The sequence below is a fragment of the Ruegeria atlantica genome, assembly GCF_013033965.1.
Lineage (GTDB): Bacteria > Pseudomonadota > Alphaproteobacteria > Rhodobacterales > Rhodobacteraceae > Ruegeria > Ruegeria atlantica_D.
In genome coordinates this window covers 112,721-170,391 of sequence record NZ_WQFE01000008.1, presented here as the reverse complement: position 1 = coordinate 170,391, position 57,671 = coordinate 112,721, and the positions used below count along the sequence as shown (strand labels likewise).

General features: G+C 53.9%; 50 protein-coding genes, 1 pseudogene and 1 riboswitch (2 of these 52 running past the window's edge). Of the genes and pseudogenes, 22 read left to right on the top strand and 29 right to left on the bottom strand.

Annotated features, from left to right (window positions below; all coding sequences use genetic code 11):
- A protein-coding gene (locus GOW16_RS15275) for a non-ribosomal peptide synthetase/type I polyketide synthase (protein WP_170416496.1) crosses the window boundary here: on the top strand, window positions 1-4,540 show its end. Its footprint begins 5,258 nt before the window's first position; 4,540 of the gene's 9,798 nt are visible here — the last part of the coding sequence; the start codon falls outside the window, past its left edge; it ends in the stop codon at window positions 4,538-4,540.
- Here the strand turns inward: GOW16_RS15275 and GOW16_RS15270 are convergent.
- The 3 genes from GOW16_RS15270 to GOW16_RS15260 are packed head-to-tail and all read right to left on the bottom strand — an operon-like array spanning window position 4,537 to window position 10,206.
- The gene (locus GOW16_RS15270) at window positions 4,537-6,183 is read right to left on the bottom strand and encodes a hypothetical protein (protein ID WP_170416494.1); all 1,647 of its coding nucleotides are present in this window, start codon (window positions 6,181-6,183) and stop codon (window positions 4,537-4,539) included. The genes GOW16_RS15275 and GOW16_RS15270 overlap by 4 nt on opposite strands.
- Complete coding sequence (locus GOW16_RS15265) at window positions 6,180-7,721, bottom strand: glucosamine inositolphosphorylceramide transferase family protein (protein WP_170416493.1); 1,542 nt, start codon at window positions 7,719-7,721, stop codon at window positions 6,180-6,182. The genes GOW16_RS15270 and GOW16_RS15265 overlap by 4 nt, the downstream gene beginning before the upstream one ends.
- Entirely contained in the window at window positions 7,711-10,206 is a 2,496-nt protein-coding gene (locus GOW16_RS15260; RefSeq protein WP_170416491.1) for a condensation domain-containing protein, read from the bottom strand. The genes GOW16_RS15265 and GOW16_RS15260 overlap by 11 nt, the downstream gene beginning before the upstream one ends.
- A gap of 287 nt (window positions 10,207-10,493) precedes the next feature.
- Here GOW16_RS15260 and GOW16_RS15255 point away from each other — a divergent pair, with 287 nt between their 5' ends.
- The 4 genes from GOW16_RS15255 to GOW16_RS15240 all read left to right on the top strand — a co-directional run bounded on the left by GOW16_RS15255 (window position 10,494) and on the right by GOW16_RS15240 (window position 16,017).
- Window positions 10,494-11,765 carry a polysaccharide biosynthesis/export family protein gene (locus GOW16_RS15255; protein WP_170416489.1) on the top strand — a complete coding sequence of 424 codons (1,272 nt, stop codon included), beginning with the start codon at window positions 10,494-10,496 and terminating at the stop codon, window positions 11,763-11,765.
- Complete coding sequence (locus tag GOW16_RS15250) at window positions 11,762-13,981, top strand: GumC family protein (protein ID WP_170416487.1); 2,220 nt, start codon at window positions 11,762-11,764, stop codon at window positions 13,979-13,981. Before GOW16_RS15255 ends, GOW16_RS15250 begins: the two co-directional genes overlap by 4 nt.
- Window positions 13,982-14,008: 27 nt before the next feature.
- Window positions 14,009-15,106, top strand: coding sequence for a glycosyltransferase (locus GOW16_RS15245; protein WP_170416485.1), 1,098 nt, complete (start codon window positions 14,009-14,011; stop codon window positions 15,104-15,106).
- 239 nt (window positions 15,107-15,345) lie between these two features.
- Window positions 15,346-16,017, top strand: a complete 672-nt coding sequence (locus tag GOW16_RS15240) for a 4'-phosphopantetheinyl transferase family protein (RefSeq protein WP_170416483.1) — start codon at window positions 15,346-15,348, stop codon at window positions 16,015-16,017.
- Window positions 16,018-16,020: 3 nt separating this feature from the next.
- Here GOW16_RS15240 and GOW16_RS15235 read toward each other — a convergent pair whose 3' ends face one another.
- Complete coding sequence (locus GOW16_RS15235; protein WP_170416481.1) at window positions 16,021-16,704, bottom strand: methyltransferase, TIGR04325 family; 684 nt, start codon at window positions 16,702-16,704, stop codon at window positions 16,021-16,023.
- 532 nt (window positions 16,705-17,236) lie between these two features.
- On the opposite strand from GOW16_RS15235, the gene GOW16_RS15230 reads away from it, so the two are divergent.
- Both GOW16_RS15230 and GOW16_RS15225 read left to right on the top strand, forming a co-directional pair.
- Window positions 17,237-18,655, top strand: a complete 1,419-nt coding sequence (locus GOW16_RS15230; RefSeq protein WP_170416479.1) for a hypothetical protein — start codon at window positions 17,237-17,239, stop codon at window positions 18,653-18,655.
- Window positions 18,656-18,889: 234 nt separating this feature from the next.
- Window positions 18,890-19,591: a sugar transferase gene (locus GOW16_RS15225; RefSeq protein ID WP_170416477.1), complete on the top strand. Its 702-nt coding sequence runs from the start codon at window positions 18,890-18,892 to the stop codon at window positions 19,589-19,591.
- Window positions 19,592-19,606: 15 nt separating this feature from the next.
- On the opposite strand, the gene GOW16_RS15220 is transcribed toward GOW16_RS15225, so the two are convergent.
- A complete protein-coding gene (locus tag GOW16_RS15220) occupies window positions 19,607-19,777 on the bottom strand; it encodes a hypothetical protein (RefSeq protein WP_170416475.1) in 171 nt (56 codons plus the stop codon).
- A 53-nt stretch (window positions 19,778-19,830) separates the two neighbouring features.
- On the opposite strand from GOW16_RS15220, the gene GOW16_RS15215 reads away from it, so the two are divergent.
- From GOW16_RS15215 to GOW16_RS15205, 3 genes are all read left to right on the top strand, one after another.
- Window positions 19,831-20,136, top strand: a complete 306-nt coding sequence (locus GOW16_RS15215) for a hypothetical protein (protein ID WP_170416473.1) — start codon at window positions 19,831-19,833, stop codon at window positions 20,134-20,136.
- Window positions 20,133-21,401 carry a glycosyltransferase gene (locus GOW16_RS15210; RefSeq protein WP_170416471.1) on the top strand — a complete coding sequence of 423 codons (1,269 nt, stop codon included), beginning with the start codon at window positions 20,133-20,135 and terminating at the stop codon, window positions 21,399-21,401. Before GOW16_RS15215 ends, GOW16_RS15210 begins: the two co-directional genes overlap by 4 nt.
- 86 nt (window positions 21,402-21,487) lie before the next feature.
- The gene (locus tag GOW16_RS15205) at window positions 21,488-22,954 is read left to right on the top strand and encodes an oligosaccharide flippase family protein (RefSeq protein WP_170416469.1); all 1,467 of its coding nucleotides are present in this window, start codon (window positions 21,488-21,490) and stop codon (window positions 22,952-22,954) included.
- A gap of 216 nt (window positions 22,955-23,170) precedes the next feature.
- Here GOW16_RS15205 and GOW16_RS15200 read toward each other — a convergent pair whose 3' ends face one another.
- Window positions 23,171-24,160 (bottom strand): cupin-like domain-containing protein, encoded by a 990-nt coding sequence (locus GOW16_RS15200; protein ID WP_170416467.1) that lies wholly within the window; start codon window positions 24,158-24,160, stop codon window positions 23,171-23,173.
- Between the two features lie 241 nt (window positions 24,161-24,401).
- Complete coding sequence (locus GOW16_RS15195) at window positions 24,402-25,031, bottom strand: response regulator transcription factor (RefSeq protein ID WP_254429799.1); 630 nt, start codon at window positions 25,029-25,031, stop codon at window positions 24,402-24,404.
- Between the two features lie 220 nt (window positions 25,032-25,251).
- On the opposite strand from GOW16_RS15195, the gene GOW16_RS15190 reads away from it, so the two are divergent.
- From GOW16_RS15190 to GOW16_RS15165, 6 genes are all read left to right on the top strand, one after another.
- Window positions 25,252-26,493, top strand: coding sequence for an aminotransferase class V-fold PLP-dependent enzyme (locus tag GOW16_RS15190; protein ID WP_170416465.1), 1,242 nt, complete (start codon window positions 25,252-25,254; stop codon window positions 26,491-26,493).
- Window positions 26,494-26,521: 28 nt separating this feature from the next.
- A complete protein-coding gene (locus GOW16_RS15185; RefSeq protein WP_170416463.1) occupies window positions 26,522-27,718 on the top strand; it encodes a malate--CoA ligase subunit beta in 1,197 nt (398 codons plus the stop codon).
- Window positions 27,718-28,608 carry a succinate--CoA ligase subunit alpha gene (sucD, locus tag GOW16_RS15180; protein WP_170416461.1) on the top strand — a complete coding sequence of 297 codons (891 nt, stop codon included), beginning with the start codon at window positions 27,718-27,720 and terminating at the stop codon, window positions 28,606-28,608. The genes GOW16_RS15185 and sucD overlap by 1 nt, the downstream gene beginning before the upstream one ends.
- A complete protein-coding gene (locus GOW16_RS15175; protein ID WP_170416459.1) occupies window positions 28,608-29,579 on the top strand; it encodes a 2-hydroxyacid dehydrogenase in 972 nt (323 codons plus the stop codon). The genes sucD and GOW16_RS15175 overlap by 1 nt, the downstream gene beginning before the upstream one ends.
- Window positions 29,580-29,624: 45 nt before the next feature.
- Window positions 29,625-30,602 (top strand): HpcH/HpaI aldolase/citrate lyase family protein, encoded by a 978-nt coding sequence (locus GOW16_RS15170; protein WP_170416457.1) that lies wholly within the window; start codon window positions 29,625-29,627, stop codon window positions 30,600-30,602.
- Window positions 30,603-30,847: 245 nt separating this feature from the next.
- Window positions 30,848-31,813, top strand: a complete 966-nt coding sequence (locus GOW16_RS15165; RefSeq protein WP_170416455.1) for a GlxA family transcriptional regulator — start codon at window positions 30,848-30,850, stop codon at window positions 31,811-31,813.
- Between the two features lie 39 nt (window positions 31,814-31,852).
- Here the strand turns inward: GOW16_RS15165 and GOW16_RS15160 are convergent, their stop codons facing one another.
- The 7 genes from GOW16_RS15160 to GOW16_RS15130 form a co-directional block, all read right to left on the bottom strand.
- Complete coding sequence (locus GOW16_RS15160; protein ID WP_170416453.1) at window positions 31,853-33,730, bottom strand: adenylate/guanylate cyclase domain-containing protein; 1,878 nt, start codon at window positions 33,728-33,730, stop codon at window positions 31,853-31,855.
- A 65-nt stretch (window positions 33,731-33,795) separates the two neighbouring features.
- Entirely contained in the window at window positions 33,796-34,488 is a 693-nt protein-coding gene (locus GOW16_RS15155; RefSeq protein ID WP_170416451.1) for a thiamine ABC transporter ATP-binding protein, read from the bottom strand.
- A complete protein-coding gene (locus GOW16_RS15150; protein ID WP_170416449.1) occupies window positions 34,475-36,022 on the bottom strand; it encodes a thiamine/thiamine pyrophosphate ABC transporter permease ThiP in 1,548 nt (515 codons plus the stop codon). Before GOW16_RS15150 ends, GOW16_RS15155 begins: the two co-directional genes overlap by 14 nt.
- Window positions 35,998-36,978: a thiamine ABC transporter substrate binding subunit gene (gene thiB, locus GOW16_RS15145; protein WP_170416447.1), complete on the bottom strand. Its 981-nt coding sequence runs from the start codon at window positions 36,976-36,978 to the stop codon at window positions 35,998-36,000. Before thiB ends, GOW16_RS15150 begins: the two co-directional genes overlap by 25 nt.
- A gap of 33 nt (window positions 36,979-37,011) precedes the next feature.
- Window positions 37,012-37,117, bottom strand: a riboswitch (TPP riboswitch).
- Between the two features lie 137 nt (window positions 37,118-37,254).
- Window positions 37,255-38,619: a sodium:proton antiporter gene (locus GOW16_RS15140; RefSeq protein ID WP_170416445.1), complete on the bottom strand. Its 1,365-nt coding sequence runs from the start codon at window positions 38,617-38,619 to the stop codon at window positions 37,255-37,257.
- Window positions 38,620-38,643: 24 nt separating this feature from the next.
- Window positions 38,644-39,132: a CBS domain-containing protein gene (locus GOW16_RS15135; protein ID WP_170416443.1), complete on the bottom strand. Its 489-nt coding sequence runs from the start codon at window positions 39,130-39,132 to the stop codon at window positions 38,644-38,646.
- A 231-nt stretch (window positions 39,133-39,363) separates the two neighbouring features.
- Complete coding sequence (locus tag GOW16_RS15130; protein WP_170416441.1) at window positions 39,364-40,128, bottom strand: enoyl-CoA hydratase-related protein; 765 nt, start codon at window positions 40,126-40,128, stop codon at window positions 39,364-39,366.
- 242 nt (window positions 40,129-40,370) lie between these two features.
- On the opposite strand from GOW16_RS15130, the pseudogene GOW16_RS22830 reads away from it, so the two are divergent.
- A pseudogene (locus GOW16_RS22830) lies at window positions 40,371-40,523 on the top strand (IS6 family transposase); the annotation flags it as partial.
- A gap of 26 nt (window positions 40,524-40,549) precedes the next feature.
- Here GOW16_RS22830 and GOW16_RS15125 read toward each other — a convergent pair.
- From GOW16_RS15125 to GOW16_RS15090, 8 genes are all read right to left on the bottom strand, one after another.
- Window positions 40,550-41,242, bottom strand: coding sequence for a hypothetical protein (locus GOW16_RS15125; protein WP_170416439.1), 693 nt, complete (start codon window positions 41,240-41,242; stop codon window positions 40,550-40,552).
- A 21-nt stretch (window positions 41,243-41,263) separates the two neighbouring features.
- A complete protein-coding gene (locus GOW16_RS15120; RefSeq protein WP_170416437.1) occupies window positions 41,264-42,217 on the bottom strand; it encodes a TolB family protein in 954 nt (317 codons plus the stop codon).
- A 351-nt stretch (window positions 42,218-42,568) separates the two neighbouring features.
- On the bottom strand, window positions 42,569-43,045 hold the full coding sequence (locus GOW16_RS23095) for a metal-dependent hydrolase (RefSeq protein ID WP_170416435.1): 477 nt from the start codon (window positions 43,043-43,045) through the stop codon (window positions 42,569-42,571).
- 23 nt (window positions 43,046-43,068) lie between these two features.
- Window positions 43,069-44,496 carry an ATP-binding protein gene (locus tag GOW16_RS15110; RefSeq protein WP_254429797.1) on the bottom strand — a complete coding sequence of 476 codons (1,428 nt, stop codon included), beginning with the start codon at window positions 44,494-44,496 and terminating at the stop codon, window positions 43,069-43,071.
- A gap of 83 nt (window positions 44,497-44,579) precedes the next feature.
- Entirely contained in the window at window positions 44,580-45,272 is a 693-nt protein-coding gene (locus GOW16_RS15105) for a response regulator transcription factor (RefSeq protein ID WP_170416432.1), read from the bottom strand.
- Window positions 45,247-46,812, bottom strand: coding sequence for a DUF4153 domain-containing protein (locus GOW16_RS15100; protein WP_170416430.1), 1,566 nt, complete (start codon window positions 46,810-46,812; stop codon window positions 45,247-45,249). The genes GOW16_RS15105 and GOW16_RS15100 overlap by 26 nt, the downstream gene beginning before the upstream one ends.
- Before the next feature lie 781 nt (window positions 46,813-47,593).
- Window positions 47,594-48,526 (bottom strand): hypothetical protein, encoded by a 933-nt coding sequence (locus tag GOW16_RS15095; protein ID WP_170416428.1) that lies wholly within the window; start codon window positions 48,524-48,526, stop codon window positions 47,594-47,596.
- 426 nt (window positions 48,527-48,952) lie between these two features.
- Window positions 48,953-49,327, bottom strand: a complete 375-nt coding sequence (locus GOW16_RS15090; RefSeq protein ID WP_302478077.1) for a methyltransferase family protein — start codon at window positions 49,325-49,327, stop codon at window positions 48,953-48,955.
- A gap of 196 nt (window positions 49,328-49,523) precedes the next feature.
- Between GOW16_RS15090 and GOW16_RS15085 the strand changes: the two genes are divergently transcribed.
- The 3 genes from GOW16_RS15085 (at window position 49,524) to GOW16_RS15075 (ending at window position 51,369) form a co-directional block, all read left to right on the top strand.
- The gene (locus GOW16_RS15085) at window positions 49,524-49,955 is read left to right on the top strand and encodes a MarR family winged helix-turn-helix transcriptional regulator (RefSeq protein WP_170416426.1); all 432 of its coding nucleotides are present in this window, start codon (window positions 49,524-49,526) and stop codon (window positions 49,953-49,955) included.
- A 58-nt stretch (window positions 49,956-50,013) separates the two neighbouring features.
- On the top strand, window positions 50,014-50,412 hold the full coding sequence (locus GOW16_RS15080; protein WP_170416425.1) for a hypothetical protein: 399 nt from the start codon (window positions 50,014-50,016) through the stop codon (window positions 50,410-50,412).
- Window positions 50,413-50,721: 309 nt separating this feature from the next.
- Entirely contained in the window at window positions 50,722-51,369 is a 648-nt protein-coding gene (locus GOW16_RS15075; RefSeq protein WP_170416424.1) for a MarC family protein, read from the top strand.
- Window positions 51,370-51,446: 77 nt separating this feature from the next.
- Here GOW16_RS15075 and GOW16_RS15070 read toward each other — a convergent pair whose 3' ends face one another.
- From GOW16_RS15070 to nthA, 5 genes are all read right to left on the bottom strand, one after another.
- On the bottom strand, window positions 51,447-51,842 hold the full coding sequence (locus tag GOW16_RS15070) for a YybH family protein (RefSeq protein WP_170416423.1): 396 nt from the start codon (window positions 51,840-51,842) through the stop codon (window positions 51,447-51,449).
- Between the two features lie 23 nt (window positions 51,843-51,865).
- Window positions 51,866-53,419: a class I adenylate-forming enzyme family protein gene (locus GOW16_RS15065; protein ID WP_170416422.1), complete on the bottom strand. Its 1,554-nt coding sequence runs from the start codon at window positions 53,417-53,419 to the stop codon at window positions 51,866-51,868.
- Between the two features lie 283 nt (window positions 53,420-53,702).
- Window positions 53,703-54,023, bottom strand: a complete 321-nt coding sequence (locus tag GOW16_RS23010) for a nitrile hydratase accessory protein (RefSeq protein WP_217354634.1) — start codon at window positions 54,021-54,023, stop codon at window positions 53,703-53,705.
- Window positions 54,024-54,036: 13 nt separating this feature from the next.
- On the bottom strand, window positions 54,037-54,693 hold the full coding sequence (gene nthB / locus GOW16_RS15055) for a nitrile hydratase subunit beta (protein ID WP_170416420.1): 657 nt from the start codon (window positions 54,691-54,693) through the stop codon (window positions 54,037-54,039).
- Between the two features lie 3 nt (window positions 54,694-54,696).
- Window positions 54,697-55,314 (bottom strand): nitrile hydratase subunit alpha, encoded by a 618-nt coding sequence (gene nthA, locus GOW16_RS15050; RefSeq protein ID WP_170416419.1) that lies wholly within the window; start codon window positions 55,312-55,314, stop codon window positions 54,697-54,699.
- A 535-nt stretch (window positions 55,315-55,849) separates the two neighbouring features.
- Between nthA and GOW16_RS15045 the strand changes: the two genes are divergently transcribed.
- A complete protein-coding gene (locus GOW16_RS15045) occupies window positions 55,850-56,137 on the top strand; it encodes a DUF3303 domain-containing protein (RefSeq protein WP_170416418.1) in 288 nt (95 codons plus the stop codon).
- A 108-nt stretch (window positions 56,138-56,245) separates the two neighbouring features.
- On the top strand, window positions 56,246-57,058 hold the full coding sequence (locus tag GOW16_RS15040) for an SDR family oxidoreductase (protein ID WP_170416417.1): 813 nt from the start codon (window positions 56,246-56,248) through the stop codon (window positions 57,056-57,058).
- Window positions 57,059-57,147: 89 nt separating this feature from the next.
- On the opposite strand, the gene GOW16_RS15035 is transcribed toward GOW16_RS15040, so the two are convergent.
- Window positions 57,148-57,291: a hypothetical protein gene (locus GOW16_RS15035; RefSeq protein ID WP_170416416.1), complete on the bottom strand. Its 144-nt coding sequence runs from the start codon at window positions 57,289-57,291 to the stop codon at window positions 57,148-57,150.
- Between the two features lie 143 nt (window positions 57,292-57,434).
- Window positions 57,435-57,671 carry the 3' end of a TetR/AcrR family transcriptional regulator gene (locus GOW16_RS15030; RefSeq protein WP_170416415.1) on the bottom strand. 357 nt of this gene lie beyond the right edge of the window, so the window shows 237 of its 594 coding nt (coding positions 358-594); the start codon falls outside the window, past its right edge; it ends in the stop codon at window positions 57,435-57,437.

Genomic DNA, 57,671 nt, shown 5'->3' with positions numbered 1-57,671 from the left:
GCAATTGGCTTTTGCACAGGACCTTGCTGCTCGCGTCAGCGCACGGCACGCCAAATCCAAGGATTACGTCCAGAGCTATCGGCATGTCATGGCTGACCCACGATCGGCTGCGGGCTTCCGTTCCGAGTGGAAAGAGATGGTGTTCCCGATTGTATGTGACCGTTCGAAGGGATCGCGGATTTGGGACATCGACGGTAATGAATTCATTGATCTGGTCAACGGTTTTGGGCAGACGGCGTTCGGTCATTCTCCGGACTTTGTTGTTGATGCCGTGGCCAAACAGATGGAACGGGGGTTTGCCATTGGTCCCCAAAGCGATTTGGCCGGTCCGGTGGCTGAACGGTTTGCAAAGATTGTGGGCCACGAGCGGGCAACGTTCTGCAATACAGGGTCCGAGGCGGTGATGGCCGCCATGCGATTGGCCCGTGCTGTCACAGGCCGGGAACGCATTGTAGTCTTCGGTAACGACTACCATGGTCAATTTGACGAGGTTCTGGTCAAAGGCAAAAGTCGGGGTGGTGACACCCCCGCGGCGCTGCCCATTGCGCCGGGCATTCCTCGATCCAGCCTCTCAAACATGGTCGTTCTGCCCTATGGTGTGGCGGAAAGCGCGGCGTGGATTCGCGAAAACATCGACGATATTGCAGCCGTCATCGTTGAGCCTGTGCAAAGTCGACATCCCGAACTGCGTCCCAAGGACTTTGTGCGCGAGTTGCGTGAGATCACGGGCGAAAACAGCACCGCGCTGGTGTTTGATGAGGTCGTCACCGGTTTTCGTGTTGGTCTCCGAGGTATGCAGGGAGAATGGGATATACAGGCGGACATGGCCACCTACGGCAAGGTGGTCGGGGGTGGTATGCCAATCGGCATGCTGGCTGGCTCTGCCCGGTTCATGGACGCACTGGATGGCGGCATGTGGCAGTACGGCGATGACTCAGTGCCCGAGGCGTCTCCGACCTTCTTTGCGGGAACCTTTGTACGCCATCCACTAGTGGTTGCAGCTGTTGGTGCAACACTGGATCATATTGAGGCGCACGGCGAAGACCTCTGGCAAGGCACTGCCGAGCGCACGGCCAAAGCCGTCGGTCAGATGAATGACATACTTGAGGCACGCGGCCTGCCACGCTTGCTGGAAACTTATTCCAGTTGGTTCATACCGAACTTGACGGATCACGATCCAAACGCGGCGCTGTTCTTCCCTCTGATGAGGATGGCTGGCGTTCATTTGCAGGTTGGCTATCCGTGCATCTTTACGACAGCCCATTCCGACCAAGACTTCCAGGCGGTTGTGACAGCGTTCGAATCCAGCGTTGATACACTCAGGTCTGTTGGAATCTTGGTGGGCGACTGTGAAGCACGCCCCGCCGAGCCTGTGCCACTAGTCGGTTCACCGACCAAGAGGATCCCGCTGACCGAAGCACAGCGCGAAGTTTGGATGACCAGCCAGCTTGGCGCGCGCGCTTCTTGTAGTTTCAACGAAAGCGTATCTCTGCGACTCCAGGGCCCGCTGGATTCAAAGGCGCTTCAGCACGCGCTGAACCGGGTGATCGAAAGACATGACGGATTGCGGATGGTCTTCGCCAAAACCGGAGAAACCTTCGACATCCTCGAACCGTACGAATTGCCTTTGGCGCTGGAGGATCTGAGTGCTCAGGCTGATCCCCAAGCAGGATTGGATGAACTAGTAAAACGGGACTCATCAACTGAAATCGACCTGATTTCAGGCCCACCTTTGCGTGCTTTTCTTGCCCGTTTGTCTGAAGAAGACCATGTACTGGTGATAAACGCGCATCACATCGTGTGCGACGGTTGGTCATTTAATGTGCTGGGTTCGGATCTTGCGGCGTTTTATGCCGAAAAGGTAATGGGCCTGTCCGTCGATCTGGCGCCGGCACCGTCGTTTGCCGCTTATGCTGCCGCGCAAGCCAGCAAGCAAAATCTGGCACCAACAGAGACCTACTGGCGGAAACAGTACGCAGAACCCGTTGAGCTGCCAGAAATCCCAACCGACCGACCCCGGCCTGCCATCAAAACTTTCGCCGGCGCATCATGTACCGCGTTCATACCGGAAGACATCTCTCAGGCCGCAAGAAAGGCTGGTGCGGCGCATGGGTGCACGCTGTTTGCCACATTGTTCGCGTCGCTGCAGATTGTTTTCGGACGCCTGACAGGATCAAATGATCTGGTCTTGGGTGTTCCAACCGGTGGTCAGGCGCTGCTGGATAACAGCGATATGGTTGGTCATTGCGTGAATTTCCTGCCCATCCGCACCATCCAGGACCCAAACGTGCCAGCAGCTGAGTTTCTATCCCAGGTGCGAGACAAGGTCATGAGTGCTTTCGACCATCAGGAATACACGTACGGAACGCTTGTGCGCGATCTGGATATAGAACGCACGCTGAACCGTCTTCCCTTGACCGAGATCCAGTTTAACCTCGAGCGCCTGAGCGAAGCCGTTGAGATGGGGCCGCTAAGGGCAACCATGTCGCCGAATCCAAAATCAGCTGCCAATTTCGATCTGTTCTTCAACGTGGTCGAGCGTAGAGATGGGTTGCGCGTTGATGTTGACTACAACGCCGACGTGTATGACGAAGACACTGTCTTGCGGTGGATCGGGTATTTTGAATCGGTTTTGACCGATCTGGCCTCTGACACCATGCGGCCGCTTTCCGAGATCGCGGTTCAGCCCACAGAAGAACGCGACTGGATGATCGAAACCGTCAATCAAACGGCTGAAGACCTGCCTCAGATGCCGACATTGCACGAGCTTGTTTCCAGAACCGTGAAGTCTCGTGGTGACGCGGTCGCGGCCGAGGACAACAACGAAAAGCTCACGTACAGTGAATTGGATCGGCTGAGTGACGCGATTGCCGCTGATATTCAGGCGCAAGTGCATGGGTTCGGAGGGCGTGTTGCCGTTGCAATGACCCGCTCGGTTCGGTGTTTGGCGGCTTTGCTTGGCGTTATGAAAAGTGGCAACGCTTACGTCCCCATTGATTATGCCCAACCGGCGTCTCGGTTGCGTATGATCCTTGAGGCGGCAGATGTGTCAGCGATCCTGCATGATCAAGCTACATTGCCTGAGTTTGCGCAAGATCTTGATCTGATCGAGTTGCAAATTGACCGGATCAAGCCAGGTGGTATTCCGGCTTTGGTAAGGGATCAGGTCGATCCGACCGCCTATGTGATGTTCACATCGGGCTCGACCGGCGCGCCCAAGGGGGTCGAGATTGGCCACCGTGCAGTTATCAACTTGCTGACATCCATGGCGCATGAGCCCGGCTTCGACCAAAGCTCGGTTATGCTGTCGGTGACGACCACGATGTTCGATATCTCTGTGTTGGAGCTGTTCCTGCCGTTGCTGCAAGGTGGTCAGGTCGCCATCGCAGCGCAGGAAGATGTTTTGGACGGTTTCCGGTTGGTTGAACGTCTCAAACGCGGTGATGTCACACATATCCAGGCCACACCCACCCTGTGGACGATGCTTTTGGAGGCTGGGCTGGAGCCCGGCGCTGGGCTGACCCTGTTGGCAGGGGGCGAGCCGTTGCCGGCGGATCTGGCAGCGAAACTGCTGGCCCATGGCGCAGACCTTTGGAACGTGTATGGCCCAACCGAGACGACCATTTGGTCGGCCATATCCCGGGTCAACTCTGATGATCCAATCACGATCGGCCATCCGATTGCCAACACCGAGTTGCATGTTTTGGGCGCTGATGACGCACCGCTGCCTATCGGTGCAGTGGGAGAGCTGAACATTGGTGGAGCAGGCCTGGCCAAAGGGTATTTCCGCCGGGATGACCTGACCAAGGCGGTATTCCGAGACGTGAGTCTGAACGGGCGGTCCCGGACGCTGTATAAGACCGGTGACCTAGCCCGCCGCCTTGCCGATGGTTCGATTCAGGTTATGGGGCGCAATGATGGTCAGATCAAGTTGCGTGGTTTCCGTATTGAATTGGGCGAGATCGAGGCTGCGATGCGCGCAATCGCCGGCGTTCAGGCTGCGGCCGCCGCGTTGCGGCCATCGCCGCGCGGCGACACCCAGCTGGTCGGATACATCGTGGCCGCACCCGGACATGATCCCAAGCCAGAACATTTAAGCGCAGCCTTGGCGGATCGACTGCCCAATTATATGGTTCCGTCTGCTTGGGTTTTCCTGCGCAATCTGCCCAAAACAGGCAACGATAAGCTGGATCGAAAAGCGTTGCCTGATCCCGACGTTAAGGCCACAGTGACGGCCCTTTACACCGAACCCGGAACCCCAACCGAAAAGAAAATGGCCAAGATTTGGGAAGATGCATTGGGGATCGAGAACATCTCGACCTCGCAGACCCTGTTTGCTCTCGGCGCGGATTCTCTGACGGTGTTCCGGATTGCGGCGCGTATGATTGATGCCGAATTGAACGTCGAGGCGCGGCACCTGCTGGAGTACCCTTCAATTGCGCGGCTTGCGGCATTTATCGATAGCCGGACCGAAGATGATAGCGCGCCGCGCAAGCCATCGCTGAAATCCTACCGGCGTGGTGCGCGACGTGGCCTTTAGTCGGATAGGGTGGTTTCTGAGGTTTCAGCAGCTGGTCCCGATATCTTGATCCGCCGCGTGGTAAAGCTGTCACCATTGGGGCCGGCCGGTGCGATTTCAAAGTCGATGGTATCGCCCGGCTGCAAGTCCAGAGCAAGCTCGGGCAGAGAATAACGGTCCGTCGTGATGCCGTCTTCCGTCAAATCGTTATCGTTGTGGCGTATGAACAAACGCGACGGTTCTGTTTTTGTCTCGGTCTGCCACCAGCCGTTGATGGTATGCCGTCCGGCAGCTTGGGCTGTAAACCGTTCAATGACTGAATAGGGTTTGTCATCAAACCGTGCCGTCGTGATGCCGTCAAAGCCGACGTTCAGCGGCGACAGGTCTGGGGCACCCAGAAAGCTGGGCCATCTCCAGTCGATGACCTCCAACGGAACGATCCCAACTTCGGGCCGCCGCACAAAGTAGCTCCAAGGTGGCTGGTTGAACTGATACTGAGTGTCAGCAGTATTGCCCGGAGAGATTAAGCGGACTTCCAGATCTTGCCCTGTGATCACTACAGGTGTGTCGGACAAGGCGGAAATCGCCTCAATCGGCCGACCTCTCGTGTCGAAGTAGTCAGCTGTTCCCGAGATTTCGATCTCTGCACCGCTGCCCCAAAGGACAAAGCCATTCCCTCCATCTCCGAATTCATACACATGGGACGTGTTTATCGTGGCGCGGGTGGCGGGACGTCCAAGGGGCAAAAGGGTGTTCTGTAACAGCTCAAATGCGTCCGCGGCAGGTTTGCGGTTTCGGGCATTCTCGTCCAGCAGGCCCATATTTGGCCACCATTCCTCATCCAGCAGTGCGTACCAGTAGGCATCAGTGACGCCTGACGCGGCCAGTTGTGAAACCATCTTCACCATATAGTCCGGGGCGTCGTTCGGGTCGTCGAACCAGTGGCCGAATTCGGTCACATAAATTGGTCGAGCACGCCCGAATTCCTCCATCAAAGATGTCAATCGGCTCAGCTCGATCAGCAGGGTATCGGGGTTGTCACGGTAAGGATGCACTGAGATCGCATCGCAAGAATCTAATCCACCGGCTTGAAAGAACGCACGATAAAATCCGATGGCAATTGTATTCAAACCCGAACACATGATGCGAGCTTTTGGGTGATCCTGATCAAGCCGGTCGCGGATTGTACGAACCAATGCAGCAAAGTAAACAGGTGGGTTTTCGGTAAACGGACCGCTGACGAAATCATCTGCATTCACTTCGTTGCCGATTTCGATCTGTACGTTGTTCACGCCGTAGTGGCTGAAGATTGCACTGATCCAGGCCGCCATTGCCTCGCGACCTTCTTTGCTGTGCGGGGTATCACCGTTGTCGTAAAGGGGATGGGTGTCCGTGACAACGATCAAAGGGGTCATGCCCTGGTTGATGATGGGCAGCATGTATCTGTCGGCCACGTCAAAGCTATAAACGCCTGGCTGTTTTTCTGCAGTGACCCAACCGATTTCGTCCCGCAAATGCGTGGCACCCATGTCTCGGGCTAGGCGGATGGATGAATTGCTCCATCCCTGCTCCATATGAGTCTGAACACCCAGGTGAAACGGTATGTCCTCGGCAAGTGCCGAGGTGACCAGAAACAGTCCGGGGATCATCGCACGCCAGTTCATTCTGCGCCGCTCCAGTCGATGACAATCTGGTCACCAACGACACTCAGGTGATGCATCCCGCTGACTCCGGGCCTGTCATCGGGCGTGAATTGCCGGACGAGGCGTTCTTCGTAACAGTGTTCGTCCAGCCGCATAATTTCCATGATGTTCAGGCCATAGCCGTACACACCATGGCTGTTGTTCTGAGACGGTCGGAATAGTCTATTTCCCTGTCGGATCACCGATCCCGCATTTCGCGCGGACTCAGATCCAAACACGACTGGGTTATCCGGGTGTGGCTTTATCTTGTTCAAGCCCGGCCCGTCGATTTCAAAGAGGTACAGCTCACTGGAGTGATCCTGGAAAGCATAGTGATCGGACAAGTTGGTCAACAACCACCAGCGTTCGTCATTGTCGCGAAACAGGCTGGATTCAGCCAAATATTGTCCCTCGAATGCAGTCGCGTGCAGTTCCCATTCGTCCGGAAACCGGGTCGCTCGCCAGACTTCAAGCCGTCGTGCGGATTGCGTTTCCGGCATCATAAAAATGGACTGCCCGTCCCGAAACACGAAGGGAAATGACAGGTGATAGGGGCGCTTTAAGGCGGTCACTGGCTGTTCCAGGCAATCCCCGTTCAGGCGTGCGACTTCGATCCAGCCGTTGTGATTATCCGCATTCATCGCCTCATAAAACACCCAGCGGTTTCCTTCGTGCTCGAACAGGAACGGGTCGGCCATTACAAATGCAGATCGGGGTAGGGCGACGGCGTGTCGTGGGTGGAAACCAGAGATTGGCCCGGTGCTGCTTCCCAACTGCCAAAAGTGACGAGCTTTGCCGGATCGGGCCAGACGTTCGGACCTGATCTTTTCCGCGACAACAGATGCAAAATTGCCCGCGTAAGTCCAGGCCGAGTCAAATTCCGGTTTTTGGGCTTCAGCCGGGCGCAAATCATCGGCATCTGGCAACGACTGGTCTTGCGCCAGTCCGGCCAGCGCATGCATCATGAACAAAACGGATTTCTCGGCGACAAAAGCACCTGTCAGAACGGCACCTGGCTTGCGGTTGTAACTTGTTTGTCGCCACAGCCGGAGCGTGGGGTCCTCATAGGACCGAGTGAGGATGTTGACCTCGACCCGCGGGGCGCATGTCGCGCCCGACACCATGACCGCGTTAAACGGGTCTGCCATTCCGCCATAGGTCAGGGACCATTCGCCAAGCGTCAATTGCGCAAGCTGGTATTCCGTCAGCGAAACTGGTCCAAGCGCTAGCGCAAGTTCTGCCCGGTCCTGCGTGTAAGGCAGAGAACCAAGGTAGTCTTCAGCAGATTGAGTATCGTACGGCAGGATCCGGTGTGCGGCCATCATGCTTTCGGCGATTTTCACAAATCGCGTCAGAAACGTTCCTGACGGGTCATGTCGATTATCCCCTCCGATGATCTGGCCGGTGATCTCAAAGCGCCCATCGCTGCGCAAACGGTCAATCAACAACGCTTGCCAGTCTTGCAGGCGCAACCCCTCCTGAGGCGTGACAATCGCGATCCGCAGCCGTTTAACCCGCACGGCTGCTCTCCAACCGATGCGCTTTTGCGTCCAGTACTTCGGAAATCCGGCTAAATCCGGAACGCATCAAGGAATCGCCATGCCAGCCATTTACCGGATAGACCGCAGTATCAGCCGGCAGCAGATCCGACCACCCCAGGACACCGTCCTTGGGAACCATGGCCTGAGACCGAGTTGTGAAAAGGACGGCTTCTCCCCGGAAAGGCTGAAACCGATAAAAACGAGTCAATTCCACCAACACATCGACGGTGTCATCTACCAGTTCAGCGGTGCTGGTTTTGGTCGGTACGAGTTTCAGTGGCGACAGGATGCGTTGGGCGAAATTATACTGGCCAAGCAAATCCGCCGTTCCGATTTCTCCGCGCCATCTGAGACCCAGATAGTACCGAAACCGGCGTATTCGAATGACCCATTTGTCGCGCGTGCGTTGGAGCCCGGAAAACTGGTGAACCGCGCCCGGAGCCCAGGTGTCTATCATAGCAACGCAGCGCACAGATTCACCCAATACCTGCAGCTGTTGCGCCAATCTAAGCGCGACACGTCCATCCACACACAAACCACAGAGTAGAATCTCACGTCCGCCATAACGGCTCTGAACAAGCGAGGCGGCGATTTCAATTGCGGGATCAAACCCTGACTTAGCCAAGTTCATTAGCTGCGCCCGATGGGCGATACCCAAGTTCGCGACAGCGCAATCTGAATAAATTTCGGCGCCCAAAGAATGATAGAGAAACGGCTGGTTGACGGTCAGCAGAACCGGTGCCGATTCTGTGGATGGCTTTAGCTCGGCCATTTCCCAGATGCCATTGACTTCCTGTCCGGATGGAGGGGGGTCGTAGTGCTCCATAGTTGGTTCGATCTGACCCAGCATGCCGGTTAAACCGTCCAATGTCGGATCATTCAGAAACGCATGCAATGTGGGTCGGGTACCGAACGTTTCACCAACGCGCGAAAGCATTTGCAACGCCAGCACGGAATACCCGCCCATATCAAAGAAATCGCCGTCCACCTGTTCAACAGGCAGTGCCAGAATATCAGACCACAGCGCCGCGAGCCGAGGTTTGATCCTGCTCGGCGGTTGCACTGGTTTTACAATGGATGTTGGGACGTCAATTTTTAAAGGTTCAGGGTTGTTCTGGGGCGAACATACAGGCGCGATACCCGCAATAGGCGCATTGTCGCGATGCATCAGAGTGTGAAAAACCTCTAACAGAAGGTTTGAAAAATCCTGAATCGTGGCTTCGTCAAACAGGTTCCCGTTGTAGTCGACGACCATACGCCAGCCCGAGTTGCGTCCGACGATGTTGACGTTGAGATCGTACAATGTGCCAGGTGAATGTGATTGAACCGAAACCAGTTCAACATCGCCATAGGCGCGTTCATTCAAAAATGCGCGCTGAAGGTTGAACATGATTGAAACCAAAGGAATCTTCAGTGGATCCCGAGGCGGGTTCAGTGTTTGTACCAGCTTATCAAAGGGCAGCGTTTGATGGGCAAGAGCACCATTCACGATATCGCGGATGGACCTGCTGTGGTCGACCAGGGACGTGTCCGCATCCACTTCGGTTCGCATGACAACCGGGTTGGTGAAAATCCCGATCAACGGCTCAAGATCAACTTCCATCCGACCGGCTACCTGTATGGCAAAGCTGACGTCGCTGCGTCCGGAAAACCGCTCTAGCGCGATGCTGAATGCCGACACACCCAGCGCAAAGACCGAGGTTTCCAGTTCCTTCGCGGTTTCCGCGAGGTTGGCCTCGAAGTCGAAGGGCAGGTCGGTTGCCAGCGATTTGTTATTGGGCTCGGCGGCTACGCGCGGACGATCAAGCGGCAGTTCAAAATACTCCATCCCGCGCAGGGTGCTCTGCCAATAGTCCTTTTCCTCCTCCATTGCGCCGCTTGCTTCGTAGTCCGCAAGCCACATCGAATAGTCACCGTATTGCAGGGCCAGGTCCGGTAGTTCAGGCTCTGCCCCTGCCAAAATAGCCTGAAGATTGGTTCCCAACTCATGACCAAGCACACCGATCGAGAACCCGTCAAACACGCTGTTGTGCACTGAAATCAACAAAGCGGCACATTCAGAGTCGATCGGCACCATCGCAACGCGAAACAAACATGGCTTCGACAGGTCGAATGGTTCCTCAGCATGCGCAATCGCAATCGAGTCAATTCGCGCGGCCCGGCTTTCTACCGGCACATTTCGTATGTCGACGAGGTCGAGTTTAAAATCGACCTGAGCGACAACCTCTTGCAAAGGTTCGCCGTCTTTTTCGACGAAGCGAGTGCGTAGGATCTCGTGGCGATCTACGATGTTTTGAAATGCTGCCTGAACAATGTCGCTTGTCACCGGCCCGCGCAATTCCCAACGAACGGCCAAATTCAACCCCTTATTTCCGGGGTGAATCTGTTCCATGAACCAGCACCGTTTTTGGGTAACGGACGTTGGAAACGTTCCAATAATCTGCTGCTGTTGCAATGCTTTCATCGTAAAACACTCCGCAGAACCCATTGCCCCGGACACGGAAGAATAATCGTCGCAGGCGTTAGCTGATCAAACTTTCCAGCGTGCTGCGAACCGGGCAAATGCGGTCACTCATAACTGAGGAAGAGTTTCTCCGCCGGGCTCACTCAAGTCAAATAAAACCGGCCCAAAAAGACCCTCTAGTCGGGGGGCTGCCACGCGATCTGGTGTTTTAGGCAGGCAAATCGATCCTGACAGACCGCAATAAATCGGTATCATGAATGCGTTGTTATTTAGTTGTAAGCGATTCGATGAGTTGGCTTGAGGGTTTTAATTTGGCCGCAGCGCGAAATGTCGTGCGTGGCGTTTGCGTGGTTTCCTTTTTCACCAGCGCAGCGATGGTTGTGGGCAGTGCCCAAGCCACTACTCCGGATGGCTATCTGATCCATGTCGGAGACGAGCTTGAGCTTGATATTCTCGATGATAACGATCCGCCGCAACGTTTCACTGTAGGGCGCGATGGCGAGGTGCAGTTGCCATTCATCGGCGGTTTGCAGGTTGCGTCTATCGCAGTTGGCGAGGCGCGGGACTTGATCCAGCGGACTTATGTGCAGCGCGAAATTTTTGTAAACCCCTCGGTCGAATTGTCCATCGCCAGTTTCCGACCGATTTCCGTTTTAGGCGATGTTCGAGACCCGGGAAATTTCGATTACCAACCTTTCATGACGGCTGAGCAGGCCGTCGGAATGGCCGGCGGGCCATCGATTTCCGCAAACAACGAAGAGGCTCGTGTTCTTGAGCGGCGCAACCTGAAGGGGATGTTGAACAGCCTTGAATACGACCTTGCCTTGGTTGCAGCGCAATATGCCCGTGCGCAGGCATTGTTGAAAGGAGAAGCCAGCCTCAGCTGGGCCAATCTCCCTCCGGATTTGCGCCCCGGTGTGAATCGCGAACTATTTGAAGAGCACAAGGCAAGTGAAGATCAGGTCATTGCTATTGAAACGCAAAACGCCACCACACAGCGCACCTCGTTGACGCAAGCTCTTGCCGAGGCAGAGAACCAGGTTTCGATCATGCAGGAGCGCGAAAAAGTTCAACGCCAAATCGTGAGTGTTTCGAAGCTTGAGTTGACGAGAATGCTTGACCTTGCTGGGCGCGGTCTGATCCCAAAGTTTGACGTAAGGCGCTTCGAACTGAGTGTCTCGCGCGCTCAAAGCGACCTGTTGGACCAACGCGAGAGACAGTCAGAGGCGATGATGGAGCGTGCCTCACTGGAAGGGCGGTTGTCTCAGTTCGATTCTGATCTGGAGCAGCGGCGTCTGACAGAAACGCAGAGATATTGGAATGAGATCAACAAGCTGATTTCAAATCGGGAATCGATTGAAGATCGTCTGGCCCTGCTGGACCAATGGGTGGCAGCCGCCTCGGGATTGGAGACTGAAGTTTTGTTGGAATACCAGGTCCGGCGACGCGAAAGTGGTGGAGTTCGGAAGCTGCGCCTTGAGCCCGATGATGAACTGTCTCCGGGTGATCTGCTGGTTATCGTGATGAGGCCACCGGAAATGCTGGGTGATGCCCAATGAACCTACGCAGAAATCCGGCCCAATCTGCGGCGCACGAAGCTGAGACACACACCAAAGTCGATCCCGGCTTTTTCGCGTATCAGCCCATCGACGTGATGTACCTGTTCACGATATTGCGGGTGAACGCACGTTTGATTTCGGCGGTTGCGATTGGTTGCGTGATCGCAATGTATATCTACCTGCTGTTTGTTCCTTCGGTTTACACGGCCTATTCGCAAGTCATTCTCGACACCCGCGAGGAAAGCATCTCTCCCGCGGAAGAAGTGGTTTCAGATCTCAGCATCAACAGTTCTGTTCTGGCTGGTGAGGTCGTGACTATCCGGTCGAATGTTCTGATTGGTGAAGTTGTCGATGAACTGGGCCTTTTGAACCATCCCCAATACGACCCGCGTCTGCCGCGCCGCGAAGATCTATTTTCATTGGCGAAACGCCTTATTCGGGGGGACGACCCCGCTCATGTCAAGGCGGCTACTATGTCCGAGGATATGCTGCGTTCGTTGGTCATTGATGAATTGCGTCAGGATCTTACGGTCAAGCAGATCGGCGTTTCGTATGCGATTGGGATCAGCTTCCAGAACACCAACCCCGTTTTAGCCGCCGACGTCGCGAATGCGATCGCCAATCAATACATAGAGAGTCAGCTTGATGCGAAATTGAACGCAACGCTGCGCGCCAATTCCTGGCTGTCTGACAGGCTGGCTGAACTGAGTGGCCAGTTGGAAGCCGCCGACGCCGCGGTTGTTGATTTCAAGGCAGAGATGATCGACATCGCCGATGGCAACGAAGAAAACATCAATCAACTTCTTGCCGAGCTCAACACCAGGCTGGTCGGCAGTGCAACAGAACGCGCAGATGCCGAAGTCCGACTGACGCAGGTAGAGGCGTTGCAGACAAACGGCGGTTTGCAGGCGGTGTCCGATGTGGTGACTTCACCGCTTTTGGAGACGCTAATTCGGCAACGGGCGGAACTGACAGCATCCCAAGCGCAATTGGCCAGTACGCTGGGTCGCAAGCACCCTGACATGGTGCGTATCAAAGCCCAGATCGCAAACATAAACAGAACGATCGACACCGAGTTGCAGCGGCGCATCGAAGAAATGCGGGGCGAGGTTATCGTGACCACAAATCGCGAGAATGCATTGCGCGAGCAAATCGCTGTAGTTTCTGTGCGTGCAGATTCACTGGCCAAGGCGTCGGTTCGGCTGAGCCAGTTGGAACGCGCGGCAAACGCAACGCGGCTGGTATACGAGAACTTCTTGTCCCGCTTCAAGGAAACCAGCGCGCAGGCAGACTTTCAATTGCCTGAGGCGCGGGTAATTGGCCGAGCCGAGGTGCCGACGGTCCCGTCCGGGCCGCGCAAAACGCTTCATATCATCGTTGCTTTCGTGTTCGGTTTGTCTGCTGCTATCGGGTTTGTTTTCCTGCGCAACCTGATCCGCGCGCCAGTCAACACGGCCAACGAATTACAGGAGCTTACCCACCGCCGTAATCTGGCCTTGCTTCCTTATGTCCACCACTTTGGCCACAAGTATAAATGGCTGCGCAATGAACTGTCTGGTGCTGAACATTCATCGTTCATGGAGAATGTACGAACCATTCGTACCTGCCTTTTTGGGCTTGGTAAAACACGCCAGCCCAAAGTAATAATGGTGACGTCTTCTCTTCCTGCTGAGGGGAAGTCATCGCTATGTTGCGCATTGGCGCGGACGATAAGCACAACCAGCTCTTCGGTGTTGTTGTTGGATGCGGATTTGCGCCATCCCGATGTGCGCAAGGCATTGGCCCTGCCTTCCCAGGGTGCTTGTTTGGCTGGCTATCTTAGCGGAGAGGAAAAGCTGAAAGACTTGCCAGTTCATTCTGAACTGGCGGGTGTCGACGTGATTTCGCCTTCGGTAGAAAGCGCCAATGCAGCCGATCTGTTGTCATCCAATTTGTTTACCGGTTTATTGAGCCGTATGCGCTCGCGTTACGATGTCGTGGTCGTCAACGCGCCGCCCGTCTTGCATTTGTCCGACGCGGTATTGCTAACCAAGCATGTCGATACAACGATTTTCACGGTGCGCAGCGGCAAAACCCCTTCCAAGGTCGTTCGAAACTCGATCATACGGCTTGAGGAAAACGGTGAGCCGGTATTTGGTACCGTTATGACTATGGTGCGCCGTGGCGACGCAGCGGCACGTGATCTTGGAACATATTCCTACAAGTACAATTACTGAAACAGGTGTTCGTCTAAAAGTGCGTTTATGAAGGTTGCCATTGTTCATTACTGGCTGGTTGGGATGCGCGGCGGCGAGCGCGTGTTGGAAGAATTGGTGAAACTGTTTCCTCAGGCGGATCTATTCACTCATGTTGCGGATCCCAGGAAGCTGTCTGACCTGCTGAGAGACCGGCCAATTACCGAAACCTTTATTGCCAAGCTTCCTGGTGCCCGGCGGCACTATCAAAAGTACCTAGGCCTTATGCCGCGTGCTCTCGAAGAGTTGGACCTGTCCGGATATGACCTGGTTATTTCGTCCGAGAGCGGTCCGGCCAAAGGTGTTATCGCCCCGCCAGGTACGCCTCATATCTGTTATACCCACTCGCCGATGCGATATATCTGGGATCAATACGGTGCCTATCGCGCCCGGTTATCCTGGCTCGAACAGGTGTATTTTTCGCACCTGTCGCACCGGCTTAGAACGTGGGATGTCTGCTCGGCGGCTCGGGTGGACAAATTCGTTGCGAACTCCAGTTTCGTGGCGCAACGCATTCACCGTTACTACCACCGTGAGGCGCAAGTTGTGCATCCGCCTGTGGATCTTGGATCTTATCACCTGTCCAACCAAAAGGTCGAGCGCGTGCCCTATCTGTTCGTATCTGAATTGGTGCCCTACAAGAAGGCGGATTTGGTGATTGAAGCATTCCGAGGGCTGGACCGGCAATTGCTAGTTGTCGGAGACGGCGAACAACGCGCCGAGCTTGAGCGGAACCTGCCTGCCAACGTGCAACTTTTGGGCCGCGTGTCCGCCGAAGATCTTCCCGGCCTTTACCAATCGGCAAGAGCTTTGATTTTCCCGGCTGAAGAAGATTTTGGTATTGTTCCGGTTGAAGCTATGGCCTGTGGCACCCCGGTGTTGGCCTATTCCCGCGGCGGTGTTCGTGACAGCGTTATCGACGGGCGCACCGGTTTGTTCTTTGATGAACAGTCGACGACATCAATTGCTGACGCGATTGAACGGTTCGAGGCTGCGCAGTTCGACCCGTCGGATATCAGCGACCATGCGAACGGTTTCGGAGCTGACCGGTTTCGCAGGGAATTCTCGAGTATCGTAGATACGGTTCTGAGAGATTGGGTCCACTGACGGAATTGGTCATACGCATGCGCCGTTTGGGCAGGCGGCATTGGAGTACAAATTCAGGCCGATCTGTAGCGAGATCGGGTATCGTTAACTGCGTAGCGCAAGCTTCAAGGAAGCAGAATTCCACTCAAAAGCGCAACAATATTGTGATATTTTGACCAAAAAATGAAAAAACTTGTGTTGAGGCAAAATCGTTGCGTTCAAAGAGAAAGTGTCTGGCGATTGGAAATTGGAGTTCGTAGGTGCCCCAGGTTGATGTTTGGCAATGGTCATTGGATGTCCCAGAAACTCAGATCCACGGTTTCAGCCATTGTCTGTCGACGGATGAGATTCAGCGCGCGAACCGGTTTGTGAAATTACGCGACAAACACACGTATATCGCGGGGCGGGGTAGGTTGCGCGAAATCCTCGGGCAGTACCTTGGCCTCAGCGCCAGCTCTGTCGAGTTTGATTACGGCCCACACGGAAAGCCGGTTTTGGACGCTGGGCCAGGTTTCAATCTCAGCCATTCTGGCGGTCGCGCAATTCTGGCTGTTTGCGAACAGGCAAGTCTTGGAATTGATGTCGAAAAGAAAAGACCAATCGAAGACGCCGTGGCACGGCACCATTTCTCTCAAGCCGAATATGCCGAATTGTCTGCCCTGCCTCGGTCGAGCTGGTTGCAGGGTTTTTTTAATTGTTGGACCAGAAAAGAAGCGGTTTTGAAGATGCTTGGGCACGGGTTGTTTATGCCGCTGGACTCTTTTGACGTAACACTCGCTCCTGATAGCCCGGTACGGCTGAACCGGATCGAAGGAGATAATCCCGAACGGTGGTCATTAGTTCATCTCGAGCCAGCGTCAGGTTGGGTTGGCGCCCTGGCCCTTCGAGATGTTGTTGAACCATTGAAACTGGTTTGGCGGAACCCTGAATAAAGCTCACTCTAGGCGCTGCAATACATATCCCATACTAGTGCTTGAACCCAATTCAGGATGGGTCGAGATCACATGACTGAGTGACGGAATTTCCCAACGATCATGTATGGCATAACCCATGTCAGTCAGGCTTTTTTCGAATTCGTCCCTGTCGCGGATTTGATAGGGAACCCTGCCGGGGCCGATTTTCTCTAGTGTGACGACCGTTGGTCCGAGACGCGTGGCGACTTTGTTCAGAATTATGTATTGCGGCGGCGCATTCAGCCTGTTGACCAGTTCAGCCAAGGGCACATCCAAAAATTGCAGCAGGCCCGAGGCCAGCAGTAAATCAACATCTCCCACCTTTTCCAGATCGTGTTGAAATACGATCTCTGGGGGCACTTCTCGCCTTTTTTGTGCGGCGCGGGCCAGGTTGATGGTTGTAGGCAGATCATACACGGTCCAATGCATGCTCGCGATCGGACATAAATCGCCAAAGGCGGTGTATTTCATGCCAAAGTGGCCGCCAGCATCCAATACGCGCATGCCGTCGCGGTGCATTGCATTGATCCAGAGCATAACGGGGTAATCCCAGACTGCTCTTCCCCTCATCTTGTTGGTATTGGCCTGTACGATTTCTTCGTCCGCATAGCCACCGCGATCAGCTTTGGCTATTGCAGTCGCATAGTCGGGGTAAGCGCCAATCATCGCCGGAGGCCGAATACCGGTTGCCATAAGATGTGCCCAGGCGGCGGAGATAGGATAGCCAACTCTGCGCTTCGCCAAGCTAAGGCCGCTTTTTATCGTTCCCCGCAGAGTCATCGTAGTTTCAGCATTCCCGAAAATATATGCAGACAGAGGTTATTGCACAGTTCGATCATGCCAAATGCAATTCCGTCAAAACACGAATAATCCGTATGTTGGGATGCAATTCTCTGAAGTTTGGATTGCGAATCTGAATGATTGGAAACAATTCTGGAAAATGAACGAAACTGTTGCCTCGACTTTTTTGCAGCCATTGAGCGGACGTTACCGCAGTACGTATTTCATCGCGGACAATTCGCTGTGGGCGGTTATTTGTTTGGCTGGTTTTGGCGCGAATGACAGGAATATTTTTCTTGATCTGTATGCCCGAGGGCGGTGATGCTCAATCATCTGATGAATGAGTTATTGAACCAGATGTATTGAACCAGTTTCGCGTATCCCCGATCGCGCGCTGAAATCGTGAGCGAGGACCAAAATGGCTGTCTACCCTGCTGCAGCCGCATTTTTGTTGTTGTGGCTTTGGCTTAGCATAAGAAATGTCGATAATGGTATTCTGATGGCCATTGCGTTGATCCCGTTCGGTATGTTCGCGGCCATAGTTGTAGGAGACTTGTCCATCATCATGGCCAATTTGCTGGCCATCCTTTCGGTCACACTCTTGGTGCTGCGCCGAACGGCACGCGTCTCGCCGACGAAACACTTGCCGCTTCCCGCACCCAGCCTCTTCTTGTTGGTTTTCGCACTGTATTCTGTCTTTTCAGCATTGGTTCTGGTGCGAGTATTCCAGGGAAACTTCTCGGTGTTTCCAATGAACGTCACCTTCGCCGGGCCGAAAGTCAGCCTTTTCTTCAATTCGGTGATGGTTCCTTTGGGGCCCTCAAGCTCGAATATCGCGCAGGCCTTTTACATCGTGCTTTCGGTTGCTTTTTTTCTGGCCACGCTGGCCGTTGCCAGACGACGGGGCGTAGAGTTTATCGAAACCGGATTAGTTTGGGCCGCTTCATTGAATGCGATATTGGGGTTGGTCGACTTTCTTCAGGCCGATGCGGTGCTTAGTCTGTTCAGGACAGCAGACTACGCTTTGTTGAACGAGCAAATTGTGATCGGACGCTTTGATCGGGTGATCGGCGGCTATTCCGAGGCGTCCAGCTATGGAGCAGCCTCGGCGGCATTCTTCAGCTATTTCCTGATGTCATATCTGATTGTCAGAAAAAAAGGCCATGGTGTGTTGGCCGCGGCTAACCTGATTGGCGCCCTGCTGGCCGTGTCCAGTACAGGTGTGTTGGCCGTCGCGGGTGGCGTTTTCTATGTCCTTTTGCATTTCCGGATGTTCCTTGGATTCAGCATGTCCCGTGTATTTGGACATTTTCTGGTATTGGGATTGTCGGTACTGACGATTTTTGTGAGCACGTCACTCTTGTTCCCTTCTGTTGCCGATAATGTCTCGAACGTTCTTGATCAGTTGATCTTTTCCAAGCTCGATACTTTGTCCGGACGAGAGCGAGGGGCTTGGTCGGCAAGTGCATTGAACGCGTTTGTTCAAACCTGGGGACTGGGGGCTGGCGTGGGGTCACTGCGCGGTAATGGTCTTGTATCGGTTCTTTTGGGGAGTGTTGGGTTTATTGGAACGATGGCCTTTGCGCTTTTTGTCATAACTGCCATTGGTTCGCCTATCAGCGGGGCTGATCGCAGCACTTTGCGGCTGTATTGCGCTGGCCGAGTCTGTGCGCTGACTTTGCTAACTGCCATGCTGGTTTCGGCAACCACACCGGATCCGACACTTTTCCTGATGGCCGTCACGGCGGTCTGCGTCGCTGCGCGTGAGCGTGCTTATGGGCTGTATGTGGCAAACCCTCAGGTGCACTCAGGGCAAGTTAACTCAAGCCATATGTGATTCTGCTGCACTGCTACAGTGTGGTTTCGATTTGCGCGACTGTTTCCGATAGTGCGACAGATCCCTTGATAGTCTCAAGTTACCCACAAGCTTTCAGGCTCCGCCGCCTGTTTTTCAAAAAAAGTTGCGACGTCGATTGAGAATCTTCTATACATTAACGGTATTAAGTTTCTTTCTGCGAACCGTCGTTTTCGGGTTGCAGCCTTGTATATAGTGTTAGCGATTGGCTGTGTTATGGAATCTGATTTTCGTCGGGAGGCGGGCATTGATGCCTCGCAGTCCCGAAGTTCTAACTCAGAAATACAGCACAGAAATGGGGATGGTTGGTACGGCTTAGGTAAGTCGTTGTTCGACCGAATTTTCGCGTTTTCTGCGTTGGTGTTCTTTGCGCCATTTATCGGGCTGATCTCTTTGGCGATCCTGATCTCGGATGGCAAGCCAATCTTCTTTGCACACAAACGCATTGGACGAGATGGAAAGTCATTCAACTGCCTGAAATTTCGTACTATGGCACGAGACGCTGAAGATCGCCTTGAAAAGATACTCGAGTCAGATCCAGAGGCGCGTGCGCAGTGGGAATCTCAGCAGAAATTGGATGACGACCCGCGCATTACGACCGTCGGAGAGTTCTTTCGCAAAACCAGCTTGGATGAACTTCCTCAGTTTTGGAATGTGATCAAAGGCGATATGGCAATTGTCGGACCTCGTCCGATCGTTGCATCCGAGGTTTCGCATTATGGGGATCATTTCGACGATTACCTGTCGGTCAAGCCGGGTATTACCGGCCACTGGCAAGTTAACGGTCGAAGCAAAACCACTTATGCGGAAAGGGTGGCCATGGATGTAGACTACGTGCGCAACAGGTCATTTCCGCGTGACATCACAATCATTCTCAAAACCATCAAGGTGATTTTGATGGCTGACGGCGCGCAATGACATTGATCCTATGGATCAAAGGAAAATGAAAAGACCGACGATCAACCAGAACAGGAGACAGCCACCGATTACAAGCCTTCTCAGCAGCTTTGGCGAGGCAGTGTCAATCAGATTAGCAAGGTTGAAGCGCAATGGTTTACTCTCGTGAACGAGTGTCATTTGCTGTGCTCGATTTTTGTCATTCATGATTACCTCCACCGCTACGCGGAGTTAGATTTCCTGTCAATATCACAGGATGAGTGGGCGAATTATCGGCAATACTTCGTCCAAACATGGAAAATTTGATGCTAATTAGCGTTCCCATTCCAGCTACAGAGCTTGCCGAAGAAGAGGTGACAGTTCCTTCTATTGCGGCGCAATTGGTGGTTGCGCACGGTGAAAGTTTCGGGCTCATTTACGGCCCACCGAGACACTGTCTATTGATGGGTGGAAAGAAAGCTAATCCAGTTTGCGTGTATGGCAAGGGAGCAATGCCACCTCAGCGGGTTTTCGCCACCATTTTGCATTCACAATTCCGTGCAACACAACACTTACAGCAACAATGACCAGACGAACCCCCAGCCGAGTTGTGATCCTCAGCGATTTCTCAAAGGTTCGTGGCGGGGCTTCCAAATTGGCCGTATTGCAGGCTGGATTGCTTGCAGAACACGGAATTCCTGTCACCTATTTTTGCGGTGACGCGGGCGATCATTTGCATGCCGGAGTCGAAGTGGTGGCTCTGGGCGGGCACCGTCTGTTGGATCAGGCCAAGCTTACCGCAGCCGTGTCCGGGATTTGGAACCGGGCCGCTCAAAATCGATTGGCCGCGTGGATTGGGCAGAACGATCGCTCGGACACGATCTATCATGTCCACGGATATCATCAGACTCTGTCACCGTCTGTACTGTGGCCTCTCAAAATGGTCAGGCGCCGCACTGTTATGCACGCCCACGATTATTTTCTAAGCTGCCCCAATGGCGCATTCTTTGATTTTCGGCGGCAGAAAACTTGTGGCCGTAAGGCGATGTCGGCGTCTTGCATCCTGTGCAACTGCGACAAACGCAGCTATGCGCAGAAACTTTGGCGGGTCACACGCCAAGCCTTGCAAGACCAGGCCCGAGCCAGCCTGCTGCCAGATGTAACAACCGTACTGTTGCATCCGGATATGGAGCAAAGGTTGTTTCCTGACGGGGCGGTCAGCCCAATTGTCCCAATCGCAAATCCGTCAGAACCTCTGTTGTCTAGTCCGGTGTCATGTAATCAAAACAGCGAGTTTTTGTACATCGGCGATCTTCATCAGTACAAGGGCGTGTTCCTGTTGGCGGAAGGCGCGCGCCGTGCTGGTGTAAAAATTCGCTTTGTGGGCGATGGTCTGGATCTGGCGGAACTTAGGACTGGTTTCCCCGAACACCAATTCGATGGCTGGCAAGATCGCGCCGGGTTAAAGCGTGCCATGGCCAAAGCCCGGATGCTTGTGGCCCCTACATTGGGTCCAGAGCCATTTGGACTGGCGCCGGTTGAAGCATTGATATGTGGCGTGCCGGTTCTGGCATCAGATAGCCTGTTACTAAGCCGAGAAATCCGCGCTCAAAAAATGGGTGCGAGCTTTGCCGCCGGAGATACTGATGCACTAACCGCTGCGCTGGGCCGCCTATCTGCGGACGATGATCGCGTTGCCGAAATGGCCACGAATGCCAGATCAGGCGCGCGCCTTATTTCGTTGACACCCGAAGCCTGGTGTAACGCGTTGATGACTCTGTATGGCGGTATCTTGCAAAATCTAGGCAAAACTCCGGAATCAGCACGGGATTGTGCCCGAGTGGTCACGTAAATGAGGGGTGTTGTAAGTAACATCCGCCCTGATCCCATGCCCGAATATGGGAGAATAGGCATACAGTTGCTAGGCAGGTTGTGCCAATGACCGAGGCAACCAAAAAAGGGGATACCGTGTTGCGTGGCGGGGTTTGGACCACGGTTTCCAGAATTTTCACTCAGCTAACGCAGTTTGCGATTTTCATGGTGGCCGTACGCCTCATGACTCCGGCGGAGTTTGGCGTGTTTGCGTTGGCTGCGGCGGTGGTGGTCATCCTGACACAAGTTTCAATGGCAGGTTGGTCAGAGTACATCATGCAATGGCACGGGTCCGAGGCCCGTATTCGCGAAACTCTTTTTGTAGCAATCTTGTGCAGTTTCATGATTGCGACGATGGGTGTTGTCGGTGGTAGCGCTATTGGGCGCATAGTTTCTGATCCCATTGCCAAGCCGCTTCTTCAGGTTTTGTCAGTTGGTATGTTCTTCACTTCGATCGGAGCGGCATACAATGGTGTTTTAGTCAGGCAGGACCGCTTGACGGTCGCAGCGCTGACAACACTTTTGGCGGACATTGCGAACCTGATCGTTGCGATTTGGGCTCTGTATCAGGGGTTTGGTGTGATGGCGCTGGCGTGGGGCCGTCTTTCCGGGGCCGTTATCCTGAGCGTCAGCGGTCTTATCATAAGCAAAACGACACCCAGGATGATGCAGCGTGAAACGCTTGCGGATTCTGTGGCATTTTCTTGGAAGATCATAATGACCCGCCTTGTGGTCAACGTTCGTATCTATGCCGCAACACTGATCATTGGTGGGTTTTTGGGTGCAACCTCAGCCGGTTACTACCGCGCGGCACAGCGTATTGTTGCGGCGTTTGAAGAAATTGTAAGCGAGCCGACCCGTATCCTGTCATGGAGCCTTTTCCGCCGCAGCCGTGATTCATATGGGGATACGTCTGGATTTGGCGAACTTGCGCTCCGCTTCTATCCCGTTCTGTATTATGGGGCGGTTCCTCTGTTCGTCGGTGTCTTCCTCATGGCTGATACGCTTACGACCGGAATTCTGGGGCCCGGTTGGGAACCTGCGACGCCCGTGCTGCGTATCCTTGCTGTTGCCGCCCTGATCCGATGCAGTGGTACTGCAAGCGCCGCGATTTTAACGCTTGCCGGAGAGGTTCGGAAATTGCCGTGGATTATGACGGTGTATTCATCGATCACGATTGGGGCAATCCTGTCAGCTGCTTCTTTCGGCATAACCGCCATTGCATTGTCCGAGGTGGTGTCATCCGTCATTGCCTTTCTGATCAACGCACTCATCATGAAACGCTATGCGGGTATTCAGTGGCGTTTCATCCTGGCCAGATCCTGGGCGGTTTTGCCAGCCCTTGCTTTGTCTTGCATTCCGATTTTTTTGGCGGACAAGTTGGGCCTTTTCATGGATACGCACGATCTAGTCCGCTTCGTTCTAATTGGATTGAGCATGATGGTTTTCTTCGTTCCTGCGGTTCTTTTGCTGGATGGATCCTTGCGCGACGCACTGCGAAACAAAAGCTTTTCGGAACATTCAGTGGGCTGAAGGCGTCACAAGAACAACCGACACGCATCCCCGATTCAAACCGTCGCACCGTTGGCGTAGCCTTTGTCAAATCTGCCTGCACAGGACACTCTGGCAACAAAGGCAAAGTTGTTTCATTCGGTTTCCGCAAATCCAATTGCTTCGACTGATGCACATGTCCAGTTGGATGGCTGCTTCGCCGACAAATTGAAACAATTCACGACATGGATCATGTTGCTAATTGGATTTGACGCTTTTGAACATATTCTGAATGGACCGGATTGGCGCTTTGATGTTGTCGGGCCCGGAGAAAATAAGTTCCCGGAATGATGTCGGACGAGGTTTGGATACGGCGCGAATAGACTTCTTCTTTACTTCATCCCAGAACGGATGGCGCCCCGGCGGACTTTGTGGCAGTCCCAGCCTCCTGAGCAGGTAGTTGCTCTGATAGATGTAAGCGCGCTTGTCGATTTCTTTTGTGCAGAACACAAGCGAGATGCTGACTGACGGTTGATCGCCATTGCGCACCCAATGCGCCGAAAGGGACGGATGGTGAACGGCAACACCAGGTTTAAGCTGAAAGATCTTACCTCGAGATTTTAGGTTATCGCGATACTTCGCGGCATCGTAGTTTCCGAAATAGAATTCCTCGATTTCCTTATCCGGAAGGTTTTCCCTGTCCAAAGGGTCGTATAGGCAAACCTCCTTTTCTCCGGAAATCTGGCAAAGGAAGTTTTCTTCGTGGTCAATGTGATATGGAGCCGCGACGCCAGGAGAAGATATAAAAGCCGTCATTTGCGCGTGGGTGACTTCCTGCTTGAAATTGTGGTCCAACAGACCGTCAATTTCGGCAATCGCCGTATTCAAGAACTCAACATATGCGGGATCCGCCTCGTTCAGGGCAGTGATCTTCATCCAAGCGTTTTGTTCGCCGATGGATTCTACGGCAGCGGCGACTTGCTCTTCCCGCGGCATTGAAACCCAACCTGAGTTGATTTTGTCTTGTGCCCTATGCGCCGAGAACCTGTGCCCCCGACCTTTCTGGATCAACTGCTCTGCCGCGCGAGCAAGCCGCGATAACGAGAAAAGATCGCTGTTTTCGAAATTGTGGTGCAGAAGAAACGGAAGCTTGCCAAAGTCTACCTTGAATGATCCGGTGTCTTTGAAAAAGAGCTTGTCACCGAATACATCAGGATCACCAATATTGCCGACTGAGCCATGTACCATTGGCTCCCTCCACTCGTTAAATTAACAAAAAATACTGACGTTAGCAGTGTTTGCCAAAAGACCACGAAAATCAATATTTTTTGGCTTTGTCCAGATTGGGAAGTATGCGTTCGGGGCAAAAGAACCATTTGCTAAAACTTGCCAGACAAACGTTTAGACGTCCGCGATCACACATTACGTCGCCTTTATCGTGCAGCGCACAACTTGAAACGCTATAGGCCAGCGCGACGGTATACGCGGTCTAGTCGCGCGACAGCTGAGAGGAGTAGTAATATGCGATTGCTTGGGTTCGGTTTTTTACGGCCAGTTTTTCATAGATGTTGGACAGGTGGAATTTGACCGTGTTGGTGGAAATCTGAAGCTCTTTCGACAAGTCCCTGTTGGACATACCTTGCGCCAGGGCCTCCAGAATGGCGCGCTCTTTGCGGGACAGGCTTTGGATGGGGTCTTGCTGCATTTTGCGAACGTCAATGAAGGGAAAAACCATCTTGCCGGCTGCGACGTCTGCACAGGTTTTCAGCAGACCTTCAACCTCGCCAGATCGCGCAGCAAACCCGGCGGCCCCGGCTTGCATTGCCAACCTTGGAACGTCACCGGACGTATCGCCGTAAACGACGAACCGTGGTGCATCGGCCTGTTCGCGCAGCACCTCGATCAGTTTGGCAGCACCCAAAACGGGAAGATTCCAGTCGATAACCCCAACCTTCACCGGAACCCGCATCACTGTCCCCAAAAAACCCTCGGCCGTAGCCGAAGTCGCTACAAGCGAGAATCGCGAGTCGCGTTCAAATATCTCTGACATGGCTGACAGGACCAGTGGATTGCTGTCGGCCAGCATGACGTCAATCGGAGCCATTGAGGTTTCAACCATCTAATTTTCATCCAATTTCTTCAAAAACCACCCATACGGATAGGCCGATTTTTAGTATACCATTGTATTTTTACCAAAATGGGTAGGAAGTTTCCCATCTGATTAGCCATCCTAAAGCAGTAGTAAGTTACGTTGCGTCGCCGCGCAAGTCCGCGTTTCCTGATAGCCAATGTAACCCAATGGGCCGAGGTGCCCGTTCCACTGCCGAGGACGTCAACCGATGACATTTCAGATTTTCCCTCCGCTTGAGATCCCCGAGACCTTGGCCGCCGGTCCGGGGCCGGGCAATACAGATGCACGTGTTCTGCAGGCTTTTGCCAATGCTGGTGTGGCCGATCACATGCAGGGTGATGTCCTCAGGGGCATGGTTGAATGCAAGCACATGCTTCGCCAGATCTGGGGCACCCAAAACGCCTACACCTTTGCCGTCGCCGGGACAGGTTGGAGCGGACTGGACACCATGTTCTCTGCCGTCATGCCTGGTGACAAGGTCGTGGCTTTTGCCAACGGGACCTTTTCCGGGATCGACGCGTTGACCTTGCGGATCAAGGCAGCCACACCAGAGGAACACGCCGCCAACCCGCTGGACCCTCAGGCAGCAAGTGTCACGGTGATTGATGTTCCGCATGGTCAGCCAGTGACCGGTGAAATAGCTGAGGCTGCGTTGGCTGAGCACAATCCCAAATGGGCTTTCATGGCGCATTGGGAAACCGGATCTGGCCGCGTCAACGACCTGCGCGGTTTTTCGGACGCGTGTGAGCGTCACGGTGTCATGGGCCTGATCGACGCAGTATCCTCGCTGGGCGCGGATGACTTTTCGATCGATGACTATCCGGGGATCGCCGGTTGGGCGTCATGTCCGCAAAAGGGGCTTTGCTGCCTACCTCTGACTTATGCGCCGGTCAGCTTTACGGACACTTTTATCGAATCCCTCAAGACCACAGGTGCCTACACCTATGTGCACAATCCGATTTTCGAAGCCCGCCATTGGGGCATTGTAGACGGTCAGGATGTTGAGAAAGGGACCTATCACAGAACCCACTCCGGATACGCCGTCGCCGCTTTCCACGAATCCCTGCGCCTGACCTTGCAGGAAGGTCTGGCCAAACGGTCGGCATCATACAAGACCCACGAACGCGTACTGCGCGACGCGGTAACTGCTATGGGATGCGAGGTGACCTCGGACATGCCCAGCCTTGTTGTGCTCAACCTGCCGCCTGAATTGGCCGGGCGCGAGATGGAACTGGTGCAGAACTGCAGGGGAAGAGGGTTCGGTATCTGGCCGACGCTCAGCGCGCCGGTTCAGGTTCGCATCGGCATCCTCAATCAGCTCAACCGACAAGCCGTCAGCCGGATTGTACGCCTTTTTGCCGAAGCCATCCGGGAACTGGGCGGTCACGTCGATTTCGAAGAGATCGAGGCGCTGCTCGAAAGCCGCTACGGCACGTCGATTGCGGCTTAACCACACTGCATGAACGGGAGGATTGCAGATGGATATTCATGAGTATCAGGCGAAAGAGGTTCTTTCGAATTTTGGTGTCGCCGTGCCGTCGGGCGCTTTGGCTTACAGCCCTGAGCAAGCGGCCTACCGCGCGCGTGAACTGGGCGGAGACAAGTGGATTGTCAAAGCTCAGGTCCATGCAGGCGGCCGAGGTAAGGCAGGTGGTGTAAAGCTGTGCAACACCGAAAACGAGATCTACCAGGCCTGTGACGATCTGTTTGGCCGCAAACTGGTGACGCATCAGACAGGGCCCGAAGGCAAGGGTATCTACCGTGTTTATGTAGAATCCGCAGTGCCGATTGATCGTGAGATTTATTTGGGCTTCGTGCTGGATCGCTCCAGCCAGCGGGTGATGATCGTTGCCTCGTCTGAAGGCGGGATGGAGATCGAAGACATCTCGGCGGAACGTCCCGAAAGCATTGTGCGATCCATTGTGGAGCCCGCTGTCGGGCTACAGGAGTTCCAAGCGCGCGAGATCGCATTCAATCTTGGGCTTGAACCGCGACTGGTTCAGCAAATGGTGCGGACGCTGCAAGGTTGTTACGCGGCGTTTAGCGAGCTTGATGCGACTATGGTCGAAATCAACCCTCTGGTTGTCACGGGTGATGACCGCGTGTTGGCATTGGATGCCAAGATGAGCTTTGACGACAACGCCCTGTTCCGACATCCACAGATCGCCGAATTGCGCGACAAAAGCCAGGAAGACCCGCGCGAAAGCCGCGCGGCGGATCGTGGGCTTTCCTATGTCGGCCTTGAAGGCAATATCGGCTGCATCGTGAACGGTGCCGGTTTGGCCATGGCCACGATGGATACCATTAAGCTGGCCGGGGGCGAGCCCGCGAACTTCTTGGATATCGGTGGCGGCGCTTCGCCTGAACGTGTCGCCAAGGCATTTCGTCTTGTTTTGTCGGACACCAATGTTCAGGCGGTGCTCGTCAACATTTTTGCCGGGATCAACCGCTGTGACTGGGTGGCCGAGGGCGTCGTGCAGGCGCTGCGCGAGATCGAGATCGATATTCCAGTCGTTGTGCGCCTTGCCGGTACAAATGTCGAAGAGGGGCAGAAAATCCTCGCCAAATCCGGCCTGCCCATCATTCGCGCAACAACACTGATGGAGGCCGCAGAACGCGCTGTCGGCGCATGGCGCAACGATCTGTCCCAAAACACCAAGATGAGGGCTGTGTAATGAGCATTCTTCTCGACCGAGACTCGCGCGTTATCGTTCAGGGCATTACCGGACGCATGGCACGCTTTCATACCAAGGACATGCTGGCATACGGCACCAATGTCGTTGGTGGTGTTGTCCCCGGCAAGGGTGGCGAAACCGTTGAAGGCGTGCCGGTGTTTGACACCGTTAAACAGGCAGTCGAAGCCACTGGTGCAGATGCCAGCCTTGTGTTCGTGCCCCCGCCTTTTGCTGCGGATTCTATTATGGAGGCTGCCGACGCAGGTATTCGTTATTGCGTGTGCATCACCGATGGCATCCCGGCGCAGGACATGATCCGGGTCAAACGCTACATGTACCGTTACCCCAAGGAAAAGCGCATGGTGCTGACCGGACCAAACTGCGCGGGTACAATCAGCCCAGGTAAAGCGCTGTTGGGGATCATGCCCGGACATATCTACCTGCCGGGCAATGTCGGGATCATTGGCCGCTCGGGGACGCTTGGGTACGAGGCGGCGGCCCAGCTCAAGGAACGCGGGCTGGGCGTTTCGACCAGCGTTGGTATCGGGGGAGATCCAATCAACGGATCCTCGTTCCGCGATATCCTCGAACGGTTTGAGCAGGACGAAAGCACTGAAGTCATCGCCATGATCGGCGAGATCGGTGGCCCGCAGGAGGCGGAGGCTGCCGAGTACATCCGCGATCATGTGACCAAACCTGTCGTGGCCTATGTCGCAGGTCTAACCGCACCCAAAGGCCGGACCATGGGCCACGCGGGCGCGATCATCTCGGCCTTTGGCGAAAGCGCGTCCGAGAAAGTCGAAATCCTGTCGGCAGCGGGCGTCACGGTCGCTGAAAACCCCGCTGTCATCGGCGAAACCATCGCTCGCGTCATGGGAAAGGCTGCGTGATGGCTAAACCCTCTGTTCTTGTAACCCGTCGTTGGCCTGCTGCCGTCGAGGCGCAGCTGGCCGAGAGTTATGACGCTGTACTCAACACCGGGGACAAGCCTTTGTCCCCGTCTCAGATACGCGACGCGTTAAAGCAATATGACGCCGTTTTGCCTACTGTCACCGACACGCTGAATGCTGAAGCTTTGGATGTGTCTGGCGCGCAAACCAAGATCCTCGCCAATTACGGGGTCGGCTACAGCCACATCTGCGAACCCGCGGCCCGCGAATTGGGTATGACGGTGACAAACACGCCGGATGTTCTGTCCGAATGCACTGCTGATATTGCGATGACGTTGCTACTGATGGTGGCACGACGCGCAGGTGAGGGAGAGCGGGAGTTGCGCTCGGGCAACTGGACCGGTTGGCGGCCCACACATCTGGTGGGCACCAAGGTCAGTGGCAAAACTCTGGGCATCATCGGCTACGGCCGCATCGGACAAGAGATGGCCCGCCGGGCCCACCACGGGTTCGGGATGGATATCGTTGTCTACAACCGCAGCAAGGTGGCACCGGACATTCTGGCCCGGTGCAACGCAACTCAGGTGGATGCGATAGACGATCTGTTGCCGCAGTGTGACTTCGTTTCGTTGCATTGCCCTGGTGGCGTCGCGAACAAGCACCTGATCAACTCTCGCAGGTTAAGCCTGATGAAACCCAACGCCTTTCTGATCAACACCGCGCGCGGTGAGGTGATCGACGAATGGGCACTGATCCAAGCCTTGATGTTCGACATGATCGGCGGCGCGGCGCTGGACGTTTTCGATGGCGAACCCCGCATCAGCCCGGACCTGTTGCAGTGTGACAACCTTGTGATGCTGCCGCATCTGGGAAGCGCCACACGCGAAGCGCGCGAAGCGATGGGGTTTCGTGTTCTCGATAACCTCAACGACTTTTTTGCTGGCCGTGCGCCCCGAGATCGCGTGATCTGAGGCCTGCCCCAAGCATTCTGAACTATAGCACGAAGGACCCAAACCATGAGCTTTCATTCCATCGATCAGGCACCCGCCCGCCTGAACCGCAGCGAACTTGCTGTTCCGGGCAGCCAGCCCGGCATGTTCGAAAAGGCTGCGAAATCGGATGTGGACGTCATTTTTCTTGACCTCGAAGACGCGGTTGCCCCGGACGAAAAGGAACAGGCGCGTAAGAATATCATTGAGGCACTGAATGATATTGATTGGGGTGCCAAGACCATGTCAGTCCGGATCAACGGGCTGGACACACATTACATGTATCGCGACGTGGTCGATGTGGTCGAGCAGGCCGGTGAGCGTCTGGACCTGATCATGATCCCCAAGGTTGGAACAGCGGCAGATGTCTATGCTGTCGATATGCTGGTTACTCAGATCGAGGATGCCAAGGGATACAAGAAGCGGATCGGTTTCGAGCACATCATCGAAACCGCATTGGGCATGCAGAATGTCGGTGAAATCGCTGCGGCGTCAAAACGAAATGAAAGTCTGCATTTTGGGGTAGCCGATTACGCCGCCTCAACACGCGCCCGGACGACGATCATCGGTGGCGTAAACCCGGATTACTCGGTTCTGACAGATGCGGATGCAGACGGTGGCCGTCTGACCCATTGGGGCGACATGTGGCACTATGCCTTGGCTCGAATGGTTGTTGCCGCACGCGCAAACGGTCTTCGACCGATCGACGGACCCTTTGGCGATTTCCAGGATCCTGACGGCTACAAGGCTGCGGCGAAGCGAGCAGCCGTTTTGGGCTGCGAGGGTAAATGGGCCATCCATCCCAGCCAGATTGCGTTGGCTAACGAGGTCATGTCCCCATCCGATGCCGAGGTGAACAAAGCGCAGCGTATCCTCGTTGCCATGGCCGACGCCGAGGCATCCGGGAAAGGCGCTGTGTCACTGGATGGGCGATTGATCGACTATGCCTCGATCCGGCAGGCAGAAGTACTGGTCGAAAAGGCCAGCCAAATTGCGGCGGCATAAGTCATACTAAAACAAGTGCGCTTTGGCGTGGGGCCGATCTGACCCCGCGCTTTGGCATTTGTCTTTGTGCCCAGACAGGTTCGGCTGCGATGACCTTTGCGGAAGGGCGCGCGGACTTGTTCCTTGCTTTCAATTCCGTGATCGGTTCAAACTAAACCCTCCTCAAATGATGTTCGGCTACCCTAAGGTCCGACCGGGTCCTGAAAAGGTTATCGCGCTGGCAAAGAACAATAAGATCTCGTCGAATGTTAGCACCCACAGACAAATCAAAGATCGAACAGCAGATAACGTTCGAGATTTTCGTTCAGGCAGAGTTTGCTTACCTAGAGCTGTCGTCCATTACTGCTGTTTTGCAGACTGCAAACGATGTTCTTAACCGTGATTTCTTTCGATGGCAGATCACGTCTGACACGCCCGGCCTGGTGTCCAGCAGTTCAGACCTGATTGTGCGGGCAAAACCCGCCATTGCTGACCAGTATCTGAGCGATTGCCTGTGCGTTGTTGGCGGACAATTGGGAGACGCCGGCGCTTGGTTGCGACGCGTACGGGCAATGCAAAAGCATAAGCGACCAGTTGCTTTGTTCTCGGACGCGGCGCGCGAGTACATCAAGGCCACAGTCCAACAGTCAGGGCCGGTCACAGCGCATTGGCGCGATATTGGATTGCTGCGTGAGATTGGTGATTATCCGACGCTTTCTGACAGCCTTGTCGCCCGAAATGGGACGGTAGTGACCTGTGCGGGACATGGTCATACAGCCGAAGCAATCATTGGCATTCTGGCAGAAGTGCTTGAACCCCAAGACAGGGCCGAACTGGCATGTCAACTGATGCTGAGTGACGTTCGGGGTCACGCGCAAGAGCAACCCAAAGGCCTAAGTGCGAACCCGAATTTCCTTGAAAAACGGCTGCAAAACGCGATCCGTATCATGGAAGAAAACACGGAAAACCCCTTGCCAACGGCCAGCCTTGCCCGTCGCGTGGGCGTATCCACCCGGCAGCTCGAACGCCAGTTCATGCTGCACCTGAGTACGTCGCCTGGCAAATTTTATAGAAAAATCAGGTTGAAAAAGGCGTTTACCCTGGTCTCGAATTCGCAAATGCCAATCATTGATGTAGCCATAGCCTGCGGTTTCTCTTCGACGTCCACGCTTGCCCAGACGTTCAAGGCCGAATACGGCAAAACTCCAAAGCAATTGCGGCGTTCCGAGTGATCTGATCGGTGATTTCAGAGTATCCAATGTTTCAATCTGCTAAGTTGATCGCTGCCAATTCTCGGGTGAATTGTCAGCATCACCAATTCGGTAGACGTTCACTTTCTTCGAGCGTCCTTTGACTGTGAATTCGCCAAAGTGAACCAGATGGAAGGAGGGACCGATCAAATGCGCGGTTGCATCGCTGATCAGGATTTTGGTTTGCTCATCGCCCGGCAGGTCACCTACCAAGGTTTCGATCCGGGCGCAGGTGTTCACGGTATCGCCAATCACAGTATAGTTCATCCTGTCAGCGGCTCCGATATTGCCGACGATCAATGGCCCGGTGTGAACCGCAATTTTGACACCATAATCTACCCCAGCTTCAGCCAGCGATCGCTTGATCGCCAATGCAACCCGGCAGGCACGCTCGGCATGATCTGTCTGGTCTTGCGGTGCACCCCAGAATGCCATCGCCGCGTCGCCGATGTACTTGTCGAGTGTTCCGCCCTCGGCCTCGATGCAACGGTTCAATATCTCAAAGTGGCGGTTGAGCATGGTAGCAGTGGCTTGCGGCGTCATGGCTTCGGATGCAGGCGTGAAGCCGACGATATCTGCGAACATGACCGTCAGTTCGACTTCACGGGGTTCGACAAGATTGGGGTCCCCGGTCTTTAGCAACTGCCGCACTAGGGTCCGGGGTAGGTAGGTTTCAAACCAGCGTAACCCGTCGAGCATTTTGTTAAACGCCGATGCTTGAAGGTTCAGTTCCGCCACGCGCGATGGTGGAAGATAGTCGATCTGATCTAAATTTAACTCACTGACCTTGGTGGCTTCTTCGGTTGATCTGTGGATCGGTGCCGCCAACCTTCTGGCCAGCAGCAGTGCCGCGATGACGGAAACCACCAGCAGTCCGATACTGACAAACGCAGCATCACTCAGCCGTGTCCATTGATTGCTCCAATCGCTGAGCGGGGAATACTGGCCGATAATCCAGGGTTCCGATCCAAAATCGTCGACGGTAATGGTCAGGATCAAGTGACCGCCCTGGTCGGCTTCGACGACAAACCCGTCAAAAGAGCCGTCCATGCCATGAAACTCAGGCGCCTGCATCAGCATTTGTGTGATGACCGCGTCATCAAGTGCCGCGATCGAATGCAGGGGCGTGTCAGAATTCAGATCACTTGCCGAAAGCTCCAGCAATTTGGGATGAGCCAATACTCGGCTATTGCCATAGAGGATAAAACCCGTTGCGCCAAATTTGCTTCCCAGCTCACCAACAATGTCCGAGAAATGATGCACGGTCGAAGACACCAGAACAGCACCCAGAAACGTGCCTTCCTTATAGGCAGGAACGGCCGCAGAGATATGTGTTCTACCCTGATCGAAGAAGGGCTCGTTCCAGAATAGCTGGTCATAACTTTTGACATCCTGCAGATACCGAAGTGTACCGGCTGCGGGCGGTTCGGTGGCTGATACGAAGGATGGTCCGTCCTGGCTTGCAATGTGGGTTGTGATGAAGAGGCTGCCGTCAGGGTAGACGATGGCGAGATCAGTAAGATAGGGCGCCGAGGCGGCAACGCCCTTGAAATAGGCCTTCAGGAAATCTGTATCGGTTAAATCAACATCACCGGTACTCGCATCTTGCTGAAGAGCCTTCGCCAATTCTTCGATCGGAGTCGTCAGGCTGAAGATATCATCCTCGATCGATTCAATGATCATCGTGGCCGAGGTGTTCAGCAATTCGGTTGTGTTGCGAATATTGGCGAAAGTTGAAACGAACAGTACCGCGCCTGTCGAAATTGCCACCAGCCCGCCGATGGCCAACGCAAGAAGTGTGGAAATCTTGATTCTGAACTTTGACCGCGGGCTGCGATGCGGCAGGACATCGGGGTCGACTATGCCGGGACGCTCCAAGTGTTCGTCTTCATTGACCATCTTTGAACGATATTTTGCTTGGCGACCTTATTCAACGCCTCGATGACGTTCGGGGCGGGATCGCGCTAGCCCAGATAGGCACGCAGGCTTGGCGGCGGGTTTTCAAAGAGTTCTTCGGTCCGTGCCGGTACATGCACATTCTCGTCTGCAACCAGTATGGTTTGATCGGCAATACGGCGTGCATCCTGCGGATCATGGCTGACCATCAGCAAAGTTGATTGAGCTTCGGCCACCAGCTCGGCCACCAAGTCCAGCATCTCGGCTTTCAGGGCTGGTCCAAGGGCTGCAAAGGGCTCGTCCAAAAGCAACAGTTCGCGCCGTTGCACAAGCACGCGGGCCAGGGCGACCCTGCTTTGTTGCCCTCCGGACAGTTCCGAGGGTTTGCGCGCACCCAAACCTTGCAGCGCAACCCGGTCGAGAGCGGACTGAACCTGCGTTTGCTCGTCCTGCGACAGCCGTCCATTTGGGCGCAGGCCCAGAGCAATGTTTTGTTCGGCCGTCAGATGGGGGAACAGGTTTCCATCCTGAAACAGCATCGCCATCGGACGCTTGCCCGGAAGCAGGTTGGAAATCTGTTGCCCATTCCAGAAAATCTGACCCTGCTTCAGGTCTCGAAATCCAGCGATGGTTTCCAGCAGAGTGGATTTACCGGCCCCGGATGGGCCGATAATGGCAACGCTGGTGCCAGCCTTGATCTCAATATCGGCGCTGAGGGTAAAGTCCCCATTCTCAATCACGCAGCCATCAAGCTTCAGCATGCCAGCGTCCTCCTCGGTCCAATAGCCAGAATGCGCCCATAGAAAGTAGCAACAGCAGCAATGCTCCGCCTGCCGCGGCCTGCATCTGATAAGCGCCCATCAGGCGGTAGATTTGCAATGGCAGCGTCGCGATCTGTGGGTCGGCGAACAGCGCGATGACACCCAGATCCCCCATCGAAAGGGCCGCCCCTAGGCCAGCGGCGAACCCGATCTGGGCACGCATGCGCGGCAGCAAAACGCGCGTGAAGAACGTCCATTTCGTCATATCCAGCGAAAGCGCAAGGCGTCCGTGCCTGGCGGTAATGTCTCGGGCTGCTGGTATCAGAATGCGCAACGCAAAGGGCAGCGCCATGACCGCATTCACCAACGCAGTGACCGGCAGTGCCAATGACGCCGGGTTTGCCAAAGGCCGGATCAGGATGAACAGGCCTGTTCCGATGACAAGAGGTGATGCAGCCAAACCCAAAATACCGCTGAGTTCCACTAGCCCGTACCGGCCGTTCGCGACTGTAGTGGCTATGGGCAAAGCAAGCAAAAGCATGACTGCGGTACTTGCGGCAGCAACCAGGATCGAGATCATCGCGGCGCGAAACACGATTGCGGGCATATTAAAAAACCCAGCAATTCCCGAGATCACAACTGACGCCAAAGGTAACAGTAAAAATACCGCCGCGGCGATTATCCAGAACGTGTCTATTGCCGGCGCGCCTCCGTCCCAGCGACGCAGTGCGCGATCAAGGCCAGTTCCAAAACCATCTCCGCGTGAAAACTTAAGTGCTATCAGCGCGGTTGCAGCCGTCAGGGCGAGTTGCAGGGCGGATAACAGCGCGGCGCGGCCAAGGTCGAAATCGTAGGTAAAAGCCTGATAGATCGCCAACTCAATCGTTGTGGCTCGTGGCCCTCCGCCCAGGGTGAGGGCTACTGCAAAACTCGTCAGGCAAATGGCGAAGACGACGGCTAAAACCCCCGGCAGCGCCCGATTGAGCATAGGCATCTCGATCAGCCGAAACATAGCCAGCCCGTTGCAGCCCAGCTGTGCCGCTAGACGAAACCGTTCGGCGGGAATTTCCTGCCAGGCTTGCAACACAAGGCGGGTGGCCAGCGGCAGGTTGAAGAACACATGTGCCAGCACGACACCATGCAAGCCGTAGATCCGTATGGGCGGCAATCCGAAAACGCCCAGAATATCCGAGATCCATCCTGATCGGCCGAAGACTTGCAACAGCCCGAGGATAGCAACGATGACCGGAAGGATGAAGGGTGCGCCCAGAAGGGCGATCAAAGCACGGCGACCAGGGAACCGTCGGCGGGCCAAAGCCCGCGCAACCGGTACGGCCAACGCCACGCTGAACAAAGCTGACAGCGAGGCTTGGGTCAGCGTGAACCGTAGCGCAGCCCAGTCGGCGGGTGTGAACCCGCCGCTGGTTTCAGCGCGCAGTGCAACCGCCGCAAGCGTGCCCAGGATCAGTGCAGCGACCAAGGCCGCGGCACCGATACCGGGCCATGGGCTTACTGGCTGAGCGCGTTCTGCCATTCTTCGAGTGCCTGATCCCGCACGGCGGCGGCTTCATCGGGTGAAAACAGCAGGGACTTCGCAGGCACTGTCAGGGTATCGAACCCTTTAGGCAAGCCTTCTGCCGGGGTTACGGCCGGGTACATCCAGTTGGTTGTCGGAATAATTTGCTGGAACGCGTCCGAGACCATGAACTGCAAAAACTGATCCGCCAATTCGGCCTGATCTGTTGCGGCCAGCTTTGCGGCAACCTCAACTTGCAGATAGTTGCCCTCGTCAAAAGCAGACGCGGCCTTGCTGCCGTCGTCCTCGGCGATCAGATGATAGGCCGGAGATGTCGTGTAGCTGAGAACCATGTCCGACTCGCCCTCAAGGAACAGGCCGTACGCTTCGGACCAGCCTTTTGTGACCGTCACGATATTGTCGGAAAGACCAGCCCAGATTTCGGGTGCATCATCACCATAGGCCGCTTTGACCCACATCAGCAGGCCCAGACCGGGGGTGGATGAGCGAGGGTCCTGGATGATGATCTTAGTGTCGCTGTCGGCCAGATCCCGGAAGTTGGCAGGAGCCGTAGCGTCCGCTTTGTGAACAAAGGCGAAATAGCCCCAGTCATACGGGGTGAATGTGTCATCGGTCCACTTGATCGGCAGTGCGAAATCAGCGGTGACAGAGCTGGGCGCAAACAGGCCGGTTTCTCGGGCCGCTGCTATCAGATTGGTATCCAGTCCAAGCACGACGTCGGCATCGGAGTTCTCACCCTCAAGCCGAACACGCGACAACAGCGCGGCGCCATCCTCAACTCCGACAAGGTTAAGCTCGCAGTTGCAGACCGCTTCAAAAGCTTCTTTGACCTGCGGGCCGGGGCCCCAATCGGATACAAAGCTGTCATAGGTGTAAACGGTAAGCTGAGGCTTGTCGGCGGCGATGGCCGAAGTTGCACTCAGAATTCCCGCAGCAATCAGCAGATGTTTCATGTCATCCTCCATTGCGGCGAGAGGGCAAGGATGGATGATACCGAAACCCTTCCCTCCGCCGGTTCTAGCCGGTTCAGGTTCTACGGGTTCGCTTGATCAGCATCTCAGCGCGGCAGGCCGTGCTCCCCGAGGTGAGGCCGTCACTAGGGGGGATTGACCGAAAAGACAACCTAATTTGGTGTCTCAACGCCGTGTGATTTCCATTTGTCGGGGCAGCCCTGTCGGAACCAGGCGCCCTTTGAACCTGCAAAACGTTTGGTTCAAAGGGCCAAAGGGTCAGAAGTAGCGCAGCCAGATGTACACGTTTGCGATCATCAGGGTCAGGATCATGATCGGGAACGCGATCTTCGCAAAGGCGATAAAGCCGATAGGCTGCTTGGCCTTTTCTGCAAAAGCGGCCACCGTCAGGTTTGCGCTTGCCCCTAACAGTGTACCGTTGCCGCCCAGACAGGCCCCAAGCGCGAGCGACCACCACAAAGGTTCAATCGCGTCCTTGCCGCCAAACGTGTCTGCGGTGGACTCGATCAGGGGGATCATCGTTGCCACGAAAGGAATGTTGTCGAGGATTGCGGACAAAATGCCGGAGGCCCAAAAGATGAAGAATGCGGTCCACATCATGTCGCCCTGGGTCAGCTCAAGAACTTTTTCACCAAAGAATGCCAGCAGCCCGACATGCTCAACGCCAGCAACAATGACGAACAGCCCACCGAAGAAAAAGATTGTGACCCATTCGACTTCGCCAAAGATGTGGTGAACCGACTCGGATTGTTCTTCACCGCTTTGATGGCCATAAGCCAGCAGCATCAACAGGCCCGCACCGGCCAATGCCGACGTGCCAGGCTGAATACCGTAGCTGTGCCCCAGCGTGAACCCCAGCAATACCAGCGCCAAAACGGCTAGGGATTTAATCATCAGGACCACATCGGTGACCGCCTCGGATTCGTTGAACCCCATGATCCGTTCGCTGGCTGATTTCGGAATGCTGGCCAGTTCCTTGCGGTTCATCAGGTAGATAATACCGGTCAGAACAACCAGACAAATGGCCGAGATAGGTGCGAGGTTCACCACGAATTCATTAAAGCTCAGCCCCGCTGCCGAGCCAATGATGATATTGGGCGGGTCACCGATCAGGGTGGCGGTGCCGCCGACGTTTGAAGCCAGGATCTCGGCTATGAAAAACGGGAAGACCCGAGTTTCCAGTGCTTCGGTGATCAGCAGTGTAATCGGCGCGATCAACAGGACTGTTGTCACGTTATCCAGTAGTGCCGAGAACACAGCCGTGATCAGCGTCAGCATGATCAGAATGCCGGTTGGATTAGCTTTCACCGCTTTTGCAGCCTTAATCGCCACGTATTGGAACAATCCGCATTTGCTGGTGATCCCAACGATGACCATCATGCCGATCAGCAGAGCCAGAGTGTTGGCGTCCACTCCGGCCACGGCCTGTTCCTGATTGATAATACCAAACAGGACCATCAGGGACGCGCCCAGCATAGCCAGTATAGCGCGATTGACCTTTTCTGTGATCAGTACCGCGTACACCAAAATCAGAATTCCGGTCGCGACCCAAAGCGGATCGATTCCCAATAGTTGTGGAACAGAGAGAGCGGCCTCTCCGTGTGACGTCGAATGCGTAGCCAAGGTTTTAGTCCGGTTCGTATAGGGTTAGCTGAGTGCGCGATCCAAAAGCGAGTTGGCGCTTACGGTGCCGACGAAACGATTGGTTTCGGGCTCAACAAGGATCACGTGCCGTTTGTATTTGTAGATCAGGAAGATACCTTCCATCACCGGCGTATCTGGTGCAGCAACGGGAATGTTCGAGGGCCTTGACATGTTGTCGCGTACCGTTTCGGTTTTCAGTCGCTCCAGCTGTTGTTCGAAATCATCCCGCGTCAAGTTCATGAAGCTCAGAGATTCAATCGGTACGCGCGACGCATCATCGTTCAAACCAATTGTCGCCGCCTTCGGCAGGATCAGTTTCAGCAGTGTAGGCGCAGTAAAAACGCCGACATAGGTTCCGTCTTCTGCCACAACGGGAAGAAACCGCGCCCGGCTGCCCCTGATTATGTTGAACGCCGTGGCGATGCTTTCATCCGGCAGAATGGTCTTTTGTACCTCAGGCGGTACCATCACGTCATAGCAGGTTAGGCCCATGCTTTTCCTCTGACTTCATGCGGCCGTCGGATGAAACACCATCCAAAATGCCGCTGAATATGTACTGCGCGGCTTGTAAAAGCCGGTTGGGACGAATCAAAAATTGTTGATGTGCACTGATTCCATCGCCGGGCGGGATTGACCAGCCCAGTAATGAAATTAAGTTATGATCCCTTGCTTATTGACCTAATAGACCTGCAAAGAGATGTCGGTTTTCAGCTTGCTTTTGGGTCAGCCATAGTTGGGAGCTCGTTTTTGCAGTTTGGCCGCAACGCTTTCGGCAAAATCGGGGGACTGGAGTTGCGCGGCAAAGATCTTGATCTCCGCGGACATGTGCCCTGCCACCTCTGCACGCTGATTACGGATCAAGGCCTTTGATTGTTTGAGGGCAGTCGGCGATGAGGCCGCTATGCTCTGTGCGATTTCCTGCACATTGCTCATCAGATCCTCGTCGACGAAGACGCGGGCGACCAATCCATGGTCCAAGGCCTCGGCCGCGGTCAGGACCCGCCCGGCCAGCAAGACATCATTGGCGACAGCCATGCCAAGGGATGCAGGCAACAGCATCGAAGACCCGGCTTCGGGTACCAGACCCAGTTGGACAAATGGTGCGCTATAGGTGGCGCTGCGTGCAGAATAGACCAGGTCGCAGTGCAGCAGCATGGTCAGGCCAACGCCAATCGCGGGCCCGTTTACAGCCGCGATCAGAGGCTTCGGGCAATCGCGGATCGCATTCAAAAACCGGACGATCGGGTTTTCGTCGTTACTGGCCGGAAGACCGCCCGACATGAAGTCCTGTAGGTCATTCCCGGCTGTGAACATATCGCCGCAGCCTGTAATAACGAATGCCCGGGCATCATCGGTTTGACCATAATCCTCAATGGCCTTTGCCATCGCGGTATACATGGCGAAAGTGATCGCGTTTTTCTTTTCCTCACGAGAAATCGTCACCGTTGTGACGCGATCCTGAGTGCTGACGATGATGTTTTCGCTCATGGAGTTTGTCCTTGGTAGATCAGCGGGATCTGTGCCGCGTCGGGTGTCGGTTTTCTGCGTTTGGGCAAGTTCGTATGCGGACGAATAGCCTTGGTCAATAAATCAGCGTGGTTACCTCACGTCGCCAAGGAAACAGACGGGGCACAGATCCCGCTGCCGAGTTCGTTGGCAACTTAGCGCTGCAGGGCAGCAATAGGTATTGCCGACCTGTTCAGGCAGAGAGATCCCGCCATGTCGGGCAAATGAACATCCCACCGATCATGCCTTGCCCGAAGGGTTTTTGCTATCTTCGAGAGATCATTGCCTGCGCGGATTGGGCTTACTATCGCCTTGCGATTAGCACAGCAGACGTTGAGGATCTGTTGGCTGCTAGGAGCGAGATTGTCGGCCGGGAACTGAATACAGCCGCCAGACAGAAGCACTACCAATTCACTTGAAGTTGCTCTATCGCCGGGTACATTCCCAACGGCACTTCCAGTACATTTGGCTGTGGTTTGATTGCGACGCGATCAAAATCGGCCGAAAGGGTTGCGCTTGTTCCATGATAGCGGAGCCCTGACACTCTGGTGTTTTGTGTTAAGAAAATGTGCTCGGTGTCACATTGTTCAATCACCAGGTTTCCGGAGGTCACAAAATCCCGAAAGCTAATATGCTTCAATGTGCACCTCGCTATCAGCATACTGGAACAGGTTGTGTCCTGAAACACGAACCCTTTTACCGGTTGCGTGTCCCCATCCGGCAACGCATGCGTGAAGCTCAGGTTAACGACCCCGGTATCAACATTGTTGAGGTAGTTGTTTCCGCCTAGGCTTGTGCTGCTCAAATTGATCGATCTGAACTTCGAATTGACCATTTGAAAGTTGCGAAAAAACAGGCCTCCGGCGTGAAGATCATGTGTTGGTTGGTCTTCCCCATCAATTTTGACGCTTGTGGCTGGGTGCATAGTCTTAACCACCTCGTCAAAGCTTTCCCCAATCCAACTCGCATCAATTTGCGCCGGATCGTTTACAATCAGGAACCGATCAAGCCGGATATCGCCGGTCGGCCTAGTCAGCAGATCGGCCTTGCTTGCCACACCCTGAATGATCAGTTCCGGCTGAAAGTCCCACGGCATCTCAATTCTCCTGCTCCAAATCTATTTCCAATCACTTAGAAAACTTCTGCCGTCGATGACCGCTACGGGCGCATCATCTGTCGTGCCAATGGTCTTCCAAAAAACCGTCCACTCCGGGCCGGTTTCCCGGGTCCAGCCCACTCTGGCACCAGAGGGCGAGAGAACGGGTGAGCTCGCGCGAGATCCCGCAGGCGAGATAGTCAAACGCTGTCGGTCGTCGCCCTCTCCATCCGCCGGCGAAACATCGACCGGACGCATCCTATAGATCTCGGTGTCAAATGTTTGTGGCGCGTGGTGATCACAGGAATATACGATCCATTGGCCGTCCTGAGACCATCGGGGTTCGCCGCAGATAGTGGGTAGGGTGGTAAGAACGACAGGGTTTGACCCGTCCAGATTTGAGACGACGATCTTGCGATCATTTGGAGCATTGGCCTTCACATAGACCAGCTTGTTCGATGCTGAATGGCAGTCTGGCTCAAACTCGTCTGCGGTGGTCTGGACGACGGGCGCTAATCCCGAACGATCCGGATTGATGCGGTAGATGTCACCGGCATTGCCATCGGAAAAATCATCCCTCGTAAAGACAATGAAGTTACCGCACCATTGCGGAAAAGCATCATCAATGGCCGCATTGGTGGAGATACGGGTTTCCTGAGTTCCGTCAGCTGCCATGGTGTAGAGTTCCGCGGAATTTCCGTTTCCGGCCTCATCGCGATGCCGGTAGCTGTAGAACACCAGAAGATTTTCGGCGTCGTTGAGAGCACCATCAGCGTTGTCGTATTCCAGCCCGGTTGGCGTAGTCGTCAGCCGCTTCGTAAATCCTGTGCCTGTGTCCACAGAAAAAATGTCATAGACATCCCGGAACGTACCCGTTGGGTTTTCGATGAGTTGTGCCGATCGTGAGTAAATTAGTGTATCAGCCGAGGCGGACCCGACTGCAAAGGGCCCTCCGCACAACATGGCTGCGATCACAAAAAATCCTGAAAATCTAATGGTCTGTTATCCTCTAAAGTTTGAAGCAGCCAAGCATGGTGGGGGGAGGCTGTCAACGGCAGGAAATATCAGGGAGAAGATCAGTCCAGCCGGTAATTGTTCTTTACCGCCCCTTTAAAGCGCAGCCGGTCGTCAAAATCCGCAACGGCAACTCTCATTTGCTCAACCTCGTGGTTGATGTGAGCCGAACAAAGCTCTTTTAAGTCATCAAGACCGTGTTGCATAGATCGCGGAGTCGCAGTATCTCCGGCGGGTTCTGACGGAATGGACATCCCTGGGTGTGGTTTGTCTGTTTGTCCAAAGGAACATTTGAAGTGGCAGACGAAAGTATCACCGCGCCGCGCAATATCGCCTTTGCTTCAGGAAAAAATAAACTGCCCATGCCCATATCAATACTTCAATCAGGATCGTCCAATGAAGCAGGAACGAGAGAACCCAGTGAGGATAGCGTGGGGGAATCGCTACCAGCGCCCAGAGTTCGGTGTTGAAGGGTGCAAGCCACATGATCCCGCCACCAACACTATCCAGTATCAAGTGGAGGAATATTGCCGCGAAGAACGCAATGGCTACCTGTTTGAAGCGTGAATTCCACAAAAGCGACAACGCGACCCCTGCAATGACTGCCCAAAACAATGGGATATGCATCCAATACCGGTGGTGATGGATCGCCTTTTGATCGATGAAGTAAAAGAAAAGTAAATCGGCATCCGGGAGAACGGACCCAAGGACCGCGGCGGCAAAAGTCCACCCGTGAAACCGAGATAACTTCCCTAAACAATACCCCGATGGTAGGTGTGCCGTGAGCATGAAACTGCGTTTTGTCCGCTTGTTTAAAACTTGATCCGGAACCGTGCCCCTGTCGGGTTTGGTTGAGGTTCAATGATGCCCCCGAGGGCCTTGACGATTGCATTCACGATGTTCAGCCCCATCCCCGTACCGCCATGATCGCGACGGGTCGTGAAGAATGGGTCCATGATCTTGTTTCGGTTTCCGTCGCTGATTCCAGGGCCATTGTCCGTAATGGTTAGGCTTACTCCAGACGAATCCGCGGTGGTTCTCAAGACGATCTCATCAGCGTCATGTTGTTGGGCGTTTTCTAGAATATGTGTCAGGATGATCATTAGGGTTTTCGGATGCACTGGCAAAACTAGATCGGCGTTCATCAAGGTGATGGATAGCCGTGAGAATCTTCCCCGCATCTGATCCTCCACGTCTGCCAGGCAGCATGCGCCCCCGATGGCGTTCTGTTCAGCCAGGCTGAATGAGCGCATGCTGGCGAGAAGGTCTTCCATACGATCTGTATCACGGTCGATGTTATCCAGGAAAAGGTTCCGCTGCTCGTCGGGCATAGCTCCGTCACGTAGTAACTCAGCCGCGCCTTTCACGGCGGTCAGCGGTGACTTCAATTCGTGAGTCACATGGGCTGTGTATGTCTGCAGTGCATCCTGCTGGTCTTGAAGTCGTCTTGTGAGGGATTGAAAACTATGGCTGAGGTTTTCGATTTCTCGGGTGCCATAATGATTTAGAGGCTCCCAGCGTTTTCCGTTTCCGGTGATCTGGGTACGATGGATAAGCGTCTGTATAGGACGGGTGATGAAGCGCCAAAAGATGAAGCCGATCAGTGCAGTCGAAACGATGATGAAAAGCCCTGCTTTGGCCAGGTTGAACCGTTCGCCATAGAGAAACCTAAAGATATGGTTCGGAGTCCGGCTGATGTAGACGGCCCCTATGATGTCACCGTCTACGACAACGGGCATCGCGACGAAGACCCTGACCCTGGTGCCACGGCTGACGGAGTAAAGAGCCGGTTCTGGGCCTTCACGGATGCGCTCTCGGGCAACGGAGACAGTTTCACCCCCAAGGGCTCTCGCGACTTCGTCCACATGGAGCAGGGAAAGGCTAACTTCGGCACTCCCTCCAATGACATTCCCATCTGGATCAAGAAACCGGTATCCGGCCAGTGTGTTTACTTGGGAGGCATCCGCGATGCGTGAAAGTTCGGGACCGATTTCGAGGTAATCGATGGCGGGGTCGATGGTGATCGGAGCCGCATCAGGGCGCGGCGGAAGGATTGCTTCGGCTTGCATCGACAAGGAGGGAAAAACCGGGGTGTATGCCTGCTGCCTCTCCGGATCGTAAGCGTCTCGACTGGTTTCAGCCTGATAGAGTTCAGCATATACCGCCGCCAGGACCGACGCCTGTGTTAGCAGGCTTTCCTCGGTCTGCTGTACAAGCTGGTTGGCATAGAACTTGAACAAAAACAAACCAGCGAAGGGCAGGCACAGGACGAGTCCGAGTACAAGCAGCACTACGGCCCAAAGCCGAGGACGCCATTTTCGAGTCATGCTGTGTTGCACGATCCCATCCTCAGACCTACGCCGTGAACCGTCACAATGCTCTCAACACAACCCGCCAGTGCCAGTTTGCTCCGAATGTTACGAATGTGGCTATCAATTGTGCGATCCGAGACGTGAATGTTGTGACCGTAGACGACATCAACGAGGCTTTGCCGGGACACGACCTTCATTGGTTTTGACATCAAGGCTCTTAGTAGGGAGAACTCTGAGGCGGTCAGCGCAACCTCCCTCCCTGCGACAAGGCAGAGATGCCGGTCAGTGTCGATCCGGAGGTCACCGTGGGAAAAGGCCGGAGCCAAAGACATTTTATTTATTTGTGTGCGTTTTAAGATTACCTTGATCCGGGCAACCAGTTCACGGGGTGAAAACGGCTTGGTCACGTAGTCGTCCCCGCCAATCTCCAGCCCTATGATACGGTCGATCTCCTCATCCCGAGCGGTGAGGAACAGAACGGGCAGGTCCGAGGTCTTTCGCAATTCACGGCAAACCTCAAGCCCGTCCATCTCGGGCAATCCAATGTCCAGCACCAAAAGATCGGGATTGCCGGTCTGAACTTGTTCCAGAGCGGCCAGTCCATGCTCGGCAAAGGAAGCAGTGAACCCGGACTTCTCCACTGCAAACCCAATCACCTCACGGATGTTCGGATCGTCATCAGCGATGAGAATATGGCCGGGCATCAATCACCTGTTCCTGCAATTCTGCGGCAAGATAGACTTGAAGCCGCCATTCGCGAAAGCCCCAATCTCGCCAGTTATTTATGGGGGAATGTACTGGCATCTGACGCTGGTATCCATTGCACACGGACTCCCCGGTCGCCCTGTGATGTTCTAGGATCGCGGGCAGCGCCAGTTCACCCAACCCGCAGACATAACGAGTATCGAGCCGACCGATGGTGTTTGAGTGGTGCAAATTGTAGTCGGCGATCACCCAGGCAAAGTTGACGAAACTGCACAGATAGAGTGTGCCCATCAATACAGCCAAGTTTGATCTCACCAACCATCCAACACTGTAAGCTCTGGTGATCTGAGCGACGGTCAGGATCAGCCCAACAAAAACCAGCCCCATCCAAACGAAGGCGCCTACCCGTAAGTAGGTGAGATTGTAGGCTTCCACATAGAGGTTGAGCCGGAATGCAGCAGTGAAAACCAGAAAAAGGTTCTGACCGAGCCACAGGAGTAACAAGCTCTTCAGAAACCGGCTCTCTCCGATCATCTGGTGCGTAGTGATTGCAAACACTCCGGCAAGAAGCGCAGTTGCCAGCAGAGGATAGGCCCCTCGATGAGCATAGCGGGCGTAAGTCATCCCGTCGGGCAGCGACATACCACCCGTGAGCACACCGATATCCATAACGGTTTGAACGAAGAAAAGGATGTTGAAAAGGAAGAGCGAGTTGCGAACCGACTCGGCACTCACTAACGATGCCAGTCGGGGCAAGTGGATCGACTTGAACTTGGGCGTGCTGGCAACCGGACCAAGCCAAGATTCACTCAAGTTCAGGTAGGGCCACACGACCGACGCCACGACCACCCAAAAGAAGATTCTAAGGGCGTGCTCAGTAGTCAGAAATTCAAGTCTGGCAAGTTGATCCAGGAACCGTTCCAGGATGGGATTGGCCAAGGCCAACAGTAACAGGAACATCAACCCGACCGCTAACGGAAGGATCAACGCCTTTAGGTGTTGCTTTAGTCTAGCCGTAGCCTGAACCTCCTTCACGTCATCGACTAAACCAATGGGCAAAAGGGTGGCACCGACGGTTGATACTCGGGTGATGGTCCACAGTGCTTGCCACCACTTGACGATCCGCCCGTAACTTACCCAAACAACCAGGACGACGATCCCGATCCCCGCGAAAAACAGCGACAACATTTGAAACTGCTCTACAACCGGAAGGTTGCAGGTGGTTGCAAAGGCCAGTGCGATCACCCATTCACGAGGTGTCGCTCCGCTTGGCTTCATCGCAAGTATGGCGACTGATAGAGCCAGAGCAAACAGGGCGACCGAGATGCCAAGGCTGTGACCCCAAAAAAGCCAATCGGCGAGAATAACCATTAAAAGCAAAACTATGATGGCAATTGAGTGACGACGGCCGACCTTCTTTGGTCGAATTTTCTCCTGGGTGCCGCTAACACCCGGCGCGTCAGCATGGCTGCATGCAAGCCACCAACCATCATGGCGAATACTGTCCGGTACACCATTGATCACCAATGTTCCGCTCATCTTTTCCTCCTTGGAAATCAAATATCTTAGGAAGGATTATGGGCGGCTTCTTTGAACTTCTTCGTGGTAGGTTGTGCAGACTCAGGGGCTCTTTTGTGCAGAATTCGTGCAGGCACGTAGTCCGCAACAAAACTGTAAGAAAAAACACTCTACAAAAGAAGTTGCCGAAACCCAGGCTCAACAAATTATGGGCTTGAGACTGAAAAGACCTATGACGTCGCCTTCTGGAGGCAGCGGTCCATCACATGCTTTCCGCAGAGCCGACATTGGTCGAATGCCCGCTTTGTCCGCATCAAAGCCAGTTGCTAGCAACACAGGCGATGTCTGGTTTACGCGTTTAGCAACCTGCTATATGAGCAAAATCCCAAAGCACGATCAATGGTCGGTATGGGCTCTTCTTACCAATTGGGACTTATCGTAGCGAAGGGCAGATGTGAGCCCATTTTACCTGATGCTACACCCCACACGAGCGTCGCGTAGTTGGGCCACGGCCTAAGATGAGCTAAATCAACGCGAGCTTTTGCCAAGTGTTTGTGGCCCAAGATTTTAAACGAATTAGGGAAGTGTGCAGACAGTGACAAAAAAACCAATTCTGAAAATCCAAAGTTGAGATTGAATGGCAAGTTCAACACAGGTTGCATAGCCGCGAACCATAGTGTCGTAGTATGCAAAGAAACTTAATTACTTCCGACCGGTGCTATGGTGGATTCTTCCAGATTCGAGGAATTGGCAGCGACAAAAACACTAGTGTATTTAAAGATTTACGACCTAGAAGCCCACGTCACTTCTTGAATGCGTTAAGCCTGTAACTGAGCGGCGAATTTAATTTGTAAATCCCCGGCACAGTTGGGTCATCCAGGTTTCTTACAAAAGTGAAAGTGTTGCTGTTCTCGGGTGCTAGTACGTAACTGCGGCAAGTTTCGTGAATTGGGCGGCTCCAACCGAGCATGTTTGACCACAGGCTTTCTGCCGCCGCGGTCTTCGTTCTTTCGCAATGATTGATCCTTACGCTGAACTCACAGGAATTCCTTACGCGCACTCGAAAAAATTTAGCTTCATAAGTCACCTTCATGCAGTGATTTGCCGGTTCACTGGAAGTAGCTAGCGAGTTGTTGATGTTCTCATTTTCGTTGCCAGATACGTCCGAATTTTGCTTAGGTTGCTTGAAGTCTGGAAAGATTTCCTTCGCAACGGAGAACGCGACCACGCCTTGTTCGGCAAGTTTCCGGAATTCATTCTTATCATGCGGGCTATCAAGATCGTACACTGTCCAGACTACCCGCCCAATTGCATCATTCGTTACAAAGAAGTCATAAATTTCTTTCAGTTCATCGGATGTTTGTGCCAGAACAGTATTTTCCAATACTGTGTAGCCATCGGACTGAAGCGTTGAAAGAAAACCCCTCGCGGTTGACGGGTCAGGGTACCCGACTGTCAACGCATCCTCCTGGAATTCCGAGACCCAAAGATAAAATAGGCCACTCGGATCGTCCGGTGAAGATACCTGAACAAAAAAGCCACCATTGTGTCGATCGACAACGCTGAACCTCAATTCTTCTTCTGACACCTTCATTGAAAACGTGCCGGGTTCGATTTCGAATACGTGAAAAGACTGGCTTACAGGAATAAGTTCGTTCTTCTTTGACACTATTACAGCTTCTTTTGGGAAGCCGTGATCCAGCAACCTCGAACCAAACAGGTCGTTTTCCGCCACAAAATAGCACCCAGACAGGACTACCGAGAACAGAGCAAGTTTTAAAGAATACAACGCTTTCACAACACAGGCCTTTCCTCAAATACTGAAAAGGCTACCAATTGCCGTGTCTACTGACCACTCAAAAGTCGAAGAGTTTTCGTCTGTGCCAAAACTCATAGGTCTTTAACACACATGAAAACAACTGTATTTTTGTTGCCCTGCCATCCAAGATCCGCTTTTGGCGCAGCCGCAGCGAATGACTGCTTCGCGGGCTGGTGACTGCGGCATCTTGAATGCTCGGCGAAGGTCGGGATTGGGCCGTCGGCGTGGTCAGATATGACGAGGTAGGGGCATTGCGGTGCTTGCTCTGAGGTCTGCTGTGAACCCTGAGCGGACCCAATTGATCGCCTAATCTCTTCAATTCGAAACGTCTGTGGCTAACCTTCAGACCCAGCGCCGAACGCGCTTCCGATAATCAGTATAGGATTTGCCAAAGGGAGCAGTTAGCTTGCGTTCTTCAAGGCGGATGGCAAATACCGTCGTGACAGTACCTGCGATAAAACCAGCGATAGCGATCCAAACATTATCGAGCAGAACGGCGATTCCGCATTGAATGACCGCGAGGCCAAGATAATCCGGGTTTCTCGAATACTGATAAGCACCAGAGGTGACGAGTTCAGTTGAAACGTTATACGGATCATATGTTGTATTGCCAGCTTCAAATTCCCTAATGGAGCTGTGGATCGTAAGAACGCCTGCTAGAATGATCAAGAGACCAAGAACGAGTTGAACACCCCATGGCAGCGCGGACCATTGCAAAAGAAAACCGACAAATAGGCCTACAATCAGGGAAACGCTAAAGATGGTTGGGGGGAGACGCGAAAGGCTTCTGATAGCCTTGGATCATATGGGCGTAGCTTTTGCTTCGATTTGATTGTGTACAAAGTTGCGGAAGCACCATTGACTTCGCGTGCATGTAGGTTAGTTAGAGTGACTGACTAAATGGGGTAGTAGCATGAAGTTGGCAAGGCTGATCGAACTAGCGCACAGACAAGGCCACAGACAGTGGGCGAAAGCAGGGGGGCATCTGGGGATGACCCATAGCGAATTCGAGTATCTTCGCGCGATAAAGGATCAGGAAGCCAAAAAAACGGACAGAGATTATCATGGGCAACATCTTCAAGATGTAGTTGATGAAATGGGTGTGAGAAAAGCATCAGCCAGTGCGATGGTCTTGAAACTTGAGGAACGTGGGTTAGTCGTGCGTTTCCCTTGTCAGTACGACGCCCGCGCTCAACACATAATGCTAACTGAACAGGGTCAAAACCTGCTGTCTTCTGGCGAGCAGATCTATGAAGCAGCAGCGAAGGCGTTGCTTGAGGAACTGTCCGGAGATGACGCCAGAGCGATTGAAATCGCAGTAGGGCAGCATCGGAAACCGGTCTGACAAGTATTTTGGAAATTAAAGTAAGTCAGACAAACTAACATAATAAGGAAACTCAAAAATGACGTTCGAACTAGTCCTAATGGCGACGGCCATCCACATCTTGATCTGGGAGAAACTCCCTGAATGGGGGACGTGGTTCAACCGCTTCATTGCGGCGCTGCCTCGGCCGTTAAGTTCACTTTATGAACAATGGCGTTGCCCGTACTGTGCCGGGTTTTGGATCGCGCTGGTTCTACATGGCTTGACCGGGTTTTGGACGATACCGGCACTCGCAACACTGCCAGGGCATCTTGGTGTTACTGCGACACCTATCGGGTGGTTTTTGGACGCCCTTGCCTCAGCAACTTTGATCTATGCAGCAATCATCGGATTGAAAGCCATTGGCCTACCGGCCATGAAAGCTCACATGATGAAAGAGGACTTCATGAAATCTGCTTTGTCAAATGACGGTGACTGAACTGTTGAAGAATATAGGGTGGGTTTGCGGGCTGATTGGAGGTTCGCAAACAGCCCGATCTTCTAACTCTTGCGATCTGTCAATGGCCGTTTTGTCCCGAGCATGCGCTTGACTGACACCGAGTCTGGCACCCGCAGCGAAGGTCGGCAATGTGGGCTGCAGACGCAGCATTCGGGTACTATGCCCAATGTCGGGAATGGGCCGTACGCGGATCAATTTGCGTTAAACGAGCTAGAGTATCCCTTTGACATAAGCTATTTTAATCTAGACTGGGCTTGAAACGACCACCCCAATCTCGTGAGGGATTGCATGTTCAACCATGACTTGTTTATCGATTTTCTGCTTGCTCTTCTTGCATTCGTAAATCCGCTCTACACGGTGCCCGTCTTTGTTAGTATGACTAAGGATTTCACCAATGTTGAGCGTCGACAAACATCTGTCGCAGCCGCTGCGACAATGTTCTGCGCGCTTATTGTCACTGTGATTGTCGGCGATCAGCTCCTGACGCTTCTGGGCATCCACCTGCCATCATTCAAAATTGCCGGCGGCCTGATAATCCTAGCTCTCGCGTTTAAGATGCTCTTTGTTGTTAAGGACAAAGTTGAAAAAGATGTGTCGTCAGCTAAGGCTATCGCCGCTTCAAAGCAGAAGAATATCGGTGTCTATCCTTTGACGATCCCGCTTCTTGCGGGTCCGGGTATGTTCACGACAGCAATCATTTTTAGCAGTCGGTTAAAAACCCTTGCTGACCTAACTGCGATACTGGCGGTCGCCGTTGTGATCGCTGCTCAATACTGGATTTCTATGGTTTTTGCGAGCCTCAGCGCGCGATATCTGAATGAAACAACAGTCCAAATCGGTACCAGCATACTGGGCATAATGTTGGCGGCTGTGTCTGTCGAATTGATGCTTTCTGGTGTTGAAGAGTTCGTTAAAACGCTAACTTTGCCAAATTGATTGCAACTCAGCGCTTGTTGGACGATCAAGCCACTTACATATAGTGTGTGAAGATCACGACCGTGCCTTTTGATGCGTCATTCCATTCCGTTAAAAAGCGCGGCTGCGATCTGCCACACTTTGCCCTCTTGCCTGCGAAATTTTAGCATCTGTCGCGCGGGTCGACGGGTCTCACCACCATCGGGCATTTCGAGAACTCTTGCAAAGTGGCATATCACCACTGCTAAGTCACCAGCGCCTTCGATCTCAATTGACTCGATCTCAAAACGCCGTATTGCAGGCCATTCCCTGATCCAAGCTCTGAGTTCAGCAAGACCTTTGATGTCGTCCATTTCGGGCGGCATAATCACGGCGTCGTGCGTCCAGTGCTTAAGCCAGGACTCAAAATCGCGGTTGGAAATATTCGCGAGTGCTTGCCTGAGCACCTGCTCTATTTCAAGCAGATCGCTTTGCGGTAAGGACATGTCGGCCATTTTAATTACCTCTTCGTGCCCAATTAATCTGCGCATGCGGCTGAGAGCCGCTCAGCCGCTAGTTTTTTCAAGGCAAGTCGGTCCACTTTCCCGGTGGCGTTTAGTGGTATCCTGTCGAGAAAAATTACGACTTCCGGTGCTTTGTAGCCAATTTTTTTTCGGGCTAAATCCACAACGTCCTTGCTACGTGGTGTAGCAACACCGTCTTTCACTGAGGCATAAGCCCATACGTTTTCGCCGTGCACAGTATCATGCACACCAACCACACCGGCTAATTCGATCGCCGGGTGCGCCATGACCGCCTCTTCAACTTCCTGCGGCGCAATGTTCGAGCCATCATGCACAATGATCTGTTTTGTCCGTCCAACAAACCAGAAATACCCGTCAGCATCGACTCGCATGATGTCTTCTGTGTTAAAGCATCCGTCCTGGACAGCTTCTGCGGTTGCCTTGGGATCTTTCCAGTATCCCAGGAACATCGGATCACCAGACAGCCACAGGTCACCTTCTTCGACTTCATTCCCGTCTGAGTCTCGCACGGACATTGAAAAGCCCGGGCAGACGATCCCGACCGATCCTGGTTTGGTTTCCTTGTTGGGAGGGTCAAATAAACAGTCGGCGGCTTCTGTCAGCCCATAGGTCTCTTTGATTTCTAATCCCGTAAGACTGCTAAACCCCTTCTCCAAATTGACAGGAAATTTGTCTCCGCCGGTGATGCATAACCGAAGCGAACTGAAATCGGCGCGTTTCGCATTGTGATCTTGCTGGAGTGCAATCAACGCGGCGGGTAGAGCAACCAAGACGGTGGGGCGCCATTTGCGCAATAGGGGCAACACCACATCTCCATCAAATCGACGATCAAGTATCACGGGTGCGCGGACCAACAGCCCTGCGAACGCCGTCGACAAACCGCCGACATGAGAAATCGAACCACCCGGGAACACGACATCCTCATTGGTCAGACACATTGCTTGCGCGAAACTTGCTGTGATTGCGCCAAAGCTGCGGATGCTGTGCATCACACCCTTTGGGGTGCCGGTGCTGCCGGATGTAAAAAATATGAAAGCCAACGCATTCAAATCGGGCTCTGGCATCATGGCAGCTGGAGGATCAAGATGCATCAGTTCCTCAAATGATCGCGCACCTTGCACCGGGCCACCAACTGAATTCCGCCCCAATGAAAGCTGATGCGCTTGTTCGCTGGCCTCGAGGTCCTCGAACCTCTCGGCATGAAACAACATGATTTGCGCTTCACTCACCTTCAGTGCGTAGTCGATGTTTGTTGCTGTGTATCGATAGTTTAGGGGAACCACGACTAGTCCAGCCTTTAGGCATGCCAAATAGTGCACGAGCAATTCACCGCAATTGGGCACGAGCGACGCGACGCGATCCCCTGGTTGCAGGCCCAATGCGAGCATATGCGCGGCAAGCGTTTCGATTTGTTGCTTCAACGGCTGCCAAGTCCAGACGCTGATCCCCGACACTAACGCCGTATCGTCGTGCATATCAGACGCAGCGTGCCCCAGCAGATCATGAAGCGGAGCTGGTCCCTCTAACTCTGGACCGGAAATTGGCATGAGCATACCTCGCTGTGGATACACGTCTTAGATTTGGTGTGAAGGTACCGATAATAAAAATGCCCTTGGTTCTTCGGCTAATATAGCAGAATTGTCGTGACACTCGGACCAGCAGTTTTGGGCCACAAGTGACGCTATTGATCTTCGCGCTCTTTGCCAGGGACGTGGTTGGATCGGACGTTCAATTAGTGCGTGCACTATGCCCGTCGCAAAGAGCCAACCCAGAAGAAGTTGGCACCATTCCAGACAACTAAACCCCTTTTTGCGACGGGAATACGAGTATCTAACCCGTAGCAGGGTCCTCTGGTAGAGTGACTGGCTGGCCATGGGGTGTCCGCCTATAGGCGTCTTCCCAGTCGGTGCGTCTTTGCTGAAGTGCTTCACTAGGAACGAGCGCGTTTTCAGCAACAATACGCTCCAGTGCCGCAAGGACGTGACTGTAGTAAGTGCTGCCATCGGCCGGATCGCCAGCAACGCGTGCTTTTTCGATCTCAGCGGCCAGGATAGTCGCCCACTCGGCGGGTGAATAATGTCCCATTTCTTGAAGCGCAATTGAAAGGGCAAGCACCTCAGCCTGCCAAGGTTCGGTTAGTTTCGGGCTCACGGGCCGCAATGTCTTATTCTCGTTCAAGGTAGCTCTCCCACAAGCAAGGAAAGACCTTGTCCCCAGGAGCCGCAGCATCGCTCCACAGATCTTGAGCGAGAAAGCCGACACTATACAGCGGTTCAGGTCTTTCGTCGCCAACGGCGTTGGCGTCGGGCAAAACGTGCCAGCCGTGGTATTGCTCAATCACACCGACATGCCCACGCACGTAGCGAGGCAGACGCGTTGCTCCGAGTGGCGAATGAAATTTAGCGCGGACCCGGTCACCTGGCTTGAAAGCCGGTGGGTCCGCGACATCGCGACGGCTGTCGAGACCCTGTTCGAGCATTACTGAAACCGCCTCGGGTGGCAGTGGATCACCTACGTCCTGCGGCCGACTAGTTGCCACACCGCTGGCCAATTCGTCGATGCTTACCCAGCCCACGTTGGCCAGAACGCCAACATCGCGCCAATACCAACGATCAAAATAATCGCTTGTCAGGTAAACATCGGGCGGTATGCATTCCAGAACATGGCGCAACCAGTCGACGTTGAATCCGCCAGGTTGTGTATAAGACAACTCAAGACAAAACATACGGGCGCGCCACTCGGTCTTTGAAAATGGCTGCTCACGCGATGGATCAACTGGCCCGAAACCGTGCATACCACCCATGTCGTGGATGCCATCCATAGCTCAGTTCCCTTGCTCTGTGGTGGTTACTTTGGCGGTACCGACCATTGCATCGCGCGACACGAGGGCCGCAAGCTCAGCTTCATTTAGTCCCTCGGAATCGGGGGGGCGCTCGGGCAACACCATGTAGCGAACATCCGCGTTGCTGTCCCACACCCTGACCTCAACATCATCGTCCAGTTCTAAGCCGAACTCCCTAAGCACGCCGCGCGGATCACGCACCACGCGCGAGCGATATTCAAAGGACCGGTACCAAGTCGGCGGTAATCCCATTATTGCCCACGGATAGCACGAACACAGGGTACAAACGACAACGTTATGCCGCTTGGGCGTGTTCTCAACGACCACCAAATTGTTGGCTTCGAGTCTTGGAAAACCCAATTCATCGACTGCCTTTCTGGCGTCAGCCATGAGGTGTTTCTTGAAGGCTTCATCGGACCAGGCTTTGGCAACGACGCGTGCCCCATTCTTTGGGCCTACCTCGTCGCTGAATACTTCAATCCAACGGTCGATTGTTGCGCTGTTAAGCAGACCCTTTTCGACCAACAGGCTCTCAAGCGCTTTGACCCGCAGAGCCGGATCGGAAGGAAGATGCGAATGCAGTTCCTTCTCAAGTTCCATGATCTTTTTGGTCTCCTTGGGTACTTTCATCTGAAGCCCCTCAGTGTGCATCTACATTCTATCACCTAAGTTAGTGACAAAAAACCAAAACCTGAAAGCCAGAAAACATGCCGTCAAATTCTGACGGGTATGTTGAAGTCTGACATTGTTTGATTCAATTGTTGGTGTTGCTGCGACAATGTTTAGGCTCAGGACTTCGGTAATTAGGTCGTTCCTGTGAAGAAGATCCATGCAGAGTAGTTGATCCACCAGAGTGGTGCTATAGGCTCTAATGTTAGCCGCTGTGCTAACCATCATGGCCTTCGGCCGAAATCTGTCGGGCAATCCTAACAATCCTACTCTAGGTTCAAACAAGTAGGTTTTTCGAGAACGGTGTTAATGTCTTTTGCAATCGTACGCCCCTCTGGCTGAAAATTCGGAACAAACCACCTGTAAGCTGAATGATGACAAAACAGGGCGGTTGAGCTACAAAATCATCTCCAAATTGTCTTGATGCAAAGCTACTCCAAACCCTTATAAAACCGAGGATCAAACTGTGTATTTTCACATTCATTTTGAGTTCACTCCAGAAACCCGCGACACTGCGCTAAAGCGGTTCATGAATGCCGGTGACGGTATCCCCGACGGAGTGCAGTCCGTATCCGGTCCATGGTTCTCGACCACTCTTTTGGAAGGGTGGGGTATTGTTGAGGCGGACGACGCATCAGTGCTGGCGAAGCTGCTAAGCGGCTGGACTGACTTGGCCGTTGACCACATCGCACCGGTTTTGAGTGGTGAGGACGTCCTCAAACTTCTCCCATTGAAACCTAATCCCAACGACTGACTTCGATGCTATGGGCTCTGATACGAATTCAATCGGAATGCTGCTTGGTGAAGGTGTTTTGCGCCATATATTGTTGGAAGCAGCTACAATTCAGTGAAAGCAGATTAGATGGACACCATAGAGAAAACGGCGGTTGTTACAGGAGCTGGCAGCGGTATCGGACGCGGTCTTGCTCGGGTTCTTTCTAACGCGGGTATGAACCTAGTTTTGGTAGGACACCACGAACCTCCGCTGGAAGAAACGGCGTCCTCATTGATTGGCAATTCAATCATAGTAGAAGCGGATGTCTCGAACCTTGAAGACGTTCAGCATGTGGCAGACGAGACGATACGTGCTTTTGGTGCGGCCCATTTGCTGTGCAACAACGCCGGGGTGGGTCCGTTTGCCGCGACGCAAGAGACGACTATTGAGGAATGGGAATGGGTCCTGTCCGTCAACCTGTGGGGTGTTATTCACGGTGTACATGTTTTTCTACCGTTGTTTGAGGCTCAGAAAGAAGGTCATATCTATGCGACTGCATCAGAGGCGGGCCTCTACGGGGTGCCCTTTCTTGCCGCATACAACACATCGAAATTTGCAGTTGTCGGATTGATGCAATCGCTTGAACGAGATTTGCGGGCATCTGGTTCCAGTGTCACTTCTTCAGTTCTTTGCCCAGGCGCTACGCGCACTCATCTTGTCGAGGGGGAACGTCCCGTGGCAGCTCGAAGAGAAGTCGCGGTAGCAGAGAAAACTAAGGCAATTAAGAAAGAGGCAGCCGAGGTTGTGGCTAACGGTATGGATCCTGAAACTGTTGCCGAGTGCGTTTTGGAGGGAATGAGAAAGAAGCAATTCTGGCACTTTTCTCACGACCACGTTCCACAAACGGCGTTGAAACAAGCTCAGATCATGTCCGCCAGTCGTGAGCTCAGCCAGTTATGAAACGGTGTCGTCATGTAAGTTCTCCGTTTGGCGGTTATGATTCAAACTTCTGATTTAGATTGACGGCGCAGCCAGTTATTCCATTTGCCTTACGAAATAGAGCTTGCTGCTGCTGCTTTCGTTCGAGCTGCCTGACAATCGAAACCACGCTCTGGAAGTTCGTCAATTTCTAGATTGCAGTCGTTCGGCGCCTGAAGTTGAATTTCAGCTTTGCCCAGGATCTGTGAGTCCACTCGGTCTCCAATTTTGCAATTGCAGCGAACGACCGCTACGCAGGCCGCGACCGCAGAAACCAGGAGCACGATCGAATGACCGTTTGGGCCGTAGTTCACGGAATGAAGGGCAGGGATCCTTACTGCGCGGCATCCGAGGTCTGCTATTTTCCCTTGAGCACTTCACCAATCAAATGGTGCATAACCTCTTTGTAGACCTCTGGATCGCCGCCATAGGTGATCTCAAGAGCGGCTCGATCGAACGCGGCCGACAACAGATTGGTCAAAGCATCGATGTGTTTTGATGTATGCTCAGGAAGTGCCCGCGAAAGTCCTTCATGAAGTTCTTCTGTTCCATTGGCCCGGGTCAACGCGACAGCAGCGCTGTGCCCTAATACCGC

Coding starts and splice junctions, on each gene's coding strand:
- GOW16_RS15085 (WP_170416426.1), top strand. CDS start 49,524: ATGAAGTTGGCAAGGCTGATCGAACTAGCGCACAGACAAGGCCACAGA.
- GOW16_RS15080 (WP_170416425.1), top strand. CDS start 50,014: ATGACGTTCGAACTAGTCCTAATGGCGACGGCCATCCACATCTTGATC.
- nthA (WP_170416419.1), bottom strand. CDS start 55,314: ATGGAACTTGAGAAGGAACTGCATTCGCATCTTCCTTCCGATCCGGCT.
- GOW16_RS15200 (WP_170416467.1), bottom strand. CDS start 24,160: ATGGTACATGGCTCAGTCGGCAATATTGGTGATCCTGATGTATTCGGT.
- GOW16_RS15135 (WP_170416443.1), bottom strand. CDS start 39,132: ATGGGCCTAACCTGCTATGACGTGATGGTACCGCCTGAGGTACAAAAG.
- thiB (WP_170416447.1), bottom strand. CDS start 36,978: ATGAAACATCTGCTGATTGCTGCGGGAATTCTGAGTGCAACTTCGGCC.
- GOW16_RS15210 (WP_170416471.1), top strand. CDS start 20,133: ATGACCAGACGAACCCCCAGCCGAGTTGTGATCCTCAGCGATTTCTCA.
- nthB (WP_170416420.1), bottom strand. CDS start 54,693: ATGGATGGCATCCACGACATGGGTGGTATGCACGGTTTCGGGCCAGTT.
- GOW16_RS15175 (WP_170416459.1), top strand. CDS start 28,608: ATGGCTAAACCCTCTGTTCTTGTAACCCGTCGTTGGCCTGCTGCCGTC.
- GOW16_RS15155 (WP_170416451.1), bottom strand. CDS start 34,488: ATGCTGAAGCTTGATGGCTGCGTGATTGAGAATGGGGACTTTACCCTC.
- GOW16_RS15170 (WP_170416457.1), top strand. CDS start 29,625: ATGAGCTTTCATTCCATCGATCAGGCACCCGCCCGCCTGAACCGCAGC.
- GOW16_RS15195 (WP_254429799.1), bottom strand. CDS start 25,031: ATGGTTGAAACCTCAATGGCTCCGATTGACGTCATGCTGGCCGACAGC.
- GOW16_RS15245 (WP_170416485.1), top strand. CDS start 14,009: ATGAAGGTTGCCATTGTTCATTACTGGCTGGTTGGGATGCGCGGCGGC.
- GOW16_RS15125 (WP_170416439.1), bottom strand. CDS start 41,242: ATGCCGTGGGACTTTCAGCCGGAACTGATCATTCAGGGTGTGGCAAGC.
- GOW16_RS15130 (WP_170416441.1), bottom strand. CDS start 40,128: ATGAGCGAAAACATCATCGTCAGCACTCAGGATCGCGTCACAACGGTG.
- GOW16_RS15270 (WP_170416494.1), bottom strand. CDS start 6,183: ATGAACTGGCGTGCGATGATCCCCGGACTGTTTCTGGTCACCTCGGCA.
- GOW16_RS15235 (WP_170416481.1), bottom strand. CDS start 16,704: ATGATTGGCGCTTACCCCGACTATGCGACTGCAATAGCCAAAGCTGAT.
- GOW16_RS15070 (WP_170416423.1), bottom strand. CDS start 51,842: ATGGCCGACATGTCCTTACCGCAAAGCGATCTGCTTGAAATAGAGCAG.
- GOW16_RS15185 (WP_170416463.1), top strand. CDS start 26,522: ATGGATATTCATGAGTATCAGGCGAAAGAGGTTCTTTCGAATTTTGGT.
- GOW16_RS15260 (WP_170416491.1), bottom strand. CDS start 10,206: ATGAAAGCATTGCAACAGCAGCAGATTATTGGAACGTTTCCAACGTCC.
- GOW16_RS15225 (WP_170416477.1), top strand. CDS start 18,890: ATGGAATCTGATTTTCGTCGGGAGGCGGGCATTGATGCCTCGCAGTCC.
- GOW16_RS15205 (WP_170416469.1), top strand. CDS start 21,488: ATGACCGAGGCAACCAAAAAAGGGGATACCGTGTTGCGTGGCGGGGTT.
- GOW16_RS15250 (WP_170416487.1), top strand. CDS start 11,762: ATGAACCTACGCAGAAATCCGGCCCAATCTGCGGCGCACGAAGCTGAG.
- GOW16_RS15065 (WP_170416422.1), bottom strand. CDS start 53,419: ATGCCAATTTCCGGTCCAGAGTTAGAGGGACCAGCTCCGCTTCATGAT.
- GOW16_RS15220 (WP_170416475.1), bottom strand. CDS start 19,777: ATGAATGACAAAAATCGAGCACAGCAAATGACACTCGTTCACGAGAGT.
- GOW16_RS15160 (WP_170416453.1), bottom strand. CDS start 33,730: ATGGTCAATGAAGACGAACACTTGGAGCGTCCCGGCATAGTCGACCCC.
- GOW16_RS15105 (WP_170416432.1), bottom strand. CDS start 45,272: ATGCCCGGCCATATTCTCATCGCTGATGACGATCCGAACATCCGTGAG.
- GOW16_RS15230 (WP_170416479.1), top strand. CDS start 17,237: ATGGCTGTCTACCCTGCTGCAGCCGCATTTTTGTTGTTGTGGCTTTGG.
- GOW16_RS15150 (WP_170416449.1), bottom strand. CDS start 36,022: ATGGCAGAACGCGCTCAGCCAGTAAGCCCATGGCCCGGTATCGGTGCC.
- GOW16_RS15040 (WP_170416417.1), top strand. CDS start 56,246: ATGGACACCATAGAGAAAACGGCGGTTGTTACAGGAGCTGGCAGCGGT.
- GOW16_RS15100 (WP_170416430.1), bottom strand. CDS start 46,812: ATGAGCGGAACATTGGTGATCAATGGTGTACCGGACAGTATTCGCCAT.
- sucD (WP_170416461.1), top strand. CDS start 27,718: ATGAGCATTCTTCTCGACCGAGACTCGCGCGTTATCGTTCAGGGCATT.
- GOW16_RS15075 (WP_170416424.1), top strand. CDS start 50,722: ATGTTCAACCATGACTTGTTTATCGATTTTCTGCTTGCTCTTCTTGCA.
- GOW16_RS15165 (WP_170416455.1), top strand. CDS start 30,848: ATGTTAGCACCCACAGACAAATCAAAGATCGAACAGCAGATAACGTTC.
- GOW16_RS15255 (WP_170416489.1), top strand. CDS start 10,494: ATGAGTTGGCTTGAGGGTTTTAATTTGGCCGCAGCGCGAAATGTCGTG.
- GOW16_RS15190 (WP_170416465.1), top strand. CDS start 25,252: ATGACATTTCAGATTTTCCCTCCGCTTGAGATCCCCGAGACCTTGGCC.
- GOW16_RS23095 (WP_170416435.1), bottom strand. CDS start 43,045: ATGCTCACGGCACACCTACCATCGGGGTATTGTTTAGGGAAGTTATCT.